This is a genomic window from Streptomyces sp. ISL-11 (assembly GCF_018614525.1).
In the GTDB taxonomy this organism is placed as follows: domain Bacteria; phylum Actinomycetota; class Actinomycetes; order Streptomycetales; family Streptomycetaceae; genus Streptomyces.
Map to the genome: position 1 here is coordinate 1 of NZ_JAGGOL010000055.1, position 55203 is coordinate 55203.

Genomic DNA, 55203 nt, shown 5'->3' on the forward strand with positions numbered 1-55203 from the left:
GCCCGTCTTCACCACCATCGCCAAGGAATTCACCACCTACGCGGCGTCGTTGGGTGTGCCCGAGGTGACGGCCATCCCGATCAGTGCCCTGGCGGGCGACAATGTCGTGCAGCCGTCGGCGCACATGGACTGGTACGGCGGCCCGACCGTCCTCGAACATCTGGAGACCGTGTCGGTCGTCACCGATCCCACGGGTGAACCGGCGCGCTTCCCCGTCCAGTACGTCATCCGCCCCCAAACACCCCAGCACCGCGACTACCGCGGCTACGCCGGCCAGATCGCCTCCGGTGTGCTGAGCGTCGGCGACGAGGTGACGGTCCTGCCCTCGGGCCGCACCAGCACGATCACCGCCATCGACCTGCTCGGCGAGGCGGTGGAGGAGGCATGGGCACCGCAGTCCGTCACCGTCCGCCTCACGGACGACCTGGACATCTCCCGCGGCGACCTCATCACCCCCACCCTCACCGCACCGCAGAGCACCCGCGATGTGGAAGCCACCGTCTGCCATGTCGCCGACCAGCCGCTGCGCATGGGCGACCGGGTCCTGCTCAAGCACACCACCCGCACCGTCAAGGCCATCGTCAAGGACATTCCCTCCCGCCTGACCCTCGACGACCTCTCCCAACACCCGGCCCCCGGCGAACTGACCGCCAACGACATCGGCCAGGTCACCCTCCGTACGGCCGAGCCCCTTCCCCTCGACCCCTACACCCACTCCCGCCGCACCGGCTCCTTCCTCCTCATCAACCCCACCGACGGCACCACCCTCACCGCCGGCATGGCGGGCGAGCCCGTGGGCTACGCCGCGTCGTGGGGATGAGCCCAGCGAAATCAAGCCTGTCCGGCGTTTGAGGACACCGCCGCGCAGCGGTGGTGCGCACGACACGGCCCGCAGCCGCCCGCTCACGTGATCCGCCGGCCACGCGCTAGCGTTTCGCGCAAGCGGCTGCGCGCTCCTGCAGGAGCGCGCGTTCGCGTGCGTTGCGGGTCAGGGACGCCGCGCGCTCGAACTCCGCGCGGGCCTCGGCGGGCCGGCCGAGCCGTGTCAGCAGGTCCCCGCGCACGCTGGGCAGCAGGTGGTAGTCCTTGAGGGCGGGCTCCGAGGTCAGGGCGTCGACGATCTCCAGGCCGGCGGCGGGCCCGTACGCCATGCCGACCGCGACCGCGCGGTTGAGCTCCACGACCGGTGAGGGCACCCGCTCGGCGAGCGTCGCGTACAGCGCGGCGATGCGGGGCCAGTCGGTGTCCTCCGCCGTGCGGGCCCGGGCGTGGCAGGCGGCGATGGCGGCCTGGAGGGCGTACGGCCCGTACGCACCCCCGAGCCGTTCCGCGCGCTCCAGTGCCGCCAGGCCGCGCCGGATCAGCAGCTGGTCCCACCGGCCCCGGTCCTGGTCGAGCAGGAGGACCGGTTCGCCGGACGGGCCGGTGCGGGCGGCCGACCGCGATGCCTGGATCTCCATCAGGGCGACCAGGCCGTGCACCTCGGCTTCCCCGGGCACGAGCCCGGCGAGGACGCGGCCGAGCCGCAGGGCCTCCTCGCACAGGGCCGGGCGCATCCAGTCGTCCCCGGCGGTGGCCGCGTAGCCCTCGTTGAAGACGAGGTAGACGACCTCCAGCACGGAGGAGAGCCGTTCGGCGAGCGCGTCCGCCCCGGGCACCTCGAAGGGCACCTCCGCCTTGGAGAGGGTCCGTTTGGCGCGGACGATCCGCTGGGCCACGGTCGGCTCGGCGACCAGGAAGGCGCGGGCGATCTCGTCGGTCCTGAGCCCGCCGAGCAGGCGCAGGGTGAGGGCGACGCGGGCCTCCGTGGACAGCACCGGGTGGCAGGCGACGAAGACCAGGCGCAGGAGGTCGTCCTCGATGCCGGAGTCGTCCGGAAGCGCGTTCTGTCCCTGCTCGGTCTCCAGCTCGTGGCCGAGGAGGGCGAGCTTGCGCGCGAGGTTCCGGTCGCGCCGGACGAGGTCGATCGCGCGGTGTCTGGCGGTGGCCATGAGCCAGGCACCCGGTTTCTCCGGGATGCCCGACTCCGGCCACTGTTCCAGGGCGGCGACCAGCGCGTCCTGCGCGAGTTCCTCGGCGAGGCCGACGTCCCGCACGATCCGGGTCAGGCCGGCGACGAGCCGCGCCGACTCGATTCTCCAGACCGCGTCGATGGTGCGGTGCACAGGGCTGCCGGAAGCCGTCACAGCACGAGCATACGAACGGGAACTACTGCTGTGCCTTCTTCCGGAGCTCCTCGCGCAGGGCTTCCTCGCGGGCCGCGTCCTCCGGGGGAAGGATGTCGGCCGGGAAGTCGGACGGCTCGAACACCTGGCGGATCTCGACCTCGCCGTCCTGGAAGGGGATTCGGCGGGCCCACTCCAGGGCCTCGTCCCGGTCCTTCACCTGGATGACCCAGTAGCCGGCGATCAGCTCCTTCGTCTCGGCGAAGGGCCCGTCCGTCACCACCGGCCGGCCGGCGGAGAAGGTGACCCGGGCGCCCTTGGCGGACGTCTGGAGGCCGTCGGCCGCGAGGAGCGCACCGGCCTTGACCAGCTGGTCGTTGTACTCGCTCATGTCGGCGATCATCTCCTTGGTCGGCAGCGCGCCGGCCTCGGACTCCTCGGTCGCCTTCACGATCATCATGAAGCGGGCCATGACATGTCTCCTGTCGTTCGATGCCGGATGCGGCCGGCCCGCCGGGACACCGCCCGGACGGACCCGCCCTTTCATCTATGCGTCGAACGGGAGACGGCCAGATCGACAGAGCGGGTGAAAAATCTTCCGGCGGCCGCGCGGGGTGCGCACGGGAAGGCCGAAGGGCCCCGCCTTCCGGCAGGGCCCTTCGGGTGTGTCACGGCGACGCGGGGACGCTCCCGCGGCTCAGAACTCGTCGTCGAAGGCGACCGTGCCCTCGACCGCCACCTGGTATGCGGACGCGCGGCGCTCGAAGAAGTTGGTCAGCTCCTGGACGTTCTGGAGCTCCATGAAGGAGAACGGGTTCTCCGAGCCGAAGACCGGCGTGAAGCCCAGGCGCTGGAGGCGCTGGTCGGCGACGCACTGGAGGTACTCGCGCATGGACTCGGTGTTCATGCCCGGCAGGCCCTCGCCGCACAGGTCGCGGCCGAACTGCAGCTCGGCCTCGACGGCCTCCTTCAGCATGTCGGTGACCTGCTGCTGGAGCTCGTCGTCGAAGAGCTCGGGCTCCTCCTGGCGGACGGTGTCCACGACCTCGAACGCGAAGTTCATGTGCATGGTCTCGTCACGGAAGACCCAGTTGGTGCCGGTCGCCAGGCCGTGCAGCAGGCCGCGGGAGCGGAACCAGTACACGTAGGCGAAGGCGCCGTAGAAGAAGAGGCCCTCGATGCAGGCGGCGAAGCAGATCAGGTTGAGCAGGAAGCGACGGCGGTCGGCCTTCGTCTCCAGGCGGTCCAGCTTCTCGACCTCGTTGATCCACTTGAAGCAGAACTGGGCCTTCTCGCGGATGGAGGGGATCTCCTCCACGGCGTCGAACGCCGCGGCGCGGTCGTCCGGGTCGGGGAGGTAGGTGTCGAGCAGCGTCAGATAGAACTGGACGTGCACGGCCTCCTCGAAGAGCTGCCGCGACAGGTACAGCCGCGCCTCGGGGGAGTTGATGTGCTTGTACAGCGTCAGCACGAGGTTGTTCGCCACGATCGAGTCGCCGGTCGCGAAGAACGCGACCAGGCGGCCGATCATGTGCTGCTCACCCGGGGAGAGCTTGGCGAGGTCGGCGACGTCGGAGTGGAGGTCGACCTCCTCGACGGTCCAGGTGTTCTTGATCGCGTCGCGGTAGCGGTCGTAGAAGTCCGGGTACCGCATGGGACGCAGGGTCAGCTCGAAGCCCGGGTCGAGGAGGTTCTTCTGTGCAGGGGCGGTCATTACTGGCAAGCCTCGCAGGACTCGGGGTTTTCCAGGGAGCAGGCGATGGCGTCCTCGTCGGGCGCCGCCTGCTGGACGGGGATGGCGGTCGCCGGGACCGTGGCGGCGGCGCTCGCCGAGCGCGCGATCCGGGTGGCCGGGCGGGAGCGCAGGTAGTACGTCGTCTTGATGCCCTGCTTCCAGGCGTACGCGTACATCGAGCTGAGCTTGCCGATGGTGGGCGAGGCCATGAAGAGGTTCAGCGACTGGCTCTGGTCGAGGTACGGCGTACGGGCCGCCGCCATGTCGATCAGGAAGCGCTGCGGGATCTCCCAGGCGGTGCGGTAGAGGTCGCGGACCTCCTGCGGGATCCATCCCATGTCCTGGATCGAGCCATTGGCGTCGGTCAGGGCGTCACGGGTGGTGCGGTCCCACACGCCGAGCTTCTTCAGGTCCTCCACCAGGTAGGTGTTGACCTGGAGGAACTCACCGCTGAGCGTCTCGCGCTTGAAGAGGTTGGAGACCTGCGGCTCGATGCACTCGTACACGCCCGCGATGGACGCGATGGTGGCCGTCGGCGCGATCGCCAGCAGCAGCGAGTTGCGCATGCCGACCTGGGCGATCCGGGCGCGCAGCGCGTCCCAGCGGTCGGCCCAGCGCTGTTCGGCGTTCGGGTAGTGGTCCGGGTGCAGCACGCCGCGCGCGGTGCGGGTCGCGGACCAGGCCGGGTGCGGGCCGTTCCGCTCGGCGAGGTCGGCGGACGCCTCGTACGCCGCGAGCATGATGCGCTCGGAGATGCGGGTCGACAGCTCCTTCGCCTCGGGGGAGTCGAAGGGCAGGCGCAGACGGAAGAACACGTCCTGCAGACCCATCAGGCCCAGGCCCACCGGGCGCCAGCGGCTGTTGGAGTTGCCGGCCTGCTCGGTCGGGTAGAAGTTGATGTCCACGACGCGGTCGAGGAACGTGACGGCCGTACGGACCGTACGGTCGAGCTTGTCCCAGTCCATCTCGCCGTCGGCACCCAGGTGCTGCGCCAGGTTGACCGAGCCCAGGTTGCAGACCGCGGTCTCGCCGTCGTCGGTGACCTCCAGGATCTCGGTGCAGAGGTTCGAGGAGTGGACGACCTTGCCCGGCTCGGCGGTCTGGTTCGCGGTGCGGTTGGAGGCGTCCTTGAACGTCATCCAGCCGTTGCCGGTCTGCGCGAGCGTGCGCATCATCCGGGCGTACAGCACGCGCGCCGGGATCGTCTTGACGGCCTTGCCGTCGGCCTCGGCCTTGCGGTAGGCGGCGTCGAACTCGTCGCCGTAGAGGTCGACCAGCTCGGGCGTGTCGGCCGGGGAGAACAGCGACCAGTCGCCGTCCGTCTCGACGCGGCGCATGAACTCGTCCGGGATCCAGTGCGCGGTGTTGAGGTTGTGGGTGCGGCGGGCCTCCTCACCGGTGTTGTCGCGGAGCTCCAGGAACTCCTCGATGTCCGCGTGCCAGGTCTCCAGGTAGACACAGGCCGCGCCCTTGCGCCGGCCGCCCTGGTTGACGGCCGCGACGGAGGCGTCGAGGGTCCGCAGGAACGGCACGATGCCGTTGGAGTGGCCGTTGGTGCCGCGGATCAGCGAGCCGCGCGAGCGGATGCGGGAGTACGACAGGCCGATGCCGCCGGCGTGCTTCGACAGCCGCGCCACCTGGTGGTAGCGGTCGTAGATCGAGTCCAGCTCGTCCAGCGGAGAGTCCAGCAGGTAGCAGGACGACATCTGCGGGTGGCGGGTGCCGGAGTTGAAGAGCGTGGGGGAGGACGGCAGGTAGGAGAGCGTGCTGGTGAGCCGGTAGAGCTCGGTCACGTCCTCCAGGGCCCGCACGGAGTGGTCCTCGGCCAGGCCGCAGGCCACGCGCAGCAGGAAGTGCTGCGGGGTCTCGACGACCTGCCGGGTGATGGGGTGGCGCAGCAGGTACCGGCTGTGCAGCGTGCGCAGGCCGAAGTAACCGAAGCGGTCGTCGGCGCCGTCGGCCAGCGCCTTCTCGACGAGGCCGTCCAGGCGCTCGGCGTGGGTGCGCACGAACGCCGCGGTCTCGTCAGCGATCAGGCCCTCGCGGTGGCCGGTCGCCACGGAGGCGGAGAAGGACGTCGCGCCCTGCCCGGCGGCCTCGTCGGCGATCGCGCGGGTCAGCAGCCGGGCGGCGAGCTTGGAGTACTGCGGCTCCTCCGAGATCAGTCCGGCGGCGGCCTCGGTGGCCAGGGACCGCAACTCGGCCTCGTCCGAACCCGGGTGGCGGCCCCGCAGCGCGGCGGCGGCGACCTTGCCGGGGTCGGTGGCGGGCAGATCGGCGGTGAGGTCGGTCAGGGTGCGCAGCAGCGCGGTCCCGGGGCCGCCGGTCGCTTCCGCGGACGCTGAGACCGGATCGGCGGGCGCGATGGTCACTGAGGCTCTCCCTCGCTCGGCAGAGGGCCGGGCGGGTGGCGCGCGACGGGCGCGTACGGGCATGCCTGACAGCACCAGGGCATGCTCGTAGCGTCCATCGGCCCAACCCGCGAGGCCCGGACGAATACAAAACGCCCGGTGCCGTGCGGTGGCTCGGCGGTGGGCGTGCTGTCGGCAGGTCCTCGGACTCCTGCATGCGTCATTACGGCATACATGCACCGTTGCGGGACAGTTCCGGATTTCCACCGGATTCCCCTGCGACGACAGCGAGCACGAGCATACATCTAGTGCTGGGCGTCGCACGCACCACCACATCTTGTGTCGCGCGGTAATCGCGTGGGTCGGAATGTGCTAACAGAGACCGGGACTTCGGGGTATGCGCCGGGAACGGCCGAGGCCCGTCGCGCCCCCTTCAAGGGGGTGCGACGGGCCTCGTGTCCCGCCGGATCGGCGGCCGGCCGGCAGCCTGTCTGAAGCCCTTCTAGTGGCCGCCCGGGGCCCCCGCCGTGGCCGGGGGAAGCTCCGCCCGGACGCCTGGGTCGCCGGCGTCCGCGGTGTAGTCCGACGCCTTCGTCTGGTCCACGCCGTCCGGCGCGCCGACGGCCTTGAGGACGAAAGTCAGCACGATGACGACGATCACATTGAGCGTGAACGCGGTCAGCCCGATGTACCCCTTCTCCCCTATGAGGGGTATGAGGTTGGTATTGCCGAAATGATCCTGTGTGGCGCTCGGCGTGTCGTATGCCCGCCATGTTCCGTAGAGCATCCCGACAGCCCAGCCGCCGAGCAGCGCCCAGCGGTGGAACCAGCGGGTGAAGAGGCCGCCCACCAGCGCGGGCACGGTCTGGAGGATCCAGATGCCACCGAGCAGCTGGAAATTGATCGCGACCGTCTTGTCCATGGTGAGGACGAAGACCAGCGCGCCCACCTTCACCAGCAGCGAGGCGAGCTTGGAGACCTTGGCCTCGTGTGCGGGCGAGGCATCCGGGCGGATGAAGTCCTTGTAGATGTTGCGGGTGAACAGGTTCGCGGCGGCGATCGACATGATCGCCGCGGGCACCAGCGCGCCGATGCCGATCGCGGCGAAGGCCACGCCCGTGAACCAGTCCGGGAACATGTCCTCGAAGAGCTGCGGGATCGCGAGCTGCCCGTTCTTCACCTTGATCCCCGCGGCGATGGCCATGAAGCCGAGCATCGCCAGCAGGCCCAGCATCAGGGAGTACAGCGGCAGGATCGTCGTATTGCGGCGGATGACGTTGCGGCTCTTGCTGGAGAGCACCGCGGTCACCGAGTGCGGATAGAGGAAGAGCGCCATCGCCGAGCCGAGCGCGAGGGTCGCGTACGACCACTGCGCCTGCTCCCCGGTCACCAGCGAGCCGCGCGGCTTGCCCGTCTCCGGGTTCTTGACCGCGAAGGCGTCGCCGGCCTTGGCGAAGATGTCGTCGAAGCCGCCCAGCTTGATGGGGATGTAGATGATCGCCACGATGATCACGATGTAGATCAGCGCGTCCTTGACGAAGGCGATCAGCGCGGGCGCCCGCAGCCCCGATGAGTAGGTGTAGGCGGCGAGCACGCCGAAGGCGATGAGCAGCGGCAGGTCCTTCATGAACCAGTTCGAACCGCCGCCCACGCCCAGCACGTCCAGCACGGCCTGGATGCCGACGAGCTGGAGCGCGATGTACGGCATCGTCGCGAGGATGCCGGTGAGCGCGAGCGCCAGCGACAGGCCCTTGGAGCCGAACCGCCCGCGGACGAAGTCGGAGGACGTCACATAGCCGTGCTTGTGGGACACCGACCACAGGCGGGGCAGGAAGGTGAAGACCAGCGGATAGCAGAGGATCGTGTACGGCACCGCGAAGAACCCGGCCGCGCCGCCCGCGTAGATCGCCGCCGGGACCGCGACGAAGGTGTACGCCGTATAGAGGTCACCGCCGAGCAGGAACCACGTCACCCAGGTGCCGAACGAGCGGCCGCCCAGCCCCCACTCGTCGAGGCTGTCCGCGTTCTCGGCGCGGCGCCACTTCGAGGCGACGAAGCCCATGACGGTGACGACCAGGAAGAAGAAGATGAAGACGGCGAGTGCCACGCCGTTCACGCCGTCCTTCACGAGCGCCCACCGCCCCGGCGGGCCTGCTCGTTGCGGCGGACGAGCACGTAGGCGACGACGGTCAGCAGCGTCGAGACCAGCACCCACAGCATCTGGTACCAGTAGAAGAACGGTATGCCGATGAAGGCGGGCGTGAGCCGGGAGTAGGAGTCGACCCACAGCATCGCGCCGAAGGGGATCGCCAGGCATATACCGGCCAGGACCATCGGCACGGACACCCGGCCGCCCTCCCGTCCCGCTGCCGACGCGCCAGTGGATGGCTCTGCCGGTGGTTCCGTCATGACGGTGACTCCCCCCTGAATGATCACTACGTGATGCGCAGGAAATCTAGGCGAGGGTCCTACCGGGAGTCACCCCCTGTCCGTATATCGGTATGGCAACGTCATGGGCCGGGCGCGCTGCCGGACGCGATTCCGTACGAACAGGGGGCGATCCTCCACCCGTTGCCGCTCGCCGTTCGTTCATGCCAAGCGCGGCATCGGCCTCGGCGACCGGGTGGCGGTCATCGGTCAGGGCCCGGTCGGTTTGATGGCCCTCAAGACGGCAGCGACGCGCGGCGCCCGTGACTACGGAACGCAGTTCCGCATGGCGGCGCGGACAGCACCCATGCCTCGTCGGGTGGCCGCGACGGCGCCGTCGTACGAGGACTCCGCCGCTCCCTGGCGGCAGTCGCGGCATTCGCTCTCGTCCGCGACGGGCCGCATCATCCGTCCGCACCCGCCGGCGCAGGCGCGGAGCGGCTGCGGGCGCGGGGCGGGCTCGGCGGCGGGGAGGGCGGGGTCAGGCATCTTGCGGAGGAGGCGGTCGCGGGTGATTCCGGCGGGGGAGTGGACACGTTCGGGGAGCCCGTCGGTGAGCGCGTCCCTGAGGTCCCGCAGGGTGGCGCCGCGCAGCAGCCACTCGCCGACGAGCGGCGCGAGCCGCTTGATGTCCGGGCCGGAGAGTCTCAGCCGCCGCTCGGTGTGGCACACGGCGACCAGTGCCTGCGCGCCGCGCTCGGCCAGCGGGTGGGGAGGGTGGGAGGTGTTGTTCTCTCCCCTGTTGTCTTGGGAACGGCCGACGGCCCGACGGCTCGGCTCGCCGACGGCCGGTTCTGGAGCGGTCGGTGGTTCCGGTACGGGGCGGATGCCTCCGGCTCGTACGGCGACGGCCTCGTCGGCGGTCAGCGGCACGTTCGACACGAGCTGGGGCCGCGACCACCGGCCGTCCGGGCCCTGACGCCGCCACTCGTGGAAGTAACCCTCGGCCATCAGCTCCCGCTTGGCCCGCATGAACGCGGTCTTCTTGATCCCGGCCTGGTCGGCCGTCCTGGACAGCGGCACGTCGGCACTGTTCGGCTGGGAGAGCTGCCAGATCAGGAGGCGTACGGCCTCGGCGGACAGGCGGGGGTGGCGGATGATCTCGTTCGGGATTTGGGAGAAGAATCGGGTGGGAGCGATAACATGCCGGAGCATCCTGAGGGAGTCCTAGTCTCCTGGTGGGTGTAGACCCCCTTCGCCGGTTGCCTCCGGCGTGGGGGGTCGCTTGGTTGATGGTCACGGTAGCGGGGAAAGCCGTAAAAGCCCGTTATTTATGGCGAGTTGTGTGTTTCTGCTGCGAGGTGGGTCTCTGCCCTGCTATGAGGGCTATCGCTGCGATGGCAGGATGCCGACATAGAGCTCATCTCCGGATGCGGCGTCGGCTTCGTCACGACGTCCTCTCCGACCTCCACGCCCGGGGTCTCACCAGCACACCCACGGGCACCGGCAACGCCTTCCGCGCCGGATTCGCCGTATGGCCCATGGGCGGACTGAGCGCCCAGGACCTCGACCCGACGGCGGACGATGACGGCGAACGCGCCGTTGCTGAGGGGGTGTCGGTGGCTCCGTACGCCTATTTCAACTACACCACGGGGTGATGGGCCTATGTCGGCCGACCAGCAGCCCAGATCGATCAACCAGTGCCGAGACGTCCAAGACGTGCTGGTGCAGATCCGGCTGCGTCCGTCCATGTGGATCCCGCAACGGTCCCTGCGGGACTTGCAAAACATCCTCATCGGCTATGCCACGGCGTTGTCCGTTCATGGGGTCGACGAGCGCTTCGCTCTTTCGCCGGATGGGCCGTTCGCCGAGTGGCTGCGGGCACGCTACGGCTGGTCCATGGCCCTGGGATGGGCTGAGGCCATTGATCGGAATGCCGGTGACGAGGAGCCGCTGACGGCATTCTTCCGTCTCCTGGACGAGTACCGGTCTGCCTGCGACCCACACGGCTGACGGTCCCGAAGGTACGGTTCTGGTGTCAGAACGGAGTTCGGTATGCCCCAACACACTGACGAGCGCATCGGCACGCGTGTACGCATCGCCCGCAATGCCGCCGGGCTCACTCAAACCGAGGTGGCCGACCGGCTGGGCCGGTCCGAACATTGGGTCCAGGACGTCGAAGCCGGCCGCCTGCCCCTCGACCGCTACTCGCTGATCACTGCCGTGGCCGATCTCTGCGACGTCGATGTGGTGTGGCTCCTGGGCCAGCCCTACCGACTCCAACGCGGCAACGGTTCCTTCGCCCACGCGCACATCCCCGCGCTGCGTACGGGCCTGCGCCGAGCCGGGCTCATCCTCTCAGGCCACCCCGGGCTCGCGCCGCAGGCGGTAGCTGCGAGCCGCGAGACAATGCAGGTCCGGTCGGACATGGCCAACGCAGCGCGGCAGGCGGCCAATTTACCGAAGGTCGCCGACCTGTTGCCCGCGATGATCGAGGACCTGAATACCGCGCTCCTCAATGCCGAAGGCGCTGCGCGCGACGAGGCAATGCGGTACATGGTCGATGCTGCTCGTACTGCTCGCATGTGCCTGAACCAGTTGGGTTACCCCGACCTGGCATGGGTCGCGGCGGAGGTGGCTGCCGGTGCGGCTACTCAACTCGGCGATCCGATCGTCAAGGCTGCGGTGGCATGGGACCGGTGTGGAGCGCTGCTTCACCAGGTGAGCCTGCCGGAGACCCTGGCGGTTGCCGAGGCGGCGCTGCGTGACATCGAACCGCTGGCCGCCGCGAAGCGGCCGACGACGGCCGCGCTGAGCTTGCGGGGTGCGCTCATGCTGAGGTGCGCCATCGCTTCCGCCCGTGGGTATCAGTCCGAAAGTGCTTGGTCGCGGATCAACGCTGCACTGGAAGACGCGGACCGGCTTGGACCGGACTACCACGACCTGGAGCGCCAGACAGTCTTCGGGCGCGGCACCGTGGCTGTCCACGCGGCGGAGGTGGGAGTCGAGGTGGAGCAGCCGGACACCGGCCTCACGGTGGTCCCCGAGGCGAATATCGCCGCCCTGCCGTCGAAGGAAAGACGCACGCACTACGAGATCGACCAGGCCCGGGCGTTCCGGAAGATGGGGCGGCTTCCTCAGGCGGTGACGACGTTGCGGAAGGCGGCGGCGGGTGCCCCGTACTACGTCTACGCGGATCCGATGGCCCGCGCGCTGGTCTCCGACCTGGTACGGGTCGGCGTCCCATCTCAGGCATCCGCTCTGTCGTCGCTGGTCAGGAATATGGAGCTCGTTCACTGAGGAAGCCGCGTCCAACGCCCCCCAGGAAAACTGGGGGGCGTCGCCGTGTCGGTGGTCCACGCTGCCTAGACGTTACAGACAGCAATCATGTGATCACGATCGGGGGATGAATGTTCGAACCCCTCCACGGCCGGGACCCCGCGTCCTACGCCCGCACCTACACCGCAAATCTCGGCTGGACGATCGCCCTCGGGCACCGCTTCCGGCCTCGCGCCGGCTGCACTTGCCGGGACGCCCACTCCGCAGTGCCCTGCCCCGCCCCTGGCGCTCACCCGCTCACCACAGGTGAGCCGTCCCGGATTGCGGCGCAGCAACTCGTCGAAGAGCTCAACAGGACCCCGAGCGCCTCACTCATTGCTCCGACCATCACCTTTGACGCCATCATCACGCCTCGGCAGATCGGGATGGCCGCCATGGTCGCTCTCGACCGGAAGGTCCGTGTCCCATGCCTCGTTCACGGCGATCGGGCGGTTCTTCTCGCACTGCCCGGAACTGGCGCAGCTGTCCTCGACAGCTTGACCGAACGGCTTGTCGAGGTGCGGACGGGGTGTTGCGGGTGGGTAGCTCTACCTCCATCGCACGACGTCAGATGGGACACGCCACCCTGGGGCGAGGCCACGGGTACCCCATTACCGCTGCCGCACGGCCTTGACGTCAGGCCACACATCAGCGGCGCCATTCGGCAAGCTGCCACGCAACACGGTGGCGTCACGGCTGGAGAGACACCGTGCCCGTGATCCGCCCCGCCCGTCCTCACACCACAGAGGACTGCCGGACCGGCCAACACATGAGCTGCTCCGGAGGTACGCCCATCCGCCGCGTAGGGACACCTTCGCCGCCCCGGGATGAGCCGTTGCCATGCACTTGCAGCTGCCACGTTTACCCAGGAAGGCTTACGTGAGTACCGAGACTGTTTGCGTCGACGTTGCTGAAACGCTGCACAGTATCGAGGAGCACCTCGCCGATCCCGGCAGGACCGCAGATCCGACTCGGCGCGAGCTGAAGATGTTGCTCCGCGACCACATCCAGCGACTATGGCCCATCGTCGCGGCCGACGCTGAAGCCATGCAGGGAGACGACTCCTTCGGCTGTGCCAAAAGGAAATTGGCCGTGGCCTACGCATGCCGGACCCTCGTGAACCCCGGCGGTGCGGACGCACATTCCGACGTGCTCGCACTGGCGCACGCGTGCGAAACCCTCCTCGCCTATTGCCCGAGCTATCGGTGGGGGTCCCGCCTTCCCGTCCCGCATTCGACAAGGCCACACTGACCTCGATCACCACCCTGGGAGACACGCCATGGGACGCAAGGAACAAGAGCCGCACGACGACGACCGTGAGTACGACGTGAACCAGGACCGCGATCGGCAGAGCGACTACGGGAACGATCCGTCCACCGACGACGGCGACGCTCCCCACCGCCGATGACCGACGACTACCCGGCACTGCGCCGCCGCTGCGCACAGGCCCTCGCCGACGACGGGCAGTTCACCGACCCATGGGTGAGGCCGGCGATCGAGAACGTGCCCCGTGAGGCGTTCGTACCGCCCCGGTTCTGGATCAAGGCAAAACGCGAGGACGGCGGATACCCGCTCATCGACCGCGACACCAACCCCGAGACCTGGGCCACCACGGTCTACACCCCCGGCCGGGCCCTGATCACCCAGATGGACGACGGTGCCACCGCGCCCGCCGACGGCGCGGCGGGACGGTTCACGTCGTCCCTCTCCGAGCTGCGGGTAGTCGCCCGTCAGCTCTCCCACCTCGCCCTGGAGCGAGGGCACAATGTGCTGCACATCGGCACCGGTTCCGGCTACGACTGCGCCCTGATGGCCGAGCGGACCCCGGCCGACCACGTCACGACCGTCGAAATCGACGAGCTTCTCGCCGCCGACGCCCGGCGCAACCTCACCGCGGCCGGATACGGGGACGTACGGACGGTTTGCGGTGACGGCGAACAGGGCCGGCCCCAGGGCGGACCGTACGACCGGGTCCTGTGCACCGCATCTGCCATGCGCGTGCCCTCGGCGTGGATCGACCAGACCGCGCCGGGCGGGGTCATCCTCACGCCTTACCGAGGCCTGGCCCTTGCCCGTCTGGTCGTCTCGGCCAACGGCAAAACGGCATCCGGGCCGATCGTGGACGGCATGACGTTCATGACGCTGCGCGGCCAGCGTGGCGCCGACGCGGCCGATATGAGCCCCGTCATCAACGCCACCCTCTCCGACTCCGACAAGACCCGCACCGATGTGGACCTGTCGCCGCTGGAGGCCGAGCTGGGTGCCGAGTTCCTCCTTCACGCCCTCGTCCCCGGCATGCGCGGTTTCTTCGGCGAAAGCACGTGGTGGTTCGAGGCCCATGACGGGGCTTCATGGGCGGCGTGGAAGCGGGATGGGCGCGTCCGCCAGTGGGGACCACGCCGCCTCGTGGATGAAGCGGCTCAAGCTGTGACCACCTGGCGGAAAGCCGGAGCACCTGCACTCACCGACCTCGGCGTGACTGTGGGACCCGAAGGCGAACGCCTATGGGCACACGGCCCCGGGGGACCTTCCTGGGATGCCGAGTATCGACAGCCTGACCCTCACGCCGGAGCAGTGGAAACGCGCACCGAATGCACCTGAGCCCGGCGTATCCCGCCGGGCTCAAGCGTGTGACTCACTCCGACGGCCTCTGCAGCCGCGCCACGAACTTGTACCGGTCCCCCCGGTACACCGACCGCACCCACTCCACCGGCTCGCCCCGGGCGTCCAGGGAGTGCCGCGAGAGCATCAGCATGGGCAGGCCCACGTCCGTGCCCAGCAGGCCCGCCTCGCGCGGGGTGGCCAGGGACGTCTCGATGGTCTCCTCGGCCTCGGCGAGGTGGACGTCGTAGACCTCGGCCAGGGCGGTGTAGAGAGAGGTGTACTTCGCCAGGCTCCGGCGCAGCGCGGGGAACCGCTTCGCCGACAGATGGGTCGTCTCGATCGCCATCGGCTCGCCGCTGGCCAGCCGCAGCCGCTCGATCCGCAGCACCCGCCCGCCCACCGTGATGTCGAGCAGCGAGGAGAGCCGTTCGTCGGCGGTGATGTAGCCGATGTCGAGGAGCTGTGAGGTGGGTTCCAGGCCCTGGGCCCGCATGTCCTCCGTGTAGGAGGTCAGTTGCAGCGCCTGGGAAACCTTCGGTTTGGCGACGAATGTCCCCTTGCCCTGGATGCGCTCCAGCCGGCCCTCGACGACCAGCTCCTGGAGGGCCTGGCGGACGGTCGTGCGCGAGGTGTCGAACTCCGCGGCGAGCGTGCGCTCCGGCGGCACCGGGGTGCCGGGGGGCATGGTTTCGGTCATGTCCAGCAAATGACGTTTGAGCCGGTAGTACTTGGGAACGCGCGCGGTCCGCGTGCCGCTCGATGTGCTGCCGCTCTCCGTCGCACCACCCTCGGTCACCATCGTCCGCCTTTCCGACTCCGATCCTGCTGCTGACACCGGCTCCTCCGTCTGTCGCGGTCACATCGTGGCACGGGCACAGCCCGAGGGGCCCGGAGATGTCCAGGTCGACCTTGAGGTGTCGGTCCGGTAACGGAGCCGACAGCGACTCTTATACACCCTTGACACCCCAAAAGGTCTAGGCCAAGCTGCGGGCACTGGTCTAAACCATTAAAGACCACATTCGGTCCTTGAGGAGAGTGCTGTGAAGCGTGGGCTCATAGCGGCGACGGGTGTCGCGGCCATGTTGGTGAGTGTCGCTGCCTGTGGGTCCGGCGACAGTGACAAGGGATCGGGTGACGGGGCCGGGACCAAGAGCCTGACCGTCTGGTTCATGGATGGCTCGAATCCGGCGGGCTGGACGAAGAGCGTCCAGACCGAGTTCGAACAGAAGACCGGTGCGAAGCTCAGCATCCAGGTCCAGAAATGGGACGGCATCCAGCAGAAGCTGACCACCGCCCTGTCGGAGTCCAGCCCGCCGGACGTCATCGAGGTCGGCAACACCCAGACGCCCGCCTATGCGCAGACCGGTGGTCTCTCCGAGCTCGGCGACCTGAAGAAGGAGATCGGCGGGGGCTGGAGCGAGTCCCTCAACAAGCCGGCCGTCTTCGACGGCAAGCAGTACGCCGCCCCCTGGTACGCCAGCAACCGCGTCGTCATCTACAACAAGAAGGTCTGGGCCGACGCGGGCGTCAAGGACATCCCCAAGACCCGCGCCGACCTCTTCAAGGCGTTCGAGGCCATCGAGAAGAAGGGCGACGCCGAGCCGCTCTACCTCCCCGGCCAGAACTGGTACTTCTTCGACGGCCTGACCATCGGCACCGGCGCCGACCTGGTGAAGAAGGACGGCAAGAAGTACGTCTCCAACCTCGGTGACCCCAAGGTCGCCAAGGCCATGGAGGTCTACAAGCAGTACCAGGCGTTCAGCAAGGCGCCCAAGGACAAGGACGAGGCCACCCCGCAGCAGGCCGACATCTTCGCCAAGGGCAGGACCGGCGCGTTCATCGGCATGGGCTGGGAGGCGCAGACCGCCATCAAGGCGAACCCGGCCATCGAGAAGGAGATCGGCTTCTTCACCATCCCCGGTGAGAGCGCCGACAAGCCCGAGGGCGTCTTCCTCGGCGGCTCCAACCTCGCCGTCGCCGCGGGCAGCAAGAAGCAGGACCTCGCCAAGGAGTTCCTGAAGATCGCGCTGTCCGACAAGAACGAGGGCGCGCTGGCCAAGGAGGTCGGCTCGATCCCCAACAAGGACTCGCTGGTCGGGAACGTGAAGGGCAACGCTGCCGCCGAGGCCGCCGCCCCCGCCGCGAAGAACGGCGGCACCACCCCGCTGATCCCCGAGTGGGCCGCGGTGGAGAACGCCCCGAACCCGGTCAAGGCGTACATGACGGCCGTCCTGGGCGGCAAGTCCCCCGAGGAAGCCGCCAAGCAGGTCGAGGCCGACATGAACAAGCGCCTCGCCCAGAAGCAGTAACCGTCCCGACCGTGACGGGGGCCGGCCGGTGCCGGCCCCCTACGGCCGCGTACCACGCAATACCGTTCGACAGGGGAGAAGGCGGGCGACGATGTCAGCGCAGACCGAAGAGGTGGCGGCCGGGCCCGCCCCCCGGATCGGCAAAGGCGGCGCCCCGCCGCCCCGCCCCCGCAAGAGGCTCGCGGACGGCGTCCCGTACCTCCTGATCCTGCCCGCCGCCGCGGTCACGGTGCTCCTGCTCGGCTGGACGCTGGTGAAGAACGGCCTGCTGTCGTTCCAGAACCTCAACCCGCGCCAGCTGATCCAGCACGTCACCGAGTGGTCCGGCGTCGACAACTACAGCGAACAGCTCGGCAGTTCCGAGTTCTGGGGCGTGACCGCCCGCTCGGTCGTCTTCACCGCCGCCAACGTCGCCCTCATCATGGTGCTGGGCTGCCTGATCGGGCTGCTGCTCGCCCGCCTGGGCACGAAGCTGCGGCTGATGCTCTCGCTCAGTCTCGTCCTGGCCTGGGCGATGCCCGTCGTCGCCGCCACCACCGTCTTCCAGTGGCTCTTCGACCAGCGCTTCGGCGTCGTCAACTACCTGCTGGACACGCTCGGCTGGCACGCGATGGCCGGCTACAGCTGGACCGGCGGCCAGTTCTCCACCTTCTTCGTCATCACCGTGCTGATCGTCTGGCAGTCGGTCCCCTTCGTGGCGATCAACCTCTACGCGGCGACCACCACGATCCCCAAGGAGCTGTACGAGGCGGCCTCGCTGGACGGCGCCGGCCCCTGGAAGCGGTTCACCTCGGTGACCTACCCCTTCCTCAAGCCGTTCTTCCTCGCCACGACGTTCCTCGAAGTCATCTGGATCTTCAAGGCGTTCACCCAGGTCTTCGCGATCAACGAGGGCGGCCCCGACCGGCTCACCGAGACCCTGCCCGTCTACGCCTTCCAGGAGGGCGTGGGCAGCCAGCACTTCGGCATGGGCGCGGCGATCTCCATCCTCACCATCGTGATCCTGCTGGCCCTGACGGCGCACTACCTGCGTCTGGTTCTCAAGCAAGAGGAGGACGAACTGTGAAGCGCTCACTCGCCGGCCGGGTGTGGCCGGGGGCGACGGCGGTCCTCCTCTCGGCCGGATTCGTCTTCCCCGTCTACTGGATGTTCTCCACGGCCTTCAAGGCCAACAAGGACGTCGTCAGCGAGACCCCGGTCTGGTTCCCCACCAGCCCGACGTTCGACCACTTCGAGAAGGCCGTGCACGCCGACGGCTTCTGGACGCTGGTGGGCAACTCCTTCACCGTCACCCTGATCGCGGTCGGCCTGTCGCTGATCATCGCGCTGCTCGCGTCCTTCGCCGTCGCGCGGATGCGCTTCCGGGGCCGCAAGAGCTTCATCCTGGTGATGATGATGGCGCAGATGGCCCCCTGGGAGGTCATGGCGCTGGCGTACTACATCATCGTGCGCGACGCCGAGATGCTGAACAGCCTGGTGCCGCTCGTCGCCATCTACACCGTCATGGTGCTGCCCTTCACCGTCCTGACGCTGCGCGGGTACGTCGCCGCCGTGCCGAAGGAGCTGGAGGAGTCGGCGATGGTCGACGGCTGCACCCGCGCCCAGGCGTTCCGCAAGGTGATCTTCCCGCTGCTGGCCCCCGGCCTGATGGCGACCTCGCTCTTCGGCTTCATCACCGTCTGGAACGAGTTCCCCTACGTCCTGATCCTCAACAAGCAGGCCGGCCAGACCCTGCCCGTGTGGCTCACCGGCTTCCGCACCACCTTCGGCGACGACTGGGGCGCCACGATGGCCGCTTCCTCCCTCTTCGCCGTGCCCGTCCTCGTCCTTTTCGTCATCCTCCAGCGCAAGGCGGTCGGTGGCCTGACCTCCGGCGCGGTGAAGGGCTAGCACTTTCCTATGGACACACTCACCAGGAACGCCCTCACGGTCCTCCAGCCCGGCTTCACGGGCACCACGGCACCCGACTGGCTGCTGCGCCGGCTCGGCGAAGGGCTCGCGTCGGTCGGCCTCTTCGGCCGCAACATCGACTCGCCCGAACAGCTGGCCGCGCTCACGGCGCGGCTGCGCGCCGAGCGCGAGGACGTGCTCGTGGCGATCGACGAGGAGGGCGGCGACGTCACCCGCCTGGAGGTCCGCACCGGCTCCTCCTTCCCCGGGAACCTCGCGCTCGGCGCGGTCGACGACACCGGCCTGACCCGGGCCGTCGCCCGGGAGCTCGGCCGCCGCCTCGCCGCCTGCGGCGTCAACCTCAACTGGGCGCCCTCCGCGGACGTCAACTCCGACCCGGACAACCCGGTCATCGGCGTACGGTCCTTCGGCGCCGACCCGCGCCTGGTCGCGCGCCACACCGCCGCCTACGTCGAGGGCATGCAGGCCGCCGGCGTCGCCGCCTGCACCAAGCACTTCCCCGGGCACGGCGACACCGCGGTCGACTCCCACCACGACATGCCGCGCATCGACGCGGACCTCGCCACCTTGTCCGCGCGCGAGCTGGTGCCCTTCCGGGCGGCCGTGGCCGCCGGGACCAGGGCCGTGATGAGCGCGCACATCCTGCTGCCCGCGCTCGACGCCGACCTGCCGGCCACCCTCAGCCCCGCCGCCCTGCACGGCCTGCTGCGCGCACCGGTCACCGCCGGCGGCCTCGGCTTCGACGGCCTGATCGTCACCGACGGCATGGAGATGCGGGCCATCGCCGACGCGTACGGCATCGAGCGCGGCAGCGTCATGGCCGTCGCCGCGGGCGCCGACGCGATCTGCGTCGGCGGGGGACTGGCCGACGAGGACACGGTGCTGCGCCTGCGGGACGCGCTCGTCGCCGCCGTGCGGTCCGGCGAACTGACGGAGGAGCGGCTCGCCGACGCGGCCGCACGGGTACGCGCCCTGGCGCGCTGGACCTCGGGTGCGGGCGCGGCGCAGGAGGGGACCGCGCCCGCACCCGAGGTGGGACTGACGGCGGCGCGGCGCGCCCTGCGGGTCACCCGCGGTGACGCGTACGCGCCTTCCCCGGACCCGGTGCACGTGGCGGCCTTCACCCCCGTCGCGAACATCGCCGTGGGCGACGAGACGCCATGGGGCGTCGGGCCGGAGCTGGAGCGGCTGCTGCCGGGGACGGGGAGCGGTACGTACGGGCCGGACGCGGCCGAGACCGAGAAGGTGCTCGGTGACGCGGGGGACCGGCGGATCGTCGCGGTCGTCCGGGATGTGCACCGGCATCGGTGGATGGCGGAGGCGCTCGACGCGCTGCTGGCCGTCCGGCCGGAAACGGTGGTGGTGGAGATGGGGCTGAACCAGGCGCCGCCGACCGGGGCGCTGCACATCGCCACGCATGGGGCGGCTCGGGTCTGTGGCCTGGCCGCGGCGGAGGTCATCGCCGGGGCGTAGGGCTTTCCCCTACCCGCCCCTCCCGTAACCGGGGCTCTGCCCCGGACCCCCTTGGCCTCGAACGCCGGCCGGGCCGGATGTGGCCGGGCTCCGTGGAGCCCGGCCCGCGATCGAGGACCGGAGCCCCGGGTCCTACAGCCCCTGCCAGACCGGCTTGTTCGCGTACGTGTGGCGGAAGTAGTCCGCCAGCTTCAGCTCGGAGGCCGCCGCTTCGTCCACGACGACCGTCGCGTGCGGGTGGAGCTGGAGCGCGGAGGCCGGGACCAGGGCCGAGACCGGGCCCTCCACGGTCGCCGCCACGGCGTCCGCCTTGCCCTCGCCGGTGGCCAGCAGCACCAGGTGGCGGGCCTCCAGGATGGTGCCGATGCCCTGGGTGATGACGTGGTGGGGCACCTGGTCGATGTCGCCGTCGAAGAACCGCGCGTTGTCGACGCGGGTCTGCTCGGTCAGGGTCTTGATGCGGGTGCGGGAGGCGAGCGAGGAGCACGGCTCGTTGAAGCCGATGTGCCCGTCGGTGCCGATGCCCAGCAGCTGGAGGTCCACGCCGCCGGCCCCGGACAGGGCCCGGTCGTACGCCTCGCACGCGGCCTGGACGTCCTCGGCGGTGCCGTCGGGGCCCATGAAGGAGTCCTCGGTCAGCCCGAGCGGCTCCACGACCTCGCGCAGCACCACCGAGCGGTAGGACTCCGGGTGGTCGGCGGGCAGGCCGACGTATTCGTCGAGCTGGCAGATGCGGGCGCGCGAGGCGTCCACGGCGCCGGAGCGGACCTTGGCCGTCAGCGCCTCGTAGATGGGCAGCGGGGTCGAGCCGGTGGCCACGCCGAGCAGCGCGTCCGGCTTACGGCGCAGCAGGGCGGCCATGGCCTCCGCGATGAGCTCGCCGCCTGCCTTGGCGTCCTGGACGATGACAACTTCCACGCTGGGCCTGCCGATCTGGAGAGTGGACAAAGGTCGTGTGGTATAGACCAATCTAGCAGCCGTGGGCGCCCCGGGCACGGTGGGCTTCACCCCGCCGGCGCGGGCGTGCCGAGGAGCTCCGGCCGGTCCTGGAGATGCTGCCCCGACGGATGGCGGCCTACGGGATCACCCTCGCGCGGGGCGGCAAGTACGGCGCGGAAGGCGTCAGCGGGCGGCCCGGGGGAAGAGCACGGGAGAAACCCGGCGGAGAACGAGCCGGAAAACCACTTCGGGCCGCGGCGCCCGGCCGGGACCCTCGACCCGGTCGGCACCGCAGCCCGGAGCCGTTATCGGCCCACCGGTCGCGCGGGGTGTGCGGACCCCGCGGCCGGCGAGGCCGATGGGAGGCCGTGGCGCGATCAGGGCAGAGAGCGCCGGGCCTCGCTCCACCCTCCTGTGCGGGGAAGGTGGGATTTTGCTCACTCATTGTGGACTAGACCACTCGCCCGTGTCCATGACTCTGCGCCGACAGGCGGAACCCGATGACATCGCTCACCGCGGGTAGGCTCACAGCCGTGCCCTCCATGAACGACCTCGTACGCCAGCACACCGCCCTGAGCGACTCCGACCTGGAGTGGCTGCACCTGCTGGTCTCGGAGTGGCAGCTGCTCTCCGACCTCTCCTTCGCCGACCTCGTGCTGTGGGTGCCCACCCTCGACGGCACCCGGTACGTGTCGGTCGCGCAGATGCGGCCCAACACCGGACCGACCTCCTACCAGGACGACATGGTCGGCCACCTGGTGCCGCGCGGCCGCCGCCCGATGCTGGACGCCGCCCTCGACGAGGGCCGGATCGTCCGCGAGGGCGACCCGGAGTGGCGCGAGGAGGTGCCGGTCCGGGTCGAGTCCATCCCCGTCCGCCGTGAGGGCCGGGTGCTGGGCGTCATCGCCCGCAACACCAACCTGCTGACCGTGCGGACGCCGAGCCGCCTGGAGCTCACCTACCTCCAGAGCGCCTCCGACCTGGCCCAGATGATCGCGAACGGGACCTTCCCGTTCCCCGGTCAGCAAGTCGACATGGACGCGTCACCCCGTGCCGGTGACGGCCTGATCCGGCTGGACGCCGACGGCATCGTGCAGTACGCCAGCCCCAACGGGCTCTCCGCCTATCACCGCCTCGGCCTCGCCGCCGACCTCGTGGGACATCATCTGGGCGAGACCACCGCTCAGTTGGCGCCCTCACGCGGACCGGTGGACGAATCCCTGGCCAAGCTCGCCAGCGGCTGGGCGCCGCGCGAGTTCGAGGTGGAGGGCAGCGACGGGGTCATCCAGCTCCGGGCGATTCCCCTCAAACCCAAGGGAAATCACATCGGTTCGCTCGTACTGCTGCGCGACGTCACCGAACTTCGCCGACGCGAGCGCGAGTTGATCACCAAGGACGCCACCATCCGGGAGATCCACCACCGGGTGAAGAACAACCTCCAGACCGTCGCCGCCCTGCTGCGCCTCCAGGCCCGCCGGATCGGCTCGCCCGAGGGCCGGGAGGCGCTGGAGGAGGCGGTGCGCCGGGTCGGTTCGATCGCGATCGTGCACGAGACGCTCTCGCAGAATCTGGACGAGCGCGTCGAATTCGACGAGATCGCCGACCGGGTCCTGGCCATGGTCGCCGAGATCTCACCCGGCCGGGTGGCCGGCCGGCGTACGGGCCGCTTCGGCATCCTGGACGCCGAGGTGGCCACACCGCTGTCGATGGTGCTGACCGAACTCCTCCAGAACGCCATGGAGCACGGCTTCGGGCCCGGGGAGCACGGCACCGTGGAGATAACGGCGATGCGCAGCGGCACCCGCAAGGACGCGCGGCTGCTGATCTCGGTGCAGGACGACGGCCGCGGCCTGCCGGAAGGCTTCGACGCGCAGCGCGCCGGCAATCTGGGCCTGCAGATCGTCCGCACCCTGGTCGAGGGGGAGATGGGCGGCACCTTCGACATGGTGCCCGCGCCCGGCCGGGGCACCCGGGTCGTCCTCGACCTCCCCGTCGGCGCCGAGAAGTCCTGAGGGCAGGCACCCGGAAGTCCCGAAAGCGCCGGGCAGTCCCGAAAAGCACTGAGCCCCGGACCTTGATCAGGTCCGGGGCTCAAAGCTTTTTTAGCGCATCCGGGGGTACTGCGCGCTGCGGCTCGGGGGCCGAGGGGTGTTCGTCAGGCGCTGGCGTTACGCGCCCGGTTGCGAGCGGCGCGGCGCTTCATGGCGCGGCGCTCGTCCTCGCTGAGGCCACCCCAGACGCCGGAGTCCTGGCCGGACTCGAGCGCCCACTGCAGGCACTGCTCCATGACGGGGCAGCGGCGGCAGACGGCCTTGGCTTCCTCGATCTGCAGCAGCGCAGGACCGGTGTTGCCGATGGGGAAGAAGAGCTCGGGGTCTTCCTCGCGGCAAACGGCGTTGTGACGCCAGTCCATGGCTGCTCCATCTCCTCGTTATTGCGGCTACGTTTGCTTGTGAATGTGAACGCTTTCACGAATCCCCCCGCAAGGGAAGGGCTGACTACCAGTCGGAACTGGGGCAGTCCAGGAAAAAGGGAGGGGGTTCGGGCTGAGTCGGGGAGCCTTGAAGAGCGGCCGTCCCGATCGCCATGAAGAGACTCGCAAACCTCGGCTGCGGATACAACCCCTTCTGGAAAGTTTTTTTTGATTCCTCGGTGTCGACTAGGTCACAGCCGTACTTCCAGGGGGTGGAACCCAGCCTAAACGTTCGAGTGGAAGGACTTTAGGCCCTAGCACTCACACAATCACACGCAGTGCACGGCGAACGCCTGTGAACGTCACGCTCCTGCGCAGTCCGAGGTGGTCACCGTCCATCTGGAAGGGCAGTGGGGCCTGCGAATGCAAGGTGAAGGCGGTCTGATCGTGCAGGGATACCGCGTGCTTTCCCTGGGGACCCCGCTCGGGGGTGGAGGTGAGCAGCTGGGTCACGTACCGGCCGGCCGTCACCGTGGACAGCTTGGTGAATCCCAGCACGTCAAGGGCGGTGTCGAAGGATGCCTGGGGTGACGCGTAGACCGGGCGGCTGCCCAGATAGGTCCACGGCGCGGTGTTGCAGATTATCGACATGACGAGATGGGCGATCGGCTCCTCGCCCGGCCGTTCGAGGGTGATCGTGCCGTGCCGGCGATTGGTCTCGCCGAGGAAATGGCGCATCACCTGTCGCACATACAGAGCGTGTGTCGAACGCTTGCCGCGCTCCCGCTGCTGCTCGACCCGGCCGATCACTCCGGCGTCGAATCCGAATCCGGCGCAGAAGGTGAACCAACGGGACGGCACGCCCTCGTCCTCCGTGCCCGGGGTGCCGGCCGCGAGTCCCAGCCCGACCGTACGTTCGGTGCCTTCGCGGAGCGCGTCCAGCAGGGCGCCGGTGGCCTCCACGACGTCGTTGGGCAGTCCGAGGGCACGGGCGAAGACGTTGGTGGAGCCGCCGGGGACCACGGCGAGCCGGGGCAGGCGCTCGGTGTCGGGGCCGTTGTGCAGCAGACCGTTGACGACCTCGTTGACGGTGCCGTCACCGCCCAGCGCCACCACCAGATCGGTGTTGCCGTCCTCCGCCGCCCGGCGCGCGAGGTCGCGGGCGTGCCCGCGGTACTCGGTGGTCGCGACCTCCAGCTTGAGATCGCTGGCGAGCGCGTGGACCAGGACATCACGAGTACGGGCACTGGTGGTGGTGGCCGAAGGGTTGACCACGAGGAGCGCGCGCATGCGCGCCAGCCTACCTACCTGTCGGTACACGCCCCATCCCCGGCCCGCCCCCGGCGGCCTGCGCCGCCCCCTCCCACGGTGCCCCTGCGGCTACCCTGCTGGGGTGAGCAGTAAGCAGTCCGCGTCGAAGACCCCCCGTAAGAGCGCCGCCGTCAGCGCCGAGCGACCGCCGCGCCCGGCCGCCGAGCCCGCCGGCCCCCGGCCGGCCCGGCTGACGGCCGCCGCGGCGCTGAGCGCCCTGGAGGGCGTCGCGCTGCTGGCCGCCGGGATCTATCTGCTGGTCATGGGCCTGCTGGGCAAGCCGGACAGCCCGCAGCAGGCCGAGACGGGCGGGCTGACCGTGCTGGCGCTGGCCGCGCTGCCGCTGATCGCGGCGCTCGGGCTGTGGCGGCTGCGGCGCTGGAGCCGCGGGCCCGCCATGATCACGCAGATCATGGCGCTGCCGGTGGCCTGGACGCTGTTCAACGCCGGCGGCGCGCTGATCGCCGCGGGCATCGCCCTCGCGCTGGTGGCCGTGGGCACGCTGGCCCTCCTGGTGAACCCCATGGCGACCGAGGCGCTCGGCATCGGCCCCCGGGAGGGCTGAGCGCCGCGGGCCCACGGGCCCGCGAGCGGCTCCTCCTCGGTCACTCCTCGATCAGGAGCCTGTCACGCAGCTGGGCGAGGGTGCGCGCCAGCAGCCGGGAGACGTGCATCTGGGAGATCCCGACCTCCTGGGCGATCTGCGACTGGGTCATGTTGCCGAAGAAGCGGAGCAGCAGGATCTTCTTCTCCCGCGGCGGCAGATCCTCCAGCAGGGGCTTGAGCGACTCGCGGTACTCCACGCCCTCCAGTGCCTCGTCCTCGGCGCCGAGCGTGTCGGCGACCGCCGGGGACTCGTCGTCGGTGTCCGGGACGTCCAGGGAGAGCGTGCTGTAGGCATTGGCGGACTCCAGGCCCTCCAGCACCTCCTCCTCGGAGATCCCCAGCTGCTCGGCCAGCTCGTGGACGGTGGGCGACCGGCCGTGCCGCTGGGAGAGCTCGGCCGTGGCGGTCGTCAGCGCCAGCCGCAGCTCCTGGAGCCGGCGGGGCACCCGCACCGCCCAGCCCTTGTCACGGAAGTGCCGCTTGATCTCGCCGACGACCGTGGGCGTGGCATACGTGGAGAACTCCACCCCGCGGTCGGGGTCGAAGCGGTCCACGGACTTGATCAGACCGATCGTGGCGACCTGGGTCAGATCGTCCAGCGGCTCACCGCGGTTGCGGAAGCGCCGCGCCAGGTGCTCCACCAGGGGCAGGTGCATCCGCACCAGGTGGTTGCGCAGCTCGGCGCGCTCGGGCGAGCCGTCCGGCAGCGTCCGCAGCTCGATGAACAGGGCCCGGGCACCGCTGCGGTCCTGCGCGGTGGGGTGCTGGTGCCACTGCTGATGCTGGTGCTGGTCCATGTGGTCCGCCCGCTCTGGTGGGTCGCCCGCCTCGCCCGGCGCCGGATTCACCGGCTCTCCCGAATCACCCGGAAGCGGGCGGGCATGCTGCTGCGGGATGGCCGGGGTACGCACTCCCCGCGGCGATGCAGTACTCACGGAGCCCCCTCTTCCGTCACGGCTGTCCGGGGCCGGCGCCGCGCTTCTTGTGCAGGCTGATGCTGACCGTACGGTCGTCCGCGACGGTCGAGTCGACCTCACCGGCCAGGGCGGAGAGCACCGTCCAGGCGAAGGTGTCGCGCTCGGGCGCGCGGCCGTCCGTCGTGGGCGCCGAGACCGTCACCCGCAGCGCGTCGCCCACCAGGCGGAACACACAGCTGAGGACGGAGCCGGGCACGGCCTGTTGCAGAAGGATCGCGCACGCCTCGTCGACGGCGATGCGCAAGTCCTCGATCTCGTCGAGGGTGAAGTCCAAGCGGGCCGCGAGGCCGGCAGTCGCCGTCCGCAGCACCGACAGGTAGGCACCCGCAGCGGGCAGCCGGACTTCCACGAAGTCCTGGGTCCCGGGCTCGCCTGCGATTGGGGACACCCTCACCTCCAAGGTGGCACAAGCTTCTTGAGCTGTTACGAGCGCCGGCCCCGCGCCCTGGGTGCCCTCCGGGTGGAGAGCGGCGCGGGCCGGTGCGGCACATGGTTCGGCTGCGACGCTATCGCGATCTGCGGTTCTGTGGAGCAACCCCACGGCTGTCACTCATGGTAAACCCATGAGCACGGACAGTGGCTAGGGGTGTGCGGTCTCAAATCGAAAGAGCGGTCGCCCTGTTGGGATTTTCGTCACTCTGCGCGAGCGCCGCAAGAGTGTGGAGCGGTTCTCCGGACATCCGTTGCACCGTCCATTCGTCCATCGGCTCGGCGCCGAGCGAGCGGTAGAAGGCGATCGAGGGGGCGTTCCAGTCCAGCACTGACCATTCGAAACGCTGGTAGCCGCGGTCCACGCAGATCCGCGCGAGCTCCGCGAGGAGCGCCCGGCCGTGACCGGCGCCGCGCGCCCGCGGCCGGACGTAGAGGTCCTCCAGATAGATACCGTGCGTACCCGTCCAGGTGGAGAAATTGCGGAACCAGACCGCGAAGCCGACCGGTTCGCCGGCCGTGCCCCCTTCACCCTCCGCGTTTTCGTCACTCTCCGCTATCAGCGCGAAGGCCGCCGGATCGCTCCCGAACAGCGCGTCCCGCAGCTGCTCCTCGGTCGCCCGCGCGTCCACCAGCGCCCGTTCGTACTCGGCGAGTTCGCGGACCATGGCATGGATGACGGGAACGTCGGCCGGAGTGGCGGGTCGGATCATGCGTGCATGCTAGCGGTCGGCGGTGACAGCGCTCCGGCAACCGGGGCGTCCGGTCCGCGGCCGGGAGGCCCGGACGTCAGACGAGCCGCTGGTCCTCGTAGCACCAGCGCCAGCTCTGACCTGGTTCGAAGCTGCGCATCACCGCGTGCCCGGACTCCTTGAAATGGCCGGTCGCGTGCTGGTACGGCGAGGAGTCGCAGCACCCGACGTGCCCGCATACCAGACACAGGCGCAACTGCACGGGATGGCTGCCGGCGGCCTCGCACTCCGGGCAGGTGACGTGCGACGGCACCGGCTCGGGGCGCGGCAGCTCGGGAAGATGCGGACACTCGCTCATGATTGCCAGGTTAGATCGCGCTGCCGAGGATGGAGACGGGCGGGGACCGATGGACGTGATGCCACTGCTGATGCTGGTCGCCGCCAGCGCCGCGATCGCCGGCGCGGCCCGGCGCACCCCCGTGCCCGCGCCCCTGCTGCTCGTCGCGGCCGGGCTCGTCGGCGCGTACGTACCGGGCGTGCCGGACTACACCCTCGACCCCGCCATCGTGCTGCCCCTGCTGCTCCCGCCGCTGCTGCACACGGCCGCGCTCGACAGCTCGTACCTCGATCTGCGGGCCAACATCCGGCCCGTCGCCCTGCTCTCGGTCGGCTACGTGCTGTTCGCGACGCTCGCCGTCGGCTACGTGGCGTACCTGGTGGTGCCCGGTCTGCCGCTGACCGCCGCCCTGGTGCTCGGCGCGGTGGTCGCCCCGCCGGACGCCGTCGCCGCCACCTCCATCGCGCGCCGCCTCGGCCTGCCCTCGCGGATCACCACGATCCTCCAGGGCGAGTCGCTGGTGAACGACGCGACCGCGATCACCGCCTTCAAGGTGGCGCTCGCGGCGGCGGTCGGCGAAGGCGCCACCTGGGGCGAGGGGCTGCGGGAGTTCGCGGTCGCCTCGCTCGGCGGCGTCGCGGTGGGGCTGGTCCTCATGGTGCCGCTGCACTGGCTGCGCAAGCACCTGCGCGAGCCGCTGCTCCAGAACACCCTCTCGCTCCTCATCCCCTTCGTCGCCTACGCCGCGGCCGAGGAGGTCGAGGCGTCCGGCGTGCTCGCCGTCGTGGTCGTCGGACTCTGGCTCGGACACCACTCCTGGCAGGTGGACTTCGCCACCCGCCTCCAGGAGGCGGCCGTGTGGAAGATGGTCGCCTTCGTCCTGGAGTCGGCCGTCTTCGCCCTCATCGGGCTCCAACTGCCCGTGGTCCTGCGCGGGCTGGGGCAGTACGGGCTGGGGGAGGCGGCCCTCGGCTACGCCACCGCGGTCTTCGCCGCCGTCGTGGCCGCCCGCTTCGTCTGGGTCTTCCCCGCGACGTTCCTGCCGCGCGCGCTCTCGCCCCGGATCCGCGAGCGCGAGCCCGACACGACGTGGAAGGCGCCGCTCGTCGTCGGCTGGGCCGGGATGCGCGGCGTCGTCTCCCTCGCCATCGCCTTCTCCATCCCCGAGACCACGCACAGCGGGGAGGCGTTCCCCGCCCGCAACCTCGTTCTCTTCCTCACCTTCAGCACCGTGATCGGCACGCTGGTCGTCCAGGGCCTCACGCTGCCCGCGCTGATCCGCCTGCTGCGGCTGCCCGCCCGCGACCAGGGCGCCGAGACGCTCGCCGAGGCGCAGGCCCAGAGCGAGGCGTCCACCGCCGCCGAGCGCCGCCTGGACGAACTCCTCACCGACGGGCGCAACGCGCTTCCGTCACCGCTGGCCGACCGCCTCCGTACGGTCATGGAACGCCGCCGCAACGCGGTGTGGGAACGGCTCGGGGCGGTCGACGAGACGACGGGGGAGTCGGCGGACGACGTCTACCGGCGGCTGGCGCGGGAGATGATCGGCGCGGAGCGGGAGGTGTTCGTGGCGCTGCGGGACGCTCGGCGCATCGATGACGAGATGCTGCGGACGCTGTTGCGGCGGCTGGACTTCGAGGAGGCGGCGGCTTATCGGGAGGAGTGAGGCCGGGGGCGGTTCCTTCTCAGCCCTTCGGCGCGGGCGCCCCCGTGATCACCGCCGCCACCGTCGTGCCCCTGGCGAACGCGCCCTCCTCCGTCAGGGTCGTCAGGCCGTGCAGCGCCTTGGCCACGTACAGCCGCTCCAGCGGCAGGCCGTGCCGGGCGGTGAAGTCGTCCGCGAAGGCGTCCAGCTCCGGGGTGGAGCGGGCGTAGCCGCCGCCGTGGAAGCGCTCGTCCAGCTGCCAGGAGCCGCACCGGCCGCCGAACGCCTCGCGTTGCAGCCGCTCGATCTCCGTGCCGAGGAACCCGCCCTTGAGCACGGGGAAGCCGATCGCCCGCTGGCCCTCGCCCAGGCCGGCCGCCAGGCCCGCGAGCGTGCCGCCCGTGCCGCAGGCGACGCCCACGACGTCCGCCATGCCGCGCAGCTCGTGGCCGAGCTCCGCGCAGCCGCGCGCGGCCGCCGCGTTGGACCCGCCCTCGGGCACGACGAAGCAGTCGTCGCCCGCCTCCGCGACCAGCTCGGCCAGGACCTCCGGCTCGGCCTTGCGGCGGTACAGCGCGCGGCTGACGAAGCGCAGCCGCATACCGTCCGCCACGCAGCGCGCCAGGGAGGGGTTGAGCGGCCGGTCCGCCAGCTCCTCGCCGCGTACGACGCCGACCGTGGCGAAGTCGAGCAGCCGGCCCGCGGCGGCGGTGGCGCGCAGGTGGTTGGAGTAGGCGCCGCCGAAGGTCAGCAGCGTGCGCCGGCCCGACCCGGCGGCGGCCCGCAGATTCGGCTCCAGCTTGCGCCACTTGTTGCCCGGAAGCCGCGGGTGTATCAGGTCGTCCCGTTTGAGCAGCAGTCGTACGCCGTGCCGGGTGAACCGTTCGTCCGGCAGTTCCACGAGCGGGGACGGCAGCCGGGGCCGCAGCGCGGCGAGCGCGTCGGTGTCGGCGGGGAGGTCGCTGGTCACGTCTCTATTGTCATCTCTGTGGTCACTTGAGCCGGTCCCGGACCCGTTCGCGCAGCCACTCCATGGAGAAGCCGACCGGGTCGAGCTTGCCGGGGCGCCATTCGAGGTGGCCGATCACGGACCGCTCGCTCCAGCCGTGGAAGCGGCAGATCGCGGCCGCCACCTGCTCGATGGCCAGCAGCTGCTCCTCCGGCCAGGGGTCCTGGCCGTCGCCGCGGTTGACGCACTCGAAGCCGTAGAAGTGGACATTGCCGTCGGTGTCCGCCCAGCGGACGGGCGGTAGCCGCTTCTCGGCGATCACCGCCCGCAGGACGTCGCCGTCACCGCCCCCGGCGTGGTTGGCGCGCCCGCAGCCGACGAGGTGGATCACGCCGTCCTTGGCGATGACGCCGTGTCCGAGGGGGCCGGGCAGCTCGTCGTAGCCGTTCCAGCACAGCCGTACGGTGCTGTCGGTGCCGGAGGACGCGGTGTGGTGGATCAGGACGCCGTTGACCGGGCCCCAGGGGCCGTGTCCGTCGCGGTTGTGGCTCCGCCAGCCGTCGACCTCGACGACGGTGGCGCCTTCGCGTCTGAGCGCGGCGAGGAACTCGTTCGCGGACATGGGAGGTGCCATGCCGCCCTCCTTGCGAAATCGCGTGGCATACGCCGGACGCGTAGGCCGAATGACCCTCTTTTACCCAAAAGTTCGCAGGTGGGCCGGGCGTTCGGATATCGTGCGAGCCGATTCGGCCTCAGGTCGAAAATCTCATCGTCGACACAGAAGCGCGAGACTGAAGGACAGTGGATTACGAGGCCGTTCTCGAAGAGGTCGCCGCGTTCGCGCGGCCGCTGGTCGGTCGTGGTCAGGTGGCCGACTACATCCCGGCCCTGGCCGGCGTGGACACCGGTCACTTCGGCATGGCGGTCGCCGACGTCGACGGCGGGGTGTACGGGGTGGGCGACTGGGAACGGCCGTTCTCCGTGCAGTCCATCTCCAAGGCGTTCAGTCTCGCGCTCGTCCTGGCGGAGGGCGGCGGGCGGATCTGGGAACGGGTCGGAACAGAACCGTCCGGAAATCCCTTCAACTCCCTGGTGCAGCTCGAATACGAGAACGGCATCCCCCGCAACCCCTTCATCAACGCGGGCGCCCTCGTCGTGACCGACCGGCTCCAGACGCTGACCGGCGACGCCAGCACGACCATGCTGGAGTTCCTGCGCGCGGAGAGTGGCAACCCCACCGTCGCCTTCGACCCGGCGGTCGCCGCCTCCGAGACCGAACACGGCGACCGCAACGCCGCCCTCGCCCACTTCATGGCGAGCTACGGCAACCTCGACAACCCCGTCCCCACGGTCCTGGAGCACTACTTCTGGCAGTGCTCAATCGAGATGAGCTGCCGCGACCTCGCCCTGGCGAGCGGCTTCCTGGCCCGCCACGGCCTGCGCGCCGACGGCACGCGGCTGCTGCCGCGGCGGGAGGCCAAGCAGGTCAACGCGGTGATGCTCACCTGCGGCACGTACGACGCCGCCGGGGACTTCGCCTACCGGGTGGGGCTGCCGGGCAAGAGCGGCGTCGGCGGCGGCATCGTGGCGGTCATACCGGGACGCTGCACGCTGTGCGTGTGGAGTCCGGGGCTGGACGCGCGGGGGAATTCGGTGGCGGGCGTGGCGGCGTTGGATCACTTCACGACGCTTACCGGGTGGTCGGTGTTCTGAGGGTGCGCTCGGGGTGCGGCCGGGGGTCCGGGGGGTGTCCCCCGGGGGAGCGCCGTACGACGCTGACCGGGTGGTCGGTGTTCTGAGGTGCGCTCGGGGTGCGGCCGGGGGTCCGGGGGGTGTCCCCCGGGGGAGCGCCGTACGACGCTTACCGGGTGGTCGGTGTTCTGAGGGTTCGGGGGCGGGAGGCGGGGTGGCGGGGCGCCGTCTCGTATCGCATGGTGGTGCTCATGGAGCATGTGCTGCGGGCGGAGTACGAGGACGGGTCGGGCGGCGAGGTGAGGATCTGGCACGTTGTCCGGCAGGACGAGACGGCGGCGATGTGCGGGCGGGAGCTGGCCGACGACGCGGCGACTCGCTCCGCGGAGGAGTGGGGGAGCTCGGGGCTTCCCTTGTGTCACTCCTGTGGGGCGCTGTATCTGCGGGAGGTGCCGTAGGCAGTCGGGTGAGTGGTTGATCTTTCCCCGACCCGCCCCTTCCCGAACCGGGGCTCCGCCCCCGGGCCCCGGTGTCCTCAAGCGCCGGACAGGCTGGATTCCCGGGGCTCCGCCCCGGACCCCGGTCCTCAAACGCCGGACGGGCTGGGTGTGCCGGACACCGCGCGGTAGCGCGGAAAAGGCCCGCCCCAGCTAAGGGCAGCGGATGACCTGACCCGCGTACGACAGGTTCCCGCCGAAGCCGAAGAGCAGGATCGGCGCGCCGGAGGCGACCTCTCCCCGGGACACCAGTTTCGACAAGGCGAGCGGAATGCTCGCCGCCGACGTGTTGCCGGACTCCGTCACATCCGTGGCGATCACCGCGTTGACCGCGCCCAGCTTCCGCGCGACCGGTTCGATGATGCGGAGATTGGCCTGATGCAGGACGACGGCCGCCAGGTCCTCCGGGAGGACGCCGGCGCGCTCGCAGACCTGGCGGGCGATCGGCGGCAGCTGCGTCGTGGCCCAGCGGTAGACGGCCTGGCCCTCCTGCGCGAAGCGGGACGGGGTGCCCTCGATCCGGACGGCGTGGCCCATGGTGGGGACCGAGCCCCAGATCACGGGGCCGATCTCCGGCTCGGCGCAGGCCGTGATCACCGCGGCGCCCGCGCCGTCACCGACCAGGACGCAGGTGGAGCGGTCGGTCCAGTCCGCGACGGAGGTGAACTTCTCCACGCCGATGACCAGCGCGTTCCTCGCGGATCCGGCGCGGATCGCGTGGTCGGCGCTCGCGAGGGCGTGGGTGAAGCCGGCGCAGACGACGTTGAGGTCCATGACGGCGGGGGAGGGCAGGCCCAGCTCGGCGGCGACGCGGGCGGCCGTGTTCGGGCTGCGGTCGACGGCCGTGCAGGTGGCGACCAGCACGAGGTCGATGTCCTCGGGCGCGAGACCGCTGTTCGCGAGCGCCTTGGCGGCGGCCTGGCCGGCCATCGAGGCGACGTTCTCGTCGGGCTCGGCGATCCGGCGCGTACGGATGCCGACCCGGGAACGGATCCACTCGTCGCTGGTGTCGACCATCGTGGCCAGCTCGTCGTTGGTCAGCACCCTGGCCGGCTGGTAGTGGCCGAGGGCGAGTACACGGGACCCGGTCATCGGCGGCTCCTCCTGCGCGGGCGGACGGTGGTGTACGGGACGGAACCCAAGTCTTGACGGTGCGCGGCCCGCGAGCGGGTATGTGATTCACCAATCTTCCGGCCCGATAACTGGCACAAACCTCAGGGCCCGGCCGCACCGGCGGCCGGGCCCACCCCCTCAGGCCGGTGTCAGCGCAGCGCGAGCGCCGAGCGGATCGTGGTGAAGAGCTGGGTCTGGTCGGTGACGCCGAGGACCCGCTCCGCCTGCGGACCCTGCGCCGCGATGCGCACCTGGGTGCCGGTGTGCTCCTGCGGCTGGCCGGGCGTGTTGGTGGAGTAGTTCACCTTGAGCTTCTGGCCCTCGTCGGTCACGAGCGTCGAGGACAGCCCGGGCGGCGTCGCCTCCAGCGGCACGATCTGGCTGGTGTGGCCGTGGTCGGCGGTGGTGACCACCAGGGTGTCGGGGTGCGCGGCGGCGTAGGCGCGGGCCACCTTCACGGCGCGGTCCAGGGCCGCGGTCTCGCCGATCTGGCCGCAGGGGTCCGCCGCGTGGTCGCGCTTGTCGATCGAGGCGCCCTCGACCTGGAGGAAGAAGCCCTTCTTGGAGCCCTTCTGCTTGGCCTCCAGCAGCTGGAGGGCCTTGCGGGTCTGGTCGTCCAGGCTCGGCGTGCCGGCCTTGCGCTCCGGGTTGGCCGTCACGCAGCGCTGTGCGTCCGTACCGCCCTGGGCGGCGGCCTTGCCGGTCCACTCGACGGGGACGTTGCCGGGCGCGAAGAGGCCGAGCACGGGCTTGCCGGCGCGGGCGGACTTCAGGCCCTTGTCGTCGGTCACGACGTCGTAGCCGAGCTTGCGCGCCTGCTCGGTCACGGTCAGGCCCTTGTAGCGGCCCTCGGTGATCTTCTGGTCGAAGCGGGCCTTGCCGCCGCCGAGGAGCACGTCCACCTTGTGGCCGACGCTCTGCTCGGCGATGGAGCCGGGGCCGCCCTTGGCGATCGTGTCGTTCGGGCATGCCTTCATGTCGGCCGGGCCGGCGCAGCTGCGGTCGGTGGCGTGCGAGGCGAGGACGGCCGGGGTGGCGTCGGTGAGCTCGGCCGTGGTGACGCTGCCGGTAGCCAGGCCGTTGCGCTGCGCCAGCTCCAGGATCGTCGTCATCGGCTTGTCGGTGCCGGGCGACTTGGATATGCGGCCGTTGACGGTCTTCTGCCCGGTGGCCCAGCCGGTGCCGCTGGCCGCGGAGTCGGTGACGTAGTCCGGCTTGCCGTCCTTGTCGACGGAGTACGTGGTGTACGCACCGGTCAGCGGGAACTTGTCCATGTTCAGCCGGCCGGCGGCGCCCACGGTGTAGTCGCGGGCCAGGGTGATCTCCGAGTCGCCCATGCCGTCACCGATGAGCAGGATGACGTTCTTGGCCTTCTTGGCGCCGTGGCCCGCGCTGAGCGCGGGGACGTCCGACGCGCCGCCCGACTCCGACGCGACGGCCACCGCGGGCACCGCGATCCCGGCGACGAGCAGTGCGGCGGCGCCCCAGGCGAGACGGCGCCGGTACGGACGAGAACCCATGGTGTTTCCTCCTCATCGGCCGGGCGGGATGCCCGGCCGGACGAAGCTCACCAGGGGTGGGTGTACGGCGGGGGACGGGCGGGTGACCTCAAGGTCACCGGGGGCTGTCGACGGGACTCGACGTGTCGTCGGCCTTCAGCGCCCTGGCCTCGCTCTTGAGGATGCGCATCGACCTGCCCAGCGACCGGGCGGTGTCCGGCAGGCGCTTGGAGCCGAACAGGACGACCACGACGAGCACCACCACGAGGATGTGCCAGGGCTCCAGGGCGTTGCGCAGCATGACGGTCTTCTCTCTCTCACGGGCATCCCGCGGCTCCCCGCGGGTTTGCTCTTCTCCCGGCTGGTGACCCACCATACTTGCCAGTTTGCGCAACTGGACAACCAAAGGTGCCGCTCGTCCGTCTTTCCGGGCGACAGGCACGGACCGGGGGAGTAGATGAGGGCTCGTAGATGACTGGCACCCGAGGCAAGCGCGCGCACCACCGGGTGCGGACCCCTGCCATCGTCGTCGTGGCATTCCTGGTGCTGCTGACCACCGGCGCCGGCTGGCTCTACCTCAAGCTCAACGGCAACATCAGCACCTTCGACGCGGGCGGCCTCTCCGACGACCGCCCCGGTGCCGGCGTCGCCGGGCAGAACGTCCTGGTCATCGGCTCGGACTCGCGCGCCGGCGGCAACAGCGGGCTCGGCGGCGGCGAGGGGGACGTGGGCCGCTCGGACACCGCCTTCCTGCTGCACGTCTACGGCGACCGCAAGCACGCCATCGGCGTCTCGATCCCCCGGGACACCCTCGTGGACATCCCGCCGTGCAAGCTGCCCGACGGCGGCTGGACGGCCGGCCGGACGCGGGCGATGTTCAACTCCGCCTTCTCCGTGGGTGAATCGGCCAAGGGCAATCCGGCCTGCACGCAGAACACCGTCGAGAAACTCACGGGCCTGCGCGTCGACCACACGATCGTCGTCGACTTCGAGGGCTTCTCCTCGATGACCTCGGCGGTGGGCGGCGTCCAGGTGTGCGTGCCCAAGGACGTCTACCAGGGCGACCTCAACCCCAACCTCGGCTCGCGCGGCGACCTGCTCTTCCCCAAGGGGCAGCAGAGCGTCTCCGGGCAGAAGGCGCTGGACTACGTGCGCGTACGGCACGGGCTCGGCGACGGCTCCGACATAGGGCGCATCCAGCGGCAGCAGGCGTTCGTCTCCGGCATGATCAAGAAGGTGCGGTCGCAGGGCTTCAACCCGACCACCCTGCTGCCGCTCGCCGACGCGGCCACCAAGTCGCTGACCGTCGACCCCGGACTCGGCTCGGCCGACAAGCTGCTCTCCTTCGCGATGTCCCTGAAGAACATCGACCTGCACGACATCAAGTTCATCACCGTCCCCTGGCGTTACGAGGGCGACCGGGTCGACATCATCCGGCCCGAGGCCGACGCGCTGTGGGCCTCGCTCAAGGCCGACCGCACGCTCGACGGCCGGGACGCCGGGAAGAAGACGGGGAAGCCAGGCGGCGGGGACGGCCGGCCGAGCGCGGCGGCCGCCCAGGCGGACACCCCCGTCGCCGGCGGCGGGGCACGCGTCTCCGTCGTCAACGGCACCACCGTCACGGGCCTCGCCGCCCGCGCCGCCACCGCCCTGAAGGACCACGGCTTCACCGTCACCGGCGCCACGACCGCCGACGACCAGGACCAGTCCACCACCGTGATCACCTTCGGCCCCGGTCAGGCGGACCGCGCCCGCGCCCTGACGCGGCTCTTCCCCGGCGCGTACGTACGGGGCGACGCCGCGGACGGCATCAAGGTCACGCTCGGGCGCGACTACGCCGACGAGCCCTCGGCACCGCCCTCCCCAAGCCCTTCCGCCGCCACGCCCGGCACGCTCTCCTCCGACGTCACCGGCACCGCCCGGTCGGCCGACGACGACCCCTGCGCCAATCTCTCGTACGGCTGACCGAGTGAGCGGCCGCACGGAAGGGCAAGGGAAGGGCACCGAGGAACAAGGGAACAGCGTGTCTGATTCATCCGTTTTCGTGGTAGGCGCAGAGTGAGTCACGTGATTCCCCTGAGCCGGCCGAGCAGTCCTTCCGCGAGGAGTACCGCCATGTCCGCCAATCCCCGGGCGCTGCCCAGGCCGCTGCTGGCCCTGATCGCCGCCCTCATCGCGTTGGCCGGCGCGGCGGTGTTCTCCCCGGCCGCGCACGCCGACACCACCACCGCCACCGGACTCGACGCGGCCGCCGACACGCTCAGGAAGGGCCCCGTCTACGTCGACCCCAGGGCCTCCGCGCAGCTGCCGGACCCCGACGCCCAGACCTTGGCGAAGAAGATCAGGGACGCGGGCAAGCCGGTCTTCGTGGTGATCGTGCCCGCCACCGACGACTACCCCAAGGCGACGGTCTTCCAGGACCTGCGGACCAAGGTCGGCATCGCCGGCGTCTACGTCATCCACCGCGGTGACGAGTTCTCCGCGCGCGCCGACCGCAAGGTGATGTCCGGCGACGCCGTCCGCAACCTCGTCGGATCCGTCCAGCGCTCCGGCGGCGACGCCAAGGCACAGGTCAACAGCTTCGTCGACCAGGCCGACCGGCAGGCCAGGGGTCAGGAGCCCGGCTCCTGGGGCGGCGAGTCCGGATCCGGCGTCTCGACGACCGGGCTGATCACGGGCGGCGCGATCGTCGTCGCCGGCGGCGCGGGCGCGTACGCCCTCTACCGGCGGAGCAGGAAGCGCCGGGAGGAGCGCGAGCGCGCCGAGCTGGACGCCCTGCGCGTGGTCGTCGACGAGGACATCACCGCCTTCGGCGAGGAGCTCGACCGGCTCGACTTCTCCCCCTCCGAGCCCGGCGCCGACGACGCGATGCGGAAGGACTACGAGGAGTCGCTCGACGCCTACGAGGACGCCAAGTCCAGGATGGCCGCCGCGTCCAGGCCGGAGGAGGTGACGGGCGTGACCGAGACCTTGGACAAGGGCCGCTTCGCCCTCGCCACCCTCGCCGCCCGCCGCACCGGCTCCCCGCTGCCCGAGCGGCGCATGCCCTGCTTCTTCGACCCGCGCCACGGCCCGTCCGTCCAGGACGTGGAGTGGGCGCCCCCGGGCGGCGCGCCCCGCACCGTACCGGCGTGCGCGGCCGACGCGGCCCGGCTGGCCGACGGCCAGGAGCCGATGTCCCGCACGGTCCAGACGGCGGGCGGCCCCCAGCCGTACTGGAACGCCGGGCCCGCCTACGCCCCCTGGGCCGGCGGCTACTTCGGCGGCGGCCTGCTGCCCGGGCTGCTCGTGGGCACGATGCTGGGCGGCATGCTCGGCGGGCCCGCGTACGCGGCGTCGCCCGGGGACACCGGCCCGGACGGCGGCGACTACACCGGGTCCGACTTCAACTCCGACGACTTCTCCGGCGGTGGCGGCTGGGGCGACGGCGGCGGGTTCGGGGACGGCGGAGGCGGGAGCGACTTCGGGGGCGGCGGCTGGTGACGCCGGGCCGCGGCCGCCAGCCCCGCGCCGTACAGCCCCAGCACCACCGCCAGCAGACCGGAACAGAGCGGCGGCGGTACGGCCATCCCCAGGGCGGGCCCCAGAGGTGACAGCGGCAGCAGCACCCCCACCACCGCCAGCGCCGCCGCCGCGGCCCGGATCGCCCGGGGCGCGCGGCGGACCGCCCTTCCCGGCCGCAGCAGCAGGATCACCAGCGCCTGCGTCAGCAGGTTCTCCGTGAACCACCCGGCGTGGAACACCTCCTCGGCCGGGCCCCGCACCGTCAGCGCCAGCACCCCGAAGGTCGCCAGGTCCGCGACGGCGTTCAGCAGGCCGAAGACCGTCACGAAGCGCAGGAGCGCGCGCGGCCGCAGCACCGCCGGGCGCCGGTGCGCCGACGCCTCCGGGCGGTCGAAGGCGAGGGCGAGCTGGGCGGCGTCGAAGCACAGATTCTGTACGAGCACCTGGGCCGGCAGCATCGGCAGGAACGGCAGCAGCAGCCCGGCCACCAGCATCGCGATGACGTTGCCGAGGTTGGAGGAGAGCGTGATCCGCAGGTAGGAGGCGATGTTCCCGGTGCTGCGCCGCCCGGCGACGATCGCCCGGTCCAGGGCCGTCAGGTCCTTCGAGGCGAGCACCACATCGGCCGCCTCCCGCGCCACGTCCACGCCCTCCCGCGGGCAGATCCCCACGTCGGCGGAGCCCAGCGCCGCCAGGTCATTGACACCGTCGCCCAGGAACCCGGTGGTGCGGCCGCCGGCCCGCAGGGCCCGGACGACCCGGGCCTTGTGCTCGGGCGCGCACCGCGCGAAGACCGTGGTGCGGGCGGCCAGGCGGGCCAGCTCCGGCTCCGCCAGGCAGTCGATCCGGTCGCCGGTGACGACCTCACCCGGCTCCAGGCCCAGGTCGCGGCAGGCGCGGGCGGCGGTGCCGGGGTGGTCGCCGGTGAGGACCTTGACGGTGACGCCCCGCCGCGCGAGCACGGTCAGCGCCTCGGCTGCGGTGGGCGCGAGGGCGTCGCGCAGCCCCACGAAGCCGACGAACGTCAGGTCACGCTCGTCGGCGGGGGTGTACGGGCGGGAGCGGGCCGGGCGCTCGGCGCGGGCGACGGCCAGGACCCGCAGCCCGTCCGCCGCGAGCCCGTCCGCGCGGCGGACCAGCCGCGCGCGGTCACCGTCGGCCAGGGCACAGAGCGCCAGGACGTCCTCGGGGGCGCCCTTGACGACCAGGGTGTGGCCACCGCGGGGCGCGCGGGCGCTGTCGAGGGCGCGCACGTTGCCGTACGAGCCGGCGCCGGGCCTGGACACGACGGCGGTGGCGAGCCGGCGGCCGGGGCCGTAGGGGAGCGCGGCGACGCCGTCGAGGCCGGCGGTGTCGTCGTCCGGTGCCTCGGCCGCCGCCTCGTCCGCGTCGAGGATCGCCTCGTCCAGCGCGTCCGGAGCGGGCAGTTCCGCCAGGTGCAGCGTCCACAGGGCGTTGACGGCGGCCCACCGCAGGACGGCCGGATCGTCCCGGCCGTCGGCGTCCACGGCGCACGCGACGACGGGCCGGTCCCGGGTGAGGGTGCCGGTCTTGTCCACGCAGAGCACGTCGATCGCGCCGAGGTCGTGCAGGGCGGGCAGCCGCCGGACGACGGCCTCGCCGCCACGCGCGAGCAGCGCGGCACCCCGCGCCAGCACGGTCGTCACCACGACCGGCAGCATCTCGGGCGTGAGCCCGACCGCCACCGCCACGGCGAACGGCAGCGTCTCCACACCGCGCCCGCGCAGCAGGGCACCGGCGACGAGGACGAGCGGCGCGGTGCACAGCATGAACCGCACGAGCGTCCAGGCGATGCCGTTCACCGACCGCTCGAACGGCCGCGGCAGGCGCCGCTGTTCCGCCCCGCCGCGCGGGAGCGCGCCGGAGAGGACGGTGCCGGCGCCGGTGGCGGTCACCACGCCGACACCCGTGCCGGAGACCACGCCACTGCCCTGGAGACAGAGATCGGGGCGGGTGAGGGCGTCGTACGGGCCGGTGGCCGCGATGTCGCCGGCCCCACCGGCCGGTGCCTGCGCCGCCGTCTTCGTCACCGGTGCCGACTCGCCGGTCAGCGCCGCCTCGTGCACCGTCAGCCCCGTGGCCCGTAGCAGGCGCAGGTCGGCCGGGACCAGGTCGCCGGGGGCGAGGAGGACGACATCGCCCGGTACGAGCTGGTCCACGGGCAGTTCGCGGGCCGTCGGCGGCGAGGTCTCCGTGGCGCGGCGGCGCACCGTGGCGGTGGCGGCGACCAGGTCTCGCAGCCCGGCGGCCGCCCGGTCGGCGCGGTGCTCACCGGTGGCCCGCAGGACACAGCTGACCGTGACCAGGACCGCGATGACACAGGCCGTGCCCCAGCCGGCCACCGCCGCCGAGACCAGGCCCAGGCAGAGCAGGACGGCGGTGAAGGGGTCACGGAGACCACGGGCGAGGCGGCGCGGCCAGGGTGCGGGGCGGCGGCCGGGGAAGGTGTTCTCGCCGTACCGGGCCAGCCGCTCCTCGGCCCGTTCCTCCACCAGTCCGCGCGGTCCGCTCTCCAGCGCGCGCAGGACTTCCAGGGTCGTGCCGTCCGCGACCGGTCGCGCGGCGGACCCCTCAGGCGCCCAGACCACGCAGGCGCCCGGAACCGGCGACGGCTCCGGTACCGGCCTTGCGGTCGGCGAGCTGGCCGACCATGAGTCGGACGATCGTCACGACGTCCGGATCGTCCACCAGGTACACCACGCGACGCCCCTCGCGGCGCGACCGCACCAGCCCCGCGAGCTTCAGCTTCGCCAGGTGCTGGCTGATCGCGGGCAGCGCGCCGCCCACCCGCTCGGCGAGTCCGCTGACGTCGCTCTCCCCCTGCGCCAGGGCCCATACGAGGTGCAGGCGGGCCGAGGAGGCGAGCAGCCCGAACGCGGCGGCGGCCTCGGACAGCACCTCGGCCGAGGGGTCGTCGAAACCCTCGTCGAAGCCCTGGTCGATGCCCCCGGGGAAGCCCTCGACGCTCCCGACACCTGCGGCCACTGTCGCTCTCCTGTCCCAGTCGGGCATTCCCTGCGCCCGCGCACGACCAGTCTAGGCACGCTCCGGGGGCGGAACCGGCTGACATGCACCCGCCGCGGGCTGGGCAGATGTAACGACAGGAAACGGCCCGGAAGGACAAGAAGGGGCCTGAAAGGGCTGGAAAGGGGGAGTCGTGGAGATCTCGGGAATTTTCAGCGCGATAGTCATCGGCTTGATCATCGGCGTGCTGGGCCGCCTCGTCGTCCCGGGACGCCAGCACATCGGCGTCCTGTGGACGATCGCGGTGGGCATCGTCGCCGCCCTCGTCGGAGCGGCGATCGCCCACGCGCTCGGAGTGGACGACACCAAGGGGGTCGACTGGATCGAATGGCTGATCCAGATCGGACTGGCGGCGCTGGGCGTGGCCGCCCTCGACCGCGCGAAGTCCCGCCGCTGACCCGTCACCGGACGATTGATGACCGGTCACCGGCCCATCGCTGAGCAGCGCTTCCCTCCCGGTGGCCGCGCGTTCCCGGGCGGTCGGGTCAGGACAGCTTGCCGTCGTAGTCCGGCAGCTTGAAGGTCCGATCGGCGTGGCCACCGGCCAGGTCCGTGGTGTTGTTGCCGATATTGGCGATGATCCGGTAGCCGTTGGCCTCGATCTCCGCCCGTTTGGCGGTCTTGTACGCGCTCACGTCCTGGAAGAGGTCGGGGAGCCGGCGTACGTACAGGCCGCTGACCGGATAGCCGACCCGCCGCAGGTTGTACGAGGTGGCCGGCTCGACCAGGCCGGGCCGGGCGGTCACGAAGAAGATCGCGGCGCCGCGCTCGTGCGCGTAGCGCGTCAGCTCCAGGACCGACTCGATGGCCGGCGTCGGCCAGGCCCAGTGGAAGTCCGTCTCCAGGGAGCTGTTGTCGATGTCGAGGACGATGGCCTGCTTCTCGCCCCGCGCGTTTCCGGTGCGCTCGGTGATGTAGGGCCGGGCGCCATCGATGACGGACTTGACGTCGCGCACCCAGATGGCGTGGTCGACGCCCTTCAGACCGGCCGGCCCGGACGTGTGTCCACTGCTCGCGGCGGAAGCCGTGGGTGTGGAGGGGGCCGCGGTGGCCGTGGTGGCGGTCGCGCCGAGGGCGAGGGCGGCGCCCGCCACCGTCACCGCGGCGCGGCGTACGGCCCGCGACGTGAACGGGGAGGTCGAAGTGCCATGGGTGGCCGAGGAGTTCGAGGTGGAGGACATCGTCATGGATGGCATGCTCACGCCCGTCGGTGACGGCCGGGGAAAGCGGGGATGGCCGGTCGGTGACGCCCGTTCAGCTCTTCCGTTTTCTTCGCCCTTGGCGAAAAAAAAGGAGGAGGCCTTCGCCCTCGGCGAAAAGAGGAGGCATGGCTCCCGGATCGCCGGGTAGGCGGCCGTTCGTCACCAACGGATTGGGGAGGACGACGTGACCACCACGGCATCCAAGGTTGCGACAGAGTATTCGACAGCTGGTTCGCAGCGGTTCGAAGAGTCGGTCGGGGGGCTGCCGTACATCGAGGACGCGACCGCAGTGGCGCCACGCGACGCCCGCGAGCTGTCCAAGCTCTTCTTCGACCGGCTCGGGGAGCTGGAAGAGGGCACCCACGCCTACCAGTACGCCCGCAACACACTGATCGAGATCAATCTGTCGCTCGTGCGGTTCGCCGCGTCGCGCTTCCGCAGCCGGGGCGACCAGATGGAGGACATCATCCAGGTCGGCACGATCGGCCTGATCAAGGCGATCGACCGGTTCGACCTCTCGCGCGAGGTGGAGTTCACGACCTTCGCCGTGCCGTACATCGTCGGTGAGATCAAGCGGCACTTCCGGGACACGAGCTGGTCGGTGCACGTGCCCCGGCGTCTTCAGGAGCTGCGGGTCGAACTGGCCAAGGCCACGAGCGACCTGTCGCAGCGGCTGGACCACTCGCCGACCCCGGCCGAGCTGGCCGAGCACCTCGGCATCAGCCAGGAAGAGGTCGTCGAGGGCATCGTCGCCAGCAACGGCTACACCGCCGGTTCGATCGACGTGCCCGTGGACGAGGGTTCCGACCAGGCCGGCAACAGCTACGCGGACCGGCTCGGCGACATCGACCCCGCGCTGGAGGGCGTGGAGAACCTGCACGCGCTCAAGCCCCTGGTCGCCGAGCTGAACGAACGCGACCGGCAGATCCTGCGGATGCGGTTCGGCGGCGAGATGACCCAGTCGGAGATCGGCGCGGAGCTCGGCATCTCGCAGATGCACGTGTCGCGGCTGCTGAGCCGGATCCTCGCGAAGTTGCGGGCGGGGCTGCTGGCCCAGCGGTGAGGCATGCCGCCGGCCCCGGCCGAAATCCGCACCCCCCGGCCCGGGGGGTGCGGATTTTTGGCCGAGGCCGGCGGCGCTGCGCGGGCGGGATTCCGGCCGTGTGGGCCGGGGCGGCTCGGTCGCGCGGCGGGCTCCCGCTCTCCCGCTGTGGACCGGGCCGGGGGCCGACCGGTTCTTATCTAGCCCGTCCGGCGTTTGAGGACAAGCGGCGAAGCCGCTTTCGGGGCCCGGGGCGGAGCCCCGAATCAGACCCCAGCCGGCAAAGCCGGCACCGGCACTGCCGGCCGCAGCCACGTCGCTCTCACCGTCTTGCCCTGCGGCCCCCGGTCGATCTCCAGGCACGTGGCCAGCCGCTCCACCATGTGCCAGCCCAGCCCGCCGGCCCCGGTCAGGTCCGGGGCGCGCGGTACGGGCGGACACGGGCTGGCGTCGGCGATCTCCACCACCAGCCGGCCCTGGACGGCCCGTACGCACAGCCGCCACCAGCCACCCGTGTGCCGGATGGCATTGGTGACCAGCTCGGAGACGACGAGGACGACCGCGTCGAGATCGGCCCAGGGGCAGTGCGTGGCCAGGAACTCCGCCGTCGCGTGACGTGCGCCGGCGGCGTCCCCGCCCGGGGATTCGATGACGACCATCGTGCGGCTCCTTCTTCGTCCTCGCCCCGCGCATACCCACCGATCAGCAGGTCATGACGAATCCGGACGGATCTGGTCCCGCTGCTTCGGTTGGCTGGTCGCCGAAGGGCTCCCGCAGGGTACGTGTTCCGCCCGCGGGCCGCTTTGCCGCCTGCGGCGGCGGGCGCCCTGCGGGCGCGTCCTCAAGTGCCGGACGGGCTTGATTTCGGCTGAGCTCAGCCGCCCGCTCCCGTCCGGCGGACCATTTCCCCTACCCGCCCCTTCCCGAATGTCCTTCAAGTGCCGGACGGGCTCGATTCGGCCGGGCTCAGCCCCCTACAGCCCGTCCGGCGCTTGAGGACACCGCCGCGCAGCGGTGGTGCGGACGAAACGGCCGCACGTCCGGCCGACTCACGGGCGAGGCGGCTCCGGGAATCCGGAGGGGAATCCCGAGGGGAGCCCCGACGGGAAGTCCTTCGGCGGGCCGGTGGGGAAGTCCTCCGGGAAGCCCGTCGGAAGATCACCGGCGCGGCCCGTCGGGAGCGGGGGCGGCGTCCTGTCGGGGAGCTCGGCGGGCGGCTCCGCCGGTGCCATGCTGGGCACCTCCTTGATCCGTTTCGTCACCTCGTCCTTCGCGGGCCGGAACACGGTCAGGTAGAAGCCGGCGAAGCCCACGCAGGCCGCGACGAAGACGGTCAGGAACGCCAGCAGGATCCCCGTTCCCACCCACGTCCTCGCGTCCCCGGGCGGAATCGCGGTCGCCCGGTCCGGCCTGCCCTCCGGGTAGCGGATGACGATCGCGTCCCCCTCGATCACCGTCGCGGACCCGCCCGCCTCCTCGAACCGCCGCACCTCGCCCTCGGCGGTGGTGAACTCGTAGATGTGGAACAGCGTCGTCGAGGACGACCTGCGCCCCCCTTGCCGGCGGGTGGTGGTCCGCGCGTACAGCCGCATGCACCGGCCCTGGACCTCGATCCCGCTCCGCCAGGCCGCTCTCAGCCGTCGCATCCGTATCACCGCCCACACCATCGCGGCGATTCCCCCGGCCGCCATCAGGCTCGGCAGAGCCAGGATGAAGACGTCGAACATGTGCCCCCCTCGTTACGGACGTGCAGGCCCATATCCAACCGGACCGGCCTGTTGGCCGCGAACCCTTACACGTCGGTGGGAAGCGTGATGGTGAACCGGGCGCCGCGCGGGCTGTCCGTGATCTCCAGCGTCCCGCGGTGGGCGCTCGCGATGTGGTGGGCGATGGCGAGGCCGAGCCCCGTGCCGCCGGTGTCGCGGGTGCGGGCGTCGTCGAGGCGGGTGAAGCGTTCGAAGACCCGTCGCCGGTCGGCCGGGGGAATGCCGGGCCCGTCGTCCTGGACGTGCAGCAGCGCCACCCGGCGGTCCGCGTCGTGGGTGAGGGAGACGGCCACGCACCCGGCGGCGTGGCGTTCGGCGTTGTCGAGGAGGTTGCCCAACAGGCGGGCGAGCAGCGAGTGGTGGCCGTACACCGTGATCCGCTCCTCGGCCGTGACCCGCAGCGACAGGTGATCCGGCGGGCGCCGCCGCCGGATCTCGTCGTGGACCAGGGCGCCGAGCACGACCGGCCGCCGCCCCGGCAGCCCCGCGGACGCGGTGGCGTCCAGCCGGGCGAGCAGCAGCAGGTCCGTGGTCAGGCGCTGCAGGCGCCGGGTGTCGCCCAGGGCCGCCTCCACCACCGCGGCCCAGTCCGCGTCGCCGGGGTGCGCGAGGGCGATCTCCAGCTCGGCGCGCAGTGCGGCGAGCGGGCCGCGCAGTTCGTGCGAGGCGTCGCCGACGAACCGGCGCTGCTGGTCGACCGAGCGCTGTAGGCGGTCCAGGGTGGCGTTCATCGTCCCGGCGAGGCGGGAGATCTCGTCGCGGGTACGGGGCACCGGCACCCGGCGGTCCAGGTGGTGGGCGGTGAGCTCGGCGAACTGGGTGCGGATGGCCTCCACCGGGCGCAGCACCCGCCCGGCCACGAACCACGTGACACCGGCCACCAGCCCGGTCATCAGCACGACGGCACCGGCCAGCAGACGCACGGTGACGTTCAGGCGCTGCTGCTCGTACCGCAGCCGGTTCGACACCACCAGGATCGGCACGTCGGCGCCTGAGCCGCCGATCTCCATCGTCTGGAACACCGGCTTCCGGCTCGCGGGATCCGTCCACGGCCACAGGGACAGCAGCGACTCGGGGACCGGCCGCCGGGTCTGCGGGGTCCAGTTGGGCGCCTCCTGGATGGACCGCAGCGACACCTCCAGCCGCCGGTCCCGGCGGAGCACGTCGGCCATGGCCCGCAGCTGCGCCCGCGGATTCGGACCGGGCTCGCGGCCGGCGGTGAGCAGCGCGCGGCTCGCGTAGTCGCGGCCCTCCTGCACCAGGGAGTTGCGCGCCGCCACCGCCGCCGTGACTGCCCCGACCACGAGGGGGACGAGCGCCGAGAGCGCGACCAGCCAGGTCAGCCGCCCCCGTATGGAGGCCGGCCGCCACGGCCACCGGCACGGCCGGAGCCCTCTCACCGCCCGGAGCCGTCGGCCAGCCGGTAGCCGACGCCGCGGACGGTGTGGATGGTCTGCCGCCCGAACGGTGCGTCGATCTTGCGGCGCAGGGCGCTGACGTGGACCTCGACGATGTTGACGTCCCCCTGGAACGCCTCGTCCCAGACGTGCCGGAGCACCTCGTGCTTGGCGACGACCTCGCCGCCGCGCCGGGCGAGGTACTCCAGGACGGCGAATTCCCGGGCGGTCAGCGGAAGTTCCGTCGTGCCGCGCCGGCAGGACCGCGTGGCGGGGTCGATCCGGAGGTCGCCGATCAGGATCGCCGCGGGCCGCTCGGGGCCGCCGCGCCGCACCAGGGCGCGCAGCCGGGCGACGAGGGCGACGTAGGAGAAGGGCTTGGTGACGTAGTCGTCCGCGCCGGTGTCCAGCCCCTCGGCCTCGTCGTACTCGCCGTCCTTCGCCGTGAGCATCAGCACCGGCGTCCAGACCCCGGCCTCCCGCAGCCGCGCGCAGACGCGGTAGCCGTTGAGGCCGGGCAGCATGATGTCCAGCACGATCACGTCGTACGAACCCTCGGCCGCGAGGTGCAGACCTTCCGGGCCGTCGTGCGCGACCTCGACCGCGAACCCCTCGGCGACCAGTCCGCGGCGCAGGAGTTCCGCGAGCCGCCGGTCGTCCTCCACCACTAATACCCGCATGCGTTCCAGGATGGCCCAGGGGAGCCCCCGGCTGCCTGAAGACCGCTTCAGGAAGGCTCAGGATCCCTTCAGGCGGCCGGTGCCAGCCTGGTTCCCGTGACGCCGGCCGTCACGGCCCGGCGGCTGTTCGGGGGAAGGGCCCGTACGGGGGCGACCGTCCGGGCCCGGCCGCCGGGCCGGTCACCCGGCGCCGCCGCCAAGTCACCCTTGCGAGGCGGTGACTTGGCGTAGCGTGGTCGGTACGCTCTGTGGCTGTCGCTCGGACGTGCTCAATGGCGGGCAGTACCGCATGAGGAAGATCTCCCGCGCCTGCGGAATCGTCGCCGTGAACCTGCGGACCGGAAGCCCGCGCGGGATGCAAGGGCGCGGGGACGTCGTTCGGTGACCGGCTGATTCCCGGCTCCTGTCTGCAGAACGGCGGATACCGGCTGGAGATGCAGTACGACGGGAACCTCGTGCTGTATTCCGGCTCGCGTGCCTGCTGGGCGAGCGGCACCGACGGCACCAACGGCGTCTACGCGGAGTTCTCGGGCGACTGGAAGCCCGATTCCCCGTACATGACGCTGGAGTCACCCGTCGGGCAGCTCCGGAAATGGCGGGGCAAGTACACCGGCCTGCACAAGACCGGTGACGTCAGCCTCAACAACAAGGGCGAAGTCTGGATCGCCTACGGGAAGTTCGTGGGCTGCTGACATGCGCGGACTTCTCCTTCGCGGCGTGCTCGCCGCCGTGCTCGCGGCCGGCGGGGCGATCGCCGCTCCGGCGGCGGCCGCCGTTTCCGCGCCGGCCGGGCACGGCTCCGCCGTGCGCCCCCTCGACGTTCGGGCAGCGCTACGGTGACACCCTCGGCAACCTGAAGGATTGCCGGGAGAGGTCGTGCAACACGGCCTGGAAGCTCTTGAGCGACGACCGGTTCAACGGGATCTTGCAGGGAATCCCGGCCCTTCAGGGCTCGGGAGGAATTGCGTCCTGAGCCGGGTGGCGCGGAGCGCCCCCGCATCGCCTCCGGGATGTCCCCCGACGACAGCCGCGCTCAGTCCGGCCGCTTCTGGTTCTCGATGTACTGCCTGACACTGCCGGCGGGGCCCCGTGCAGGAGGCGGCGAAGTAGGACGGGGACCAGGAGTGCTCGCCCCACAGGTAACGCTTGATGTGGTCGTGGAACTCCTTGCGGAGGTAGTGCGCGGAGTCGCCCTTTGAGGCTACCGGCCAGGGCGGAGAGCTTGACCTGTGACGGGTAGTGGATGAGGAGGTGGACGTGGTCGCGCTCGCCGTTGAACTCACGCAGCTCCACGTTCGCCTTCGCGCAAACCTCCCGCATGCCCTCCTCGCAGCGGCTCAGTACCTCGTCGGTGAAGACGCCGCGCCGGTATTTCGGGACGAAGACAAGATGCGCGTGGAGGGTGTGGACGACGCTACTACCCCTTGCGGATGTCGGGATTTTGGTTCCCATCGTGGTGACACAGACACGACGATAGAGTCGTACTCGTGAAGGTCGTCGTGCAGGTCAAACTCACGCCGCCGCCCGAGGTGGCCACGGCGCTTGGGGCGACCCTGCACGCGGTGAACGGAGCGGCCAACTGGCTGTCCATCCGCGCCCAGGGGCGGGAGGACGACCGGGACCGTACCCGCAAGGCGTTGCAGCCCTTCGCTTACGCGGAGCTGAAGGCGCGTGGGCTCTCGGCCCAACCGGCACTGCATGTGATCCGGAAGGTGGCCGACGCGTATTCGGCCCGCAAGGCGAACCTGAAGGCCGGGAACTATGGCAAGGAGGACTCCGGGCGGTACCAGCGCATAGCGAACACCCCGGTCCGGTTCCGTCCTGATGCCGCGCACTCATACGACGACCGGTGTCTGTCCTGGCAGTACGACCAGCAGACGGTAAGCATCTGGACCACAACCGGGCGCATCCGTGGCGTGCCGTTCCTCTGCTCGCCCGGCGCGTTGAAGACGCTGACCGAGCATCGCAAGGGCGAGACCGATCTCATCCACCGTGACGGTGCCTGGTATCTGATCGCGACCTGCGAGATACCAGCGGCAGACACCAATACGCAGCCGGACGGCTGGATCGGTGTGGATCTCGGCATCGCGAACATCGCCACCACTTCCGACAAGGGCGAGCCGTTCGCCGGGGAGAAGCTGAACAAGTACAGGCGCCGGATGAGCCGTATCCGCGCTGAGCTGCAAGCGCGGGGGACGAAGTCCGCCAAACGCAAACTGAGGAAGCGCGCCCGTCGTGAGGCGCGGCACGCCACGCACGTTAACCACGTCATCTCCAAGCGCATCGTGACCGAGGCTGAACGCACCGGGCGCGGAATCGGTCTGGAAGACCTGACCGGTATTCGCGAACGGGTACGGCTCTGCAAGCCCCAACGGGTCGCGCTGCACTCCTGGGCCTTCGCCCAGCTCGCCGCCTTCGTGAAGTACAAGGCCGAGCGGGCCGGGGTTCCGTTCGTCCAGGTCGATCCCGCCTACACGAGCCAGATGTGCTCGTGGTGCGGGCACACAGAGAAAGCCAACCGTCCCACGCGGGAACTCTTCGCCTGCCGGTCATGCGGCGTCGTTGCGCACGCAGACCACAACGCGGGCCGCAACATCGCGGCCCGCGCCGAACACGTTTGGGCTGCCGCCAACCAGCCCCATGCGGCGGACACCTCTGGTGCTCTAGCTGCAAGCGCAGCCCTTTAGGGCTCGCGTAGTTGACGAAGTAGAACCCGAGGCCATGAGCAAGTACACCGCGGTTCTGCTGTGCGAGACCTCCGCCGACGCCGCGGATCACGTCCCGCTCTTCCAGGAGAGTTTCGTCCTGATCGAGGCGGAGAACGCGGCACGGGCCCGTTGGAAGGCCGCGGCCCACGGGCGGCGGCTGGAGACGGCGTACGAGAACGAACGCGGTGAGCTGATCACCTGGAAGCTGCGGCACGTGGTGGACGTCAACGAGGTTCTCGACGAGAACCTCGTCGACGGCGCCGAACTCTACGCCCGGCACTTCAGGGATTACGCCGCCTACCGGTCCTTCGAGCCGCTGCTCTCGGGAGAGGGACTCTAGGGGCGCTTCAGCGGCTCACCAGGAAGTCGATGAACGCGGCGAACTCCACTTTGTTGAAGGACGAGACCCGCCGAAGGTCACGGAGGAGGATCGGGATGTTCTCCTGATCCGCCGCCACCTGTTCCAGCATCAGCGGAATCACTTTTCTTCTGGAGGCCCCGCTGAACACGGTGTTCAGGATGCCTCCGTACTCCGCCCTCGCCCAGCCGCTCCGGATGAGGTTCCCGCTGACGCAGGGCAGGACGTATCTGCTGGCCTGGAGGCCGTCCTCGATCTTCTTGGTGACGGCGTCGCCATAATCGATCCTGTCCCTGTCCAGCCAATATCTGATCTTGTTGTCCGCGAGCCGTTCGGCGATCCTGTGCACCTCCTCGGCGTCGTCGTGGGAGTGGCAGAGGAAGACGTCGTACTCGAATTCCCCGCCGGCGCGCTCCTGCTGCGGTACGGCGAACGGCATTTCCGTCCTTTCGGCCGTCACGGACTTGATCAGCACGCCCGTGCCGTAGAACTTGACGACCCCCACGCGGCCCGGGAAGGGCAGGTGCGGGCAGTTCGCGTGGAGTTCGTACGTCCGGTCGCCGGCGCGGATCTCTCCCCGCACCTGACCGGAGAAGAATTCCAGCGAGAACCGGTTGTAGCCGCGGCTCAGCTCGACCGGCTCCGCCAGGGCCGCGACCGGTGTCAGGGCGCCTTCGCGGAAGATGCCGATCCGTGCGACGGTGGCGGCGTCGTCCGGGCCCTCCGGCGCGGTGTGGAAGGTGAGGAAGGTCCAGTCCGTGTCGGCCCGGCAGACCAGCCCCGCGCCCGTGCCGTGCGGGCTCGTCAGGCGCACGTCGGCGGCGATCCGGCCGTTGAGCATCGGATCGGTGCGCAGATCGACGGCGTAGGAGGCACCGAACTCACCGATGCCTCCGCCGTGGCCGGCGATCAGGCTGTCGCCCGTCGTCCAGTCGCTACTGGGCGAAGCGTGCCAGGTATTCACGGAGCTTCTCGCGTTTCGATGCCAGTGCGGCACGGTCGTCCGGGAATTTGGCGATCAGCACGTCGGCGAGGCCGATGGCCTCCACCAGCAGCCCGAGCTGGACATCGTCGTCCGAACTGGACGAGCCGTACTGGCCGGCGTTCTTCATTCCCCATTTGTGGACGACGCCCTTGCGCAGCCGCAGCAGGAGAATGCGGACCGCGGGTTCCGCCGGATACGGCTGCACCAGGTCCACGATCGCCGCCGACACCTCGTTCGTCGAACGGTGCCAGGCCAGGTGCCCCATCTCACCGTCGTAGCGGTCACCGTCCGGGCCGTCGGACTCCGCGGACAGCCGCTGCTCGACCGCACGGAACCGGGCGACCTCCGCCGTGAGCATCTTCCGCATTCCGCTGAGGTCGTCGTCGTCCAGGGCCTTGACGGCCCGTTCGTCGGTCGTGGCCGCCTCGAACTGCTCGACCACGCTGCGGACAAGGGGGTGGACCGGCGCCCGGGTCACGTCGGCCAAGGGGGCCAGGGCGACATTCCGCTCGGTGCCGGCGACGCGCCGGCCGCTGTCGTAGAGCGTCGCGCCGAGGGTGAGTTCCCCGGCGTTCATCCGTGTCGGATCGATTTCCAGGCGGACCGCGAAGTTGAAGGTGTCCTGGCCCTTGAGCGGCCGGAGCCGGTAGCGCCGGGAAACCTTGCGCAGGGAATTGAGCTCCCGGCTCATGGTCACGCCGCGCGGCAGGGACAACTCCACCGTCGGGCTGTCCAGGGCGACCGTCAACGCCCCCTGGAACTCCTCCTCGATGATGTTCTCGATCCCGGATTCGTCGATGTACCAGAACTTGCCGCCCGACGCGGTGGCGATCGCCTCCAGCAGGTCTTCCTGGAAGTCGTTGCCGACCCCGATGGTCGAGGTGGTGATGCCTTCGTCCCGCGCGGTGGACGCGACCCCGGCGAGCGTCGTCTTCTTCGTCTCGCCGTCGTTCGCCATGCCGTCCGAGAGCAGGATCAGCCGGCTGTAGTGGTGATCCTCCATATGCGTCTGGAGTTCCAGCAGGCCCTGGTACCAGCCGAGCGAGAGATTGGTCATGCCGCCGGGAGTGATGGCGGCGAGCTGCTCCTCCACCTGGTCCCTCGGCGTCTGCGGATTGATGACCACCTGCGCGTCGTCGTCGAAGACCACCACGGTGAAGAGGTCCTCACCGGTGATGCGCCGGTGGATGTCGCCGCAGCTGCGCTTGACCGTGTCGAGCTTCTTGCCCGTCATGCTGCCGCTGCGGTCGACGACCAGGCAGAGATTCATGGCGTTCGTGGCACGGCCGACGCTCTCCGTCGACCGGCATCTGACCTCGACGATCGCGTCGATTTCCGTCACTTCGTCGTTCCTGGCGACGGGACGTTCTGTCAGGAGTAAGAGCTCGATGGGTGGATCGCCCATTGCATCCCCCGTGATGCGCGATTCGGTGAACCGTCCTGGGCACCCAGAGAACCACACGGCGTCGACGGCGGGGAGACTTCGGCGACAGCCCGATGAGAATATCCGCGGAAGCGGTCAAATGAGCGAATACAGAGCCGGGCGGCCCGTCTCGCGCGAACGCGAGCCGGACCGCCCGGATGAGGATCAAGCCTTCTTGGTCTCCCAGAAGATCCTGTCGATCTGAGCGATGAGCTCCAGCGCCTTCTCGCCCGTCTTCGGGTCGTTCGACGCCTTGGCCGTGCTCAGGGCCTTGAGGGTGTCGTTGACCAGCTGGTGCAGCTCGGGGTACTTCTCGAAGTGCGGGGGCTTGAAGTAGTCGCTCCACAGGACCGAGACGTGGTGCTTGGCCAGCTCCGCGCGCTGCTCCTTGATGATCAGGGCGCGGGTGCGGAAGTCCGGGTCCTCGTTGGCCTGGTACTTCTCCTGGACTGCCTTGACCGACTCGGCCTCGATGCGGGCCTGGGCCGGGTCGTATACGCCGCACGGCAGGTCGCAGTGGGCACTGACCTGCACCTTGGGGGCGAACAGGCGGGAAAGCATAGAGCTGTCCTTCCTCGTGATCGTCTTCTCAGGTGCGAGATTACTCGGTGTGGGAAGGCTTTTCTCGGGTGCCCCGGGGGGCTTAGGACAAAAGACCGGTGTCACGCTGGGACCGGCGGAGGAAACGGACCGGGAGGTGCCGCGGTGCGGGAGCAAGTGGACGAGCGCGGGCAGGAGCAGGACCGCGAGCGTCGAGGGCTGCTGCGGATCGGGCTGGCCGAGGTCTACAACCCGTCGATGGTGCCGACGCTGAACCCCGGCGACCAGCTGGTCGTCCAGTACGGCGCGGCCGTGCGGCCGGGTGATGTGGTGGTGCTGCGGCACCCGTTCCGGCAGGACCTGCTCATCGTCAAGCGGGCGGTCGAGCGGCGCGAGGGCGGCTGGTGGGTGATGGGCGACAACCCGCTGGTGGAGAACGACAGCCGGGAGTTCGGCACCGTGCCCGAAGAGTTCGTGGTGGCCCGCGCCTGGGTCCGGCTGCGCCGGCCGCCGGCCGCGGGTCAGCGGTCGGCGGGGGCGCTGCTCGCGTGGCTGGCGTCGGCGCTCAGGCCGCTGCGGGCGGTGCCGGCGACCTCCGCCTCCCGGCTCTCCAGGCGCTTGCGGGCCCGGTAGGCGGCGACGTTCGCCCGGGTGGCACAGCGGTCGGAGCAGTAGCGGCGCGAGCGGTTGGTCGAGGTGTCGAGGTAGGCGTTGCGGCAGGGTGCGGCCTGGCAGATGCCGAGCCGGTCCACCCCGTACTCCGTCAGATGGACGGCCAGGCCCATGCAGGCGGTCGCGGTGTACGAGGCGCTGGCGTTCGCGGCGTGGTCGGCGATGTGCATGTGCCACTTGGGCCGGCCGTCGTCGTCCCGGAACTCGTGCCCGGAGATCTGCGGGCTGACGGGGAACTCCATCAGCAGCGCGTTGAGCAGGTCCACGGCCCGTACCTCGTCGCCCTCGGCGGCGGCCTCGAAGACCGCGCGCAGCCGGGCCCGTACGGACCTCAGGCGGGTGACGTCGCTGTCGGCCGCGCGCCGGGCGGCCTGCGCGCCGGCGCCGAAGAGCTCGCGCACCGCCTCCACCGAGGTCAGCGCGTCGGTGCCGCGCGCGGGCTCCTCGCTGTTGACCAGCCGCACGGCGTAGTCCGAGTAATAGGCCAGTTCCACTTGTGGTCCTTACGCAGGCGGTCTAGGGTCGGAGGCGTCGATCAGTAATGGTCGG

Annotated in this window: 56 protein-coding genes, 2 pseudogenes and 1 riboswitch; of the genes and pseudogenes, 26 read left to right on the forward strand and 32 right to left on the reverse strand. The window is 70.6% G+C overall.

Annotated features, from left to right (window positions below; translation table 11 throughout):
• Positions 1-820, forward strand: a pseudogene (locus J7E86_RS13385) (hypothetical protein); the annotation flags it as partial.
• Positions 821-926: 106 nt separating this feature from the next.
• Here J7E86_RS13385 and J7E86_RS13390 read toward each other — a convergent pair.
• The 7 genes from J7E86_RS13390 to J7E86_RS13420 form a co-directional block, all read right to left on the reverse strand.
• Positions 927-2186 (reverse strand): RNA polymerase sigma factor, encoded by a 1260-nt coding sequence (locus J7E86_RS13390; RefSeq protein ID WP_215081858.1) that lies wholly within the window; start codon positions 2184-2186, stop codon positions 927-929.
• A gap of 22 nt (positions 2187-2208) precedes the next feature.
• The gene (locus tag J7E86_RS13395) at positions 2209-2637 is read right to left on the reverse strand and encodes a YciI family protein (RefSeq protein WP_215081859.1); all 429 of its coding nucleotides are present in this window, start codon (positions 2635-2637) and stop codon (positions 2209-2211) included.
• Positions 2638-2862: 225 nt separating this feature from the next.
• Positions 2863-3879 carry a ribonucleotide-diphosphate reductase subunit beta gene (locus J7E86_RS13400; RefSeq protein ID WP_215081860.1) on the reverse strand — a complete coding sequence of 339 codons (1017 nt, stop codon included), beginning with the start codon at positions 3877-3879 and terminating at the stop codon, positions 2863-2865.
• Positions 3879-6272: a ribonucleoside-diphosphate reductase subunit alpha gene (locus J7E86_RS13405; protein ID WP_215081861.1), complete on the reverse strand. Its 2394-nt coding sequence runs from the start codon at positions 6270-6272 to the stop codon at positions 3879-3881. The genes J7E86_RS13400 and J7E86_RS13405 overlap by 1 nt, the downstream gene beginning before the upstream one ends.
• Before the next feature lie 155 nt (positions 6273-6427).
• A riboswitch (cobalamin riboswitch) is annotated at positions 6428-6569 on the reverse strand.
• A 184-nt stretch (positions 6570-6753) separates the two neighbouring features.
• Positions 6754-8379 carry a monocarboxylate uptake permease MctP gene (gene mctP, locus J7E86_RS13410; RefSeq protein WP_215081862.1) on the reverse strand — a complete coding sequence of 542 codons (1626 nt, stop codon included), beginning with the start codon at positions 8377-8379 and terminating at the stop codon, positions 6754-6756.
• Entirely contained in the window at positions 8376-8585 is a 210-nt protein-coding gene (locus J7E86_RS13415; protein WP_215081914.1) for a DUF3311 domain-containing protein, read from the reverse strand. The genes mctP and J7E86_RS13415 overlap by 4 nt, the downstream gene beginning before the upstream one ends.
• Positions 8586-8945: 360 nt before the next feature.
• Positions 8946-9833, reverse strand: coding sequence for a hypothetical protein (locus tag J7E86_RS13420; protein WP_215081863.1), 888 nt, complete (start codon positions 9831-9833; stop codon positions 8946-8948).
• Between the two features lie 215 nt (positions 9834-10048).
• Between J7E86_RS13420 and J7E86_RS13425 the strand changes: the two genes are divergently transcribed.
• The 6 genes from J7E86_RS13425 (at position 10049) to J7E86_RS13445 (ending at position 14537) form a co-directional block, all read left to right on the forward strand.
• A complete protein-coding gene (locus tag J7E86_RS13425) occupies positions 10049-10276 on the forward strand; it encodes a hypothetical protein (RefSeq protein ID WP_215081864.1) in 228 nt (75 codons plus the stop codon).
• Positions 10277-10283: 7 nt separating this feature from the next.
• Positions 10284-10631, forward strand: a complete 348-nt coding sequence (locus tag J7E86_RS13430) for a hypothetical protein (protein ID WP_251019084.1) — start codon at positions 10284-10286, stop codon at positions 10629-10631.
• Positions 10632-10673: 42 nt separating this feature from the next.
• On the forward strand, positions 10674-11918 hold the full coding sequence (locus J7E86_RS13435; RefSeq protein WP_215081865.1) for a helix-turn-helix domain-containing protein: 1245 nt from the start codon (positions 10674-10676) through the stop codon (positions 11916-11918).
• 897 nt (positions 11919-12815) lie between these two features.
• Positions 12816-13187: a hypothetical protein gene (locus J7E86_RS13440; RefSeq protein ID WP_215081866.1), complete on the forward strand. Its 372-nt coding sequence runs from the start codon at positions 12816-12818 to the stop codon at positions 13185-13187.
• Between the two features lie 28 nt (positions 13188-13215).
• Positions 13216-13344, forward strand: a complete 129-nt coding sequence (locus J7E86_RS31625; RefSeq protein WP_285439690.1) for a hypothetical protein — start codon at positions 13216-13218, stop codon at positions 13342-13344.
• Positions 13341-14537: a methyltransferase domain-containing protein gene (locus J7E86_RS13445; protein WP_215081867.1), complete on the forward strand. Its 1197-nt coding sequence runs from the start codon at positions 13341-13343 to the stop codon at positions 14535-14537. Before J7E86_RS31625 ends, J7E86_RS13445 begins: the two co-directional genes overlap by 4 nt.
• Before the next feature lie 34 nt (positions 14538-14571).
• Here the strand turns inward: J7E86_RS13445 and J7E86_RS13450 are convergent, their stop codons facing one another.
• A complete protein-coding gene (locus J7E86_RS13450; protein WP_215081868.1) occupies positions 14572-15339 on the reverse strand; it encodes a GntR family transcriptional regulator in 768 nt (255 codons plus the stop codon).
• A 241-nt stretch (positions 15340-15580) separates the two neighbouring features.
• On the opposite strand from J7E86_RS13450, the gene J7E86_RS13455 reads away from it, so the two are divergent.
• From J7E86_RS13455 to J7E86_RS13470, 4 genes are all read left to right on the forward strand, one after another.
• Positions 15581-16849 carry an extracellular solute-binding protein gene (locus tag J7E86_RS13455; protein ID WP_215081869.1) on the forward strand — a complete coding sequence of 423 codons (1269 nt, stop codon included), beginning with the start codon at positions 15581-15583 and terminating at the stop codon, positions 16847-16849.
• 91 nt (positions 16850-16940) lie between these two features.
• Positions 16941-17915, forward strand: coding sequence for a carbohydrate ABC transporter permease (locus J7E86_RS13460; RefSeq protein WP_215081870.1), 975 nt, complete (start codon positions 16941-16943; stop codon positions 17913-17915).
• The gene (locus J7E86_RS13465; protein ID WP_215081871.1) at positions 17912-18739 is read left to right on the forward strand and encodes a carbohydrate ABC transporter permease; all 828 of its coding nucleotides are present in this window, start codon (positions 17912-17914) and stop codon (positions 18737-18739) included. Before J7E86_RS13460 ends, J7E86_RS13465 begins: the two co-directional genes overlap by 4 nt.
• Positions 18740-18748: 9 nt before the next feature.
• The gene (locus J7E86_RS13470; RefSeq protein WP_215081872.1) at positions 18749-20233 is read left to right on the forward strand and encodes a glycoside hydrolase family 3 protein; all 1485 of its coding nucleotides are present in this window, start codon (positions 18749-18751) and stop codon (positions 20231-20233) included.
• Between the two features lie 132 nt (positions 20234-20365).
• Here the strand turns inward: J7E86_RS13470 and nagB are convergent, their stop codons facing one another.
• Positions 20366-21151: a glucosamine-6-phosphate deaminase gene (gene nagB, locus J7E86_RS13475; protein ID WP_215081916.1), complete on the reverse strand. Its 786-nt coding sequence runs from the start codon at positions 21149-21151 to the stop codon at positions 20366-20368.
• Positions 21152-21714: 563 nt separating this feature from the next.
• Between nagB and J7E86_RS13480 the strand changes: the two genes are divergently transcribed.
• Positions 21715-23184 carry a sensor histidine kinase gene (locus J7E86_RS13480; protein ID WP_215081917.1) on the forward strand — a complete coding sequence of 490 codons (1470 nt, stop codon included), beginning with the start codon at positions 21715-21717 and terminating at the stop codon, positions 23182-23184.
• Positions 23185-23327: 143 nt separating this feature from the next.
• On the opposite strand, the gene J7E86_RS13485 is transcribed toward J7E86_RS13480, so the two are convergent.
• The gene (locus J7E86_RS13485) at positions 23328-23585 is read right to left on the reverse strand and encodes a WhiB family transcriptional regulator (RefSeq protein WP_003953983.1); all 258 of its coding nucleotides are present in this window, start codon (positions 23583-23585) and stop codon (positions 23328-23330) included.
• Between the two features lie 321 nt (positions 23586-23906).
• Positions 23907-24875 (reverse strand): diacylglycerol kinase family protein, encoded by a 969-nt coding sequence (locus tag J7E86_RS13490; protein WP_215081873.1) that lies wholly within the window; start codon positions 24873-24875, stop codon positions 23907-23909.
• A 103-nt stretch (positions 24876-24978) separates the two neighbouring features.
• Here J7E86_RS13490 and J7E86_RS13495 point away from each other — a divergent pair, with 103 nt between their 5' ends.
• Positions 24979-25461 (forward strand): hypothetical protein, encoded by a 483-nt coding sequence (locus tag J7E86_RS13495; protein ID WP_215081874.1) that lies wholly within the window; start codon positions 24979-24981, stop codon positions 25459-25461.
• A gap of 40 nt (positions 25462-25501) precedes the next feature.
• Here the strand turns inward: J7E86_RS13495 and J7E86_RS13500 are convergent, their stop codons facing one another.
• The 4 genes from J7E86_RS13500 to J7E86_RS13515 form a co-directional block, all read right to left on the reverse strand.
• Complete coding sequence (locus J7E86_RS13500) at positions 25502-26413, reverse strand: RNA polymerase sigma factor SigF (RefSeq protein WP_215081918.1); 912 nt, start codon at positions 26411-26413, stop codon at positions 25502-25504.
• Between the two features lie 40 nt (positions 26414-26453).
• Positions 26454-26867, reverse strand: a complete 414-nt coding sequence (locus tag J7E86_RS13505) for an anti-sigma regulatory factor (protein ID WP_030366270.1) — start codon at positions 26865-26867, stop codon at positions 26454-26456.
• Between the two features lie 208 nt (positions 26868-27075).
• The gene (locus tag J7E86_RS13510) at positions 27076-27621 is read right to left on the reverse strand and encodes a GNAT family N-acetyltransferase (RefSeq protein WP_215081875.1); all 546 of its coding nucleotides are present in this window, start codon (positions 27619-27621) and stop codon (positions 27076-27078) included.
• Between the two features lie 76 nt (positions 27622-27697).
• Positions 27698-27958 (reverse strand): UBP-type zinc finger domain-containing protein, encoded by a 261-nt coding sequence (locus J7E86_RS13515; RefSeq protein WP_215081876.1) that lies wholly within the window; start codon positions 27956-27958, stop codon positions 27698-27700.
• Positions 27959-28007: 49 nt separating this feature from the next.
• Here J7E86_RS13515 and J7E86_RS13520 point away from each other — a divergent pair, with 49 nt between their 5' ends.
• On the forward strand, positions 28008-29603 hold the full coding sequence (locus J7E86_RS13520; protein ID WP_215081877.1) for a Na+/H+ antiporter: 1596 nt from the start codon (positions 28008-28010) through the stop codon (positions 29601-29603).
• Between the two features lie 19 nt (positions 29604-29622).
• On the opposite strand, the gene J7E86_RS13525 is transcribed toward J7E86_RS13520, so the two are convergent.
• Positions 29623-30552: a 1-aminocyclopropane-1-carboxylate deaminase/D-cysteine desulfhydrase gene (locus J7E86_RS13525; RefSeq protein WP_215081878.1), complete on the reverse strand. Its 930-nt coding sequence runs from the start codon at positions 30550-30552 to the stop codon at positions 29623-29625.
• Between the two features lie 22 nt (positions 30553-30574).
• Entirely contained in the window at positions 30575-31165 is a 591-nt protein-coding gene (locus J7E86_RS13530; RefSeq protein WP_215081879.1) for an N-acetylmuramoyl-L-alanine amidase, read from the reverse strand.
• Between the two features lie 167 nt (positions 31166-31332).
• Between J7E86_RS13530 and J7E86_RS13535 the strand changes: the two genes are divergently transcribed.
• Both J7E86_RS13535 and J7E86_RS13540 read left to right on the forward strand, forming a co-directional pair.
• Positions 31333-32244, forward strand: coding sequence for a glutaminase (locus tag J7E86_RS13535; RefSeq protein ID WP_215081880.1), 912 nt, complete (start codon positions 31333-31335; stop codon positions 32242-32244).
• Between the two features lie 230 nt (positions 32245-32474).
• A complete protein-coding gene (locus J7E86_RS13540) occupies positions 32475-32681 on the forward strand; it encodes a hypothetical protein (RefSeq protein WP_215081881.1) in 207 nt (68 codons plus the stop codon).
• A 192-nt stretch (positions 32682-32873) separates the two neighbouring features.
• Here J7E86_RS13540 and J7E86_RS13545 read toward each other — a convergent pair whose 3' ends face one another.
• From J7E86_RS13545 to tatA, 3 genes are all read right to left on the reverse strand, one after another.
• Entirely contained in the window at positions 32874-33812 is a 939-nt protein-coding gene (locus tag J7E86_RS13545; RefSeq protein ID WP_215081882.1) for a beta-ketoacyl-ACP synthase III, read from the reverse strand.
• 170 nt (positions 33813-33982) lie between these two features.
• Positions 33983-35353 carry an alkaline phosphatase gene (locus J7E86_RS13550; protein WP_215081883.1) on the reverse strand — a complete coding sequence of 457 codons (1371 nt, stop codon included), beginning with the start codon at positions 35351-35353 and terminating at the stop codon, positions 33983-33985.
• 94 nt (positions 35354-35447) lie between these two features.
• Positions 35448-35633, reverse strand: coding sequence for a Sec-independent protein translocase subunit TatA (gene tatA / locus J7E86_RS13555; protein WP_215081884.1), 186 nt, complete (start codon positions 35631-35633; stop codon positions 35448-35450).
• Positions 35634-35803: 170 nt separating this feature from the next.
• Here tatA and J7E86_RS13560 point away from each other — a divergent pair, with 170 nt between their 5' ends.
• Together J7E86_RS13560 and J7E86_RS13565 are read left to right on the forward strand one after the other, a co-directional pair.
• A complete protein-coding gene (locus tag J7E86_RS13560) occupies positions 35804-37297 on the forward strand; it encodes an LCP family protein (RefSeq protein WP_215081885.1) in 1494 nt (497 codons plus the stop codon).
• Positions 37298-37447: 150 nt separating this feature from the next.
• Positions 37448-38815, forward strand: a complete 1368-nt coding sequence (locus tag J7E86_RS13565; RefSeq protein ID WP_215081886.1) for a hypothetical protein — start codon at positions 37448-37450, stop codon at positions 38813-38815.
• On the opposite strand, the gene mgtA is transcribed toward J7E86_RS13565, so the two are convergent.
• On the reverse strand, positions 38701-41445 hold the full coding sequence (gene mgtA / locus J7E86_RS13570) for a magnesium-translocating P-type ATPase (protein WP_215081887.1): 2745 nt from the start codon (positions 41443-41445) through the stop codon (positions 38701-38703). The two genes, J7E86_RS13565 and mgtA, sit on opposite strands and share 115 nt — an antisense overlap.
• Positions 41429-41800, reverse strand: a complete 372-nt coding sequence (locus J7E86_RS13575; RefSeq protein WP_308312582.1) for a metalloregulator ArsR/SmtB family transcription factor — start codon at positions 41798-41800, stop codon at positions 41429-41431. Before J7E86_RS13575 ends, mgtA begins: the two co-directional genes overlap by 17 nt.
• A 214-nt stretch (positions 41801-42014) precedes the next feature.
• On the opposite strand from J7E86_RS13575, the gene J7E86_RS13580 reads away from it, so the two are divergent.
• Complete coding sequence (locus J7E86_RS13580) at positions 42015-42278, forward strand: GlsB/YeaQ/YmgE family stress response membrane protein (protein ID WP_215081889.1); 264 nt, start codon at positions 42015-42017, stop codon at positions 42276-42278.
• 88 nt (positions 42279-42366) lie between these two features.
• On the opposite strand, the gene J7E86_RS13585 is transcribed toward J7E86_RS13580, so the two are convergent.
• Positions 42367-43062 (reverse strand): HAD family acid phosphatase, encoded by a 696-nt coding sequence (locus J7E86_RS13585; RefSeq protein ID WP_215081919.1) that lies wholly within the window; start codon positions 43060-43062, stop codon positions 42367-42369.
• Between J7E86_RS13585 and J7E86_RS13590 the strand changes: the two genes are divergently transcribed.
• Both J7E86_RS13590 and J7E86_RS13595 read left to right on the forward strand, forming a co-directional pair.
• Positions 43052-43231, forward strand: coding sequence for a hypothetical protein (locus J7E86_RS13590; RefSeq protein WP_215081890.1), 180 nt, complete (start codon positions 43052-43054; stop codon positions 43229-43231). The genes J7E86_RS13585 and J7E86_RS13590 overlap by 11 nt on opposite strands.
• 36 nt (positions 43232-43267) lie before the next feature.
• Entirely contained in the window at positions 43268-44146 is an 879-nt protein-coding gene (locus J7E86_RS13595) for an RNA polymerase sigma factor SigF (RefSeq protein WP_215081891.1), read from the forward strand.
• Positions 44147-44391: 245 nt separating this feature from the next.
• Here the strand turns inward: J7E86_RS13595 and J7E86_RS13600 are convergent, their stop codons facing one another.
• From J7E86_RS13600 to J7E86_RS13615, 4 genes are all read right to left on the reverse strand, one after another.
• Complete coding sequence (locus tag J7E86_RS13600) at positions 44392-44784, reverse strand: ATP-binding protein (protein WP_215081892.1); 393 nt, start codon at positions 44782-44784, stop codon at positions 44392-44394.
• Positions 44785-45174: 390 nt separating this feature from the next.
• A complete protein-coding gene (locus J7E86_RS13605; protein ID WP_215081893.1) occupies positions 45175-45852 on the reverse strand; it encodes a DUF3592 domain-containing protein in 678 nt (225 codons plus the stop codon).
• A gap of 65 nt (positions 45853-45917) precedes the next feature.
• Positions 45918-47195 carry a cell wall metabolism sensor histidine kinase WalK gene (locus tag J7E86_RS13610; RefSeq protein ID WP_215081894.1) on the reverse strand — a complete coding sequence of 426 codons (1278 nt, stop codon included), beginning with the start codon at positions 47193-47195 and terminating at the stop codon, positions 45918-45920.
• A gap of 92 nt (positions 47196-47287) precedes the next feature.
• Positions 47288-47968, reverse strand: a complete 681-nt coding sequence (locus J7E86_RS13615) for a response regulator transcription factor (protein WP_215081895.1) — start codon at positions 47966-47968, stop codon at positions 47288-47290.
• A gap of 434 nt (positions 47969-48402) precedes the next feature.
• On the opposite strand from J7E86_RS13615, the gene J7E86_RS13620 reads away from it, so the two are divergent.
• Both J7E86_RS13620 and J7E86_RS13625 read left to right on the forward strand, forming a co-directional pair.
• Positions 48403-48660 (forward strand): hypothetical protein, encoded by a 258-nt coding sequence (locus tag J7E86_RS13620; RefSeq protein WP_215081896.1) that lies wholly within the window; start codon positions 48403-48405, stop codon positions 48658-48660.
• A 1-nt stretch (position 48661) separates the two neighbouring features.
• Positions 48662-48808: a hypothetical protein gene (locus J7E86_RS13625; protein ID WP_215081897.1), complete on the forward strand. Its 147-nt coding sequence runs from the start codon at positions 48662-48664 to the stop codon at positions 48806-48808.
• 193 nt (positions 48809-49001) lie between these two features.
• Here the strand turns inward: J7E86_RS13625 and tnpA are convergent.
• Positions 49002-49420, reverse strand: a pseudogene (tnpA, locus tag J7E86_RS13630) (IS200/IS605 family transposase).
• A 35-nt stretch (positions 49421-49455) separates the two neighbouring features.
• Between tnpA and J7E86_RS13635 the strand changes: the two are divergent.
• Together J7E86_RS13635 and J7E86_RS13640 are read left to right on the forward strand one after the other, a co-directional pair.
• A complete protein-coding gene (locus tag J7E86_RS13635; protein ID WP_215081898.1) occupies positions 49456-50655 on the forward strand; it encodes an RNA-guided endonuclease TnpB family protein in 1200 nt (399 codons plus the stop codon).
• Positions 50656-50689: 34 nt separating this feature from the next.
• Positions 50690-51016, forward strand: a complete 327-nt coding sequence (locus J7E86_RS13640) for a DUF4288 domain-containing protein (protein WP_215081899.1) — start codon at positions 50690-50692, stop codon at positions 51014-51016.
• Between the two features lie 7 nt (positions 51017-51023).
• Here J7E86_RS13640 and J7E86_RS31870 read toward each other — a convergent pair whose 3' ends face one another.
• The 3 genes from J7E86_RS31870 to sodN all read right to left on the reverse strand — a co-directional run bounded on the left by J7E86_RS31870 (position 51024) and on the right by sodN (position 54003).
• Positions 51024-51998, reverse strand: coding sequence for a toll/interleukin-1 receptor domain-containing protein (locus J7E86_RS31870; protein ID WP_215081900.1), 975 nt, complete (start codon positions 51996-51998; stop codon positions 51024-51026).
• Positions 51970-53361: a VWA domain-containing protein gene (locus J7E86_RS13650; protein WP_215081901.1), complete on the reverse strand. Its 1392-nt coding sequence runs from the start codon at positions 53359-53361 to the stop codon at positions 51970-51972. The genes J7E86_RS31870 and J7E86_RS13650 overlap by 29 nt, the downstream gene beginning before the upstream one ends.
• A gap of 246 nt (positions 53362-53607) precedes the next feature.
• Positions 53608-54003 (reverse strand): superoxide dismutase, Ni, encoded by a 396-nt coding sequence (sodN, locus tag J7E86_RS13655; RefSeq protein WP_215081902.1) that lies wholly within the window; start codon positions 54001-54003, stop codon positions 53608-53610.
• A 144-nt stretch (positions 54004-54147) separates the two neighbouring features.
• Between sodN and sodX the strand changes: the two genes are divergently transcribed.
• Positions 54148-54615, forward strand: a complete 468-nt coding sequence (gene sodX / locus J7E86_RS13660; RefSeq protein WP_215081903.1) for a nickel-type superoxide dismutase maturation protease — start codon at positions 54148-54150, stop codon at positions 54613-54615.
• On the opposite strand, the gene J7E86_RS13665 is transcribed toward sodX, so the two are convergent.
• On the reverse strand, positions 54504-55148 hold the full coding sequence (locus J7E86_RS13665) for a CGNR zinc finger domain-containing protein (protein WP_215081904.1): 645 nt from the start codon (positions 55146-55148) through the stop codon (positions 54504-54506). The genes sodX and J7E86_RS13665 overlap by 112 nt on opposite strands.
• Between the last annotated feature and the right edge of the window lie 55 nt (positions 55149-55203).

Coding starts and splice junctions, on each gene's coding strand:
- J7E86_RS13395 (WP_215081859.1), bottom strand. CDS start 2,637: ATGGCCCGCTTCATGATGATCGTGAAGGCGACCGAGGAGTCCGAGGCC.
- J7E86_RS13400 (WP_215081860.1), bottom strand. CDS start 3,879: ATGACCGCCCCTGCACAGAAGAACCTCCTCGACCCGGGCTTCGAGCTG.
- J7E86_RS13415 (WP_215081914.1), bottom strand. CDS start 8,585: ATGGTCCTGGCCGGTATATGCCTGGCGATCCCCTTCGGCGCGATGCTG.
- J7E86_RS13420 (WP_215081863.1), bottom strand. CDS start 9,833: ATGCTCCGGCATGTTATCGCTCCCACCCGATTCTTCTCCCAAATCCCG.
- J7E86_RS13425 (WP_215081864.1), top strand. CDS start 10,049: ATGCGGCGTCGGCTTCGTCACGACGTCCTCTCCGACCTCCACGCCCGG.
- J7E86_RS13430 (WP_251019084.1), top strand. CDS start 10,284: ATGTCGGCCGACCAGCAGCCCAGATCGATCAACCAGTGCCGAGACGTC.
- J7E86_RS13435 (WP_215081865.1), top strand. CDS start 10,674: ATGCCCCAACACACTGACGAGCGCATCGGCACGCGTGTACGCATCGCC.
- J7E86_RS31625 (WP_285439690.1), top strand. CDS start 13,216: ATGGGACGCAAGGAACAAGAGCCGCACGACGACGACCGTGAGTACGAC.
- J7E86_RS13445 (WP_215081867.1), top strand. CDS start 13,341: ATGACCGACGACTACCCGGCACTGCGCCGCCGCTGCGCACAGGCCCTC.
- J7E86_RS13450 (WP_215081868.1), bottom strand. CDS start 15,339: ATGGTGACCGAGGGTGGTGCGACGGAGAGCGGCAGCACATCGAGCGGC.
- J7E86_RS13460 (WP_215081870.1), top strand. CDS start 16,941: ATGTCAGCGCAGACCGAAGAGGTGGCGGCCGGGCCCGCCCCCCGGATC.
- J7E86_RS13470 (WP_215081872.1), top strand. CDS start 18,749: ATGGACACACTCACCAGGAACGCCCTCACGGTCCTCCAGCCCGGCTTC.
- J7E86_RS13480 (WP_215081917.1), top strand. CDS start 21,715: ATGAACGACCTCGTACGCCAGCACACCGCCCTGAGCGACTCCGACCTG.
- J7E86_RS13485 (WP_003953983.1), bottom strand. CDS start 23,585: ATGGACTGGCGTCACAACGCCGTTTGCCGCGAGGAAGACCCCGAGCTC.
- J7E86_RS13490 (WP_215081873.1), bottom strand. CDS start 24,875: ATGCGCGCGCTCCTCGTGGTCAACCCTTCGGCCACCACCACCAGTGCC.
- J7E86_RS13510 (WP_215081875.1), bottom strand. CDS start 27,621: ATGATCCGACCCGCCACTCCGGCCGACGTTCCCGTCATCCATGCCATG.
- J7E86_RS13515 (WP_215081876.1), bottom strand. CDS start 27,958: ATGAGCGAGTGTCCGCATCTTCCCGAGCTGCCGCGCCCCGAGCCGGTG.
- J7E86_RS13520 (WP_215081877.1), top strand. CDS start 28,008: ATGGACGTGATGCCACTGCTGATGCTGGTCGCCGCCAGCGCCGCGATC.
- J7E86_RS13530 (WP_215081879.1), bottom strand. CDS start 31,165: ATGGCACCTCCCATGTCCGCGAACGAGTTCCTCGCCGCGCTCAGACGC.
- J7E86_RS13540 (WP_215081881.1), top strand. CDS start 32,475: ATGGAGCATGTGCTGCGGGCGGAGTACGAGGACGGGTCGGGCGGCGAG.
- J7E86_RS13545 (WP_215081882.1), bottom strand. CDS start 33,812: ATGACCGGGTCCCGTGTACTCGCCCTCGGCCACTACCAGCCGGCCAGG.
- J7E86_RS13550 (WP_215081883.1), bottom strand. CDS start 35,353: ATGGGTTCTCGTCCGTACCGGCGCCGTCTCGCCTGGGGCGCCGCCGCA.
- tatA (WP_215081884.1), bottom strand. CDS start 35,633: ATGCTGCGCAACGCCCTGGAGCCCTGGCACATCCTCGTGGTGGTGCTC.
- J7E86_RS13560 (WP_215081885.1), top strand. CDS start 35,804: ATGACTGGCACCCGAGGCAAGCGCGCGCACCACCGGGTGCGGACCCCT.
- J7E86_RS13565 (WP_215081886.1), top strand. CDS start 37,448: ATGTCCGCCAATCCCCGGGCGCTGCCCAGGCCGCTGCTGGCCCTGATC.
- J7E86_RS13585 (WP_215081919.1), bottom strand. CDS start 43,062: ATGTCCTCCACCTCGAACTCCTCGGCCACCCATGGCACTTCGACCTCC.
- J7E86_RS13600 (WP_215081892.1), bottom strand. CDS start 44,784: ATGGTCGTCATCGAATCCCCGGGCGGGGACGCCGCCGGCGCACGTCAC.
- J7E86_RS13605 (WP_215081893.1), bottom strand. CDS start 45,852: ATGTTCGACGTCTTCATCCTGGCTCTGCCGAGCCTGATGGCGGCCGGG.
- J7E86_RS13615 (WP_215081895.1), bottom strand. CDS start 47,968: ATGCGGGTATTAGTGGTGGAGGACGACCGGCGGCTCGCGGAACTCCTG.
- J7E86_RS13620 (WP_215081896.1), top strand. CDS start 48,403: ATGCAGTACGACGGGAACCTCGTGCTGTATTCCGGCTCGCGTGCCTGC.
- J7E86_RS13625 (WP_215081897.1), top strand. CDS start 48,662: ATGCGCGGACTTCTCCTTCGCGGCGTGCTCGCCGCCGTGCTCGCGGCC.
- J7E86_RS13640 (WP_215081899.1), top strand. CDS start 50,690: ATGAGCAAGTACACCGCGGTTCTGCTGTGCGAGACCTCCGCCGACGCC.
- sodN (WP_215081902.1), bottom strand. CDS start 54,003: ATGCTTTCCCGCCTGTTCGCCCCCAAGGTGCAGGTCAGTGCCCACTGC.